At 59.7% G+C, this 56,028-nt stretch carries 50 protein-coding genes, 2 tRNA genes and 1 pseudogene (1 of these 53 only partly in view); 23 read left to right on the forward strand and 30 right to left on the reverse strand.

Features of this window, described 5'->3' with window-relative positions; all coding sequences use genetic code 11:
• Window positions 1–1,024: 1,024 nt before the first annotated feature.
• Window positions 1,025–2,353 carry a tyrosine-type recombinase/integrase gene (locus tag PMM47T1_RS08910; protein WP_008367836.1) on the reverse strand — a complete coding sequence of 443 codons (1,329 nt, stop codon included), beginning with the start codon at window positions 2,351–2,353 and terminating at the stop codon, window positions 1,025–1,027.
• Window positions 2,354–2,826: 473 nt separating this feature from the next.
• On the opposite strand from PMM47T1_RS08910, the pseudogene PMM47T1_RS30805 reads away from it, so the two are divergent.
• From PMM47T1_RS30805 to PMM47T1_RS08925, 4 genes and pseudogenes are all read left to right on the forward strand, one after another.
• A pseudogene (locus PMM47T1_RS30805) lies at window positions 2,827–3,090 on the forward strand (LysE family translocator); the annotation flags it as partial.
• 154 nt (window positions 3,091–3,244) lie between these two features.
• Window positions 3,245–4,534, forward strand: a complete 1,290-nt coding sequence (locus PMM47T1_RS08915; RefSeq protein ID WP_008367838.1) for an AAA family ATPase — start codon at window positions 3,245–3,247, stop codon at window positions 4,532–4,534.
• Entirely contained in the window at window positions 4,527–5,075 is a 549-nt protein-coding gene (locus PMM47T1_RS08920) for a hypothetical protein (protein ID WP_008367840.1), read from the forward strand. The genes PMM47T1_RS08915 and PMM47T1_RS08920 overlap by 8 nt, the downstream gene beginning before the upstream one ends.
• On the forward strand, window positions 5,072–5,761 hold the full coding sequence (locus PMM47T1_RS08925; protein WP_008367842.1) for an RNA ligase family protein: 690 nt from the start codon (window positions 5,072–5,074) through the stop codon (window positions 5,759–5,761). The genes PMM47T1_RS08920 and PMM47T1_RS08925 overlap by 4 nt, the downstream gene beginning before the upstream one ends.
• Window positions 5,762–6,179: 418 nt before the next feature.
• On the opposite strand, the gene PMM47T1_RS08930 is transcribed toward PMM47T1_RS08925, so the two are convergent.
• Complete coding sequence (locus tag PMM47T1_RS08930; RefSeq protein WP_008367843.1) at window positions 6,180–6,923, reverse strand: GIY-YIG nuclease family protein; 744 nt, start codon at window positions 6,921–6,923, stop codon at window positions 6,180–6,182.
• A 44-nt stretch (window positions 6,924–6,967) separates the two neighbouring features.
• A complete protein-coding gene (locus PMM47T1_RS08935) occupies window positions 6,968–7,855 on the reverse strand; it encodes a TIR domain-containing protein (protein ID WP_008367846.1) in 888 nt (295 codons plus the stop codon).
• 584 nt (window positions 7,856–8,439) lie between these two features.
• Here PMM47T1_RS08935 and PMM47T1_RS29730 point away from each other — a divergent pair.
• Genes PMM47T1_RS29730 through PMM47T1_RS08945 form a run of 3 tightly spaced genes read left to right on the forward strand, consistent with a single transcriptional unit; the run spans window position 8,440 to window position 11,177 of the window.
• Window positions 8,440–9,057: a hypothetical protein gene (locus PMM47T1_RS29730; protein WP_157212975.1), complete on the forward strand. Its 618-nt coding sequence runs from the start codon at window positions 8,440–8,442 to the stop codon at window positions 9,055–9,057.
• A gap of 3 nt (window positions 9,058–9,060) precedes the next feature.
• Complete coding sequence (locus tag PMM47T1_RS30315) at window positions 9,061–10,158, forward strand: hypothetical protein (RefSeq protein ID WP_008367847.1); 1,098 nt, start codon at window positions 9,061–9,063, stop codon at window positions 10,156–10,158.
• A gap of 23 nt (window positions 10,159–10,181) precedes the next feature.
• Window positions 10,182–11,177, forward strand: a complete 996-nt coding sequence (locus PMM47T1_RS08945; protein ID WP_008367848.1) for a hypothetical protein — start codon at window positions 10,182–10,184, stop codon at window positions 11,175–11,177.
• Between the two features lie 210 nt (window positions 11,178–11,387).
• Here the strand turns inward: PMM47T1_RS08945 and PMM47T1_RS29000 are convergent, their stop codons facing one another.
• The 9 genes from PMM47T1_RS29000 to PMM47T1_RS08985 all read right to left on the reverse strand — a co-directional run bounded on the left by PMM47T1_RS29000 (window position 11,388) and on the right by PMM47T1_RS08985 (window position 19,709).
• Window positions 11,388–11,663 (reverse strand): hypothetical protein, encoded by a 276-nt coding sequence (locus tag PMM47T1_RS29000; protein WP_081492633.1) that lies wholly within the window; start codon window positions 11,661–11,663, stop codon window positions 11,388–11,390.
• Window positions 11,660–12,640, reverse strand: a complete 981-nt coding sequence (locus PMM47T1_RS08950; protein ID WP_008367850.1) for an integrase domain-containing protein — start codon at window positions 12,638–12,640, stop codon at window positions 11,660–11,662. The genes PMM47T1_RS29000 and PMM47T1_RS08950 overlap by 4 nt, the downstream gene beginning before the upstream one ends.
• Before the next feature lie 927 nt (window positions 12,641–13,567).
• Complete coding sequence (locus PMM47T1_RS08955; RefSeq protein WP_008367852.1) at window positions 13,568–14,887, reverse strand: tyrosine-type recombinase/integrase; 1,320 nt, start codon at window positions 14,885–14,887, stop codon at window positions 13,568–13,570.
• 162 nt (window positions 14,888–15,049) lie between these two features.
• Window positions 15,050–15,125: transfer RNA gene (locus PMM47T1_RS08960), tRNA-Thr, on the reverse strand.
• Window positions 15,126–15,421: 296 nt separating this feature from the next.
• The gene (locus tag PMM47T1_RS08965; protein WP_008367854.1) at window positions 15,422–16,627 is read right to left on the reverse strand and encodes a methyltransferase; all 1,206 of its coding nucleotides are present in this window, start codon (window positions 16,625–16,627) and stop codon (window positions 15,422–15,424) included.
• Between the two features lie 109 nt (window positions 16,628–16,736).
• On the reverse strand, window positions 16,737–17,426 hold the full coding sequence (locus tag PMM47T1_RS08970) for an ABC transporter permease (protein ID WP_008367856.1): 690 nt from the start codon (window positions 17,424–17,426) through the stop codon (window positions 16,737–16,739).
• Window positions 17,423–18,118, reverse strand: a complete 696-nt coding sequence (locus PMM47T1_RS08975; RefSeq protein ID WP_008367858.1) for an ABC transporter permease — start codon at window positions 18,116–18,118, stop codon at window positions 17,423–17,425. The genes PMM47T1_RS08970 and PMM47T1_RS08975 overlap by 4 nt, the downstream gene beginning before the upstream one ends.
• 57 nt (window positions 18,119–18,175) lie before the next feature.
• Window positions 18,176–18,922 carry an ABC transporter substrate-binding protein gene (locus tag PMM47T1_RS08980; protein ID WP_008367860.1) on the reverse strand — a complete coding sequence of 249 codons (747 nt, stop codon included), beginning with the start codon at window positions 18,920–18,922 and terminating at the stop codon, window positions 18,176–18,178.
• 13 nt (window positions 18,923–18,935) lie between these two features.
• On the reverse strand, window positions 18,936–19,709 hold the full coding sequence (locus PMM47T1_RS08985; RefSeq protein WP_008367862.1) for an ABC transporter ATP-binding protein: 774 nt from the start codon (window positions 19,707–19,709) through the stop codon (window positions 18,936–18,938).
• Between the two features lie 595 nt (window positions 19,710–20,304).
• On the opposite strand from PMM47T1_RS08985, the gene gabP reads away from it, so the two are divergent.
• Both gabP and PMM47T1_RS08995 read left to right on the forward strand, forming a co-directional pair.
• A complete protein-coding gene (gene gabP / locus PMM47T1_RS08990) occupies window positions 20,305–21,699 on the forward strand; it encodes a GABA permease (protein WP_008367864.1) in 1,395 nt (464 codons plus the stop codon).
• A 215-nt stretch (window positions 21,700–21,914) separates the two neighbouring features.
• Complete coding sequence (locus PMM47T1_RS08995; RefSeq protein WP_008367866.1) at window positions 21,915–22,388, forward strand: WbuC family cupin fold metalloprotein; 474 nt, start codon at window positions 21,915–21,917, stop codon at window positions 22,386–22,388.
• A 116-nt stretch (window positions 22,389–22,504) separates the two neighbouring features.
• Here the strand turns inward: PMM47T1_RS08995 and PMM47T1_RS09000 are convergent, their stop codons facing one another.
• The 6 genes from PMM47T1_RS09000 to PMM47T1_RS09025 all read right to left on the reverse strand — a co-directional run bounded on the left by PMM47T1_RS09000 (window position 22,505) and on the right by PMM47T1_RS09025 (window position 27,931).
• A complete protein-coding gene (locus PMM47T1_RS09000) occupies window positions 22,505–22,933 on the reverse strand; it encodes a hypothetical protein (RefSeq protein ID WP_008367867.1) in 429 nt (142 codons plus the stop codon).
• Window positions 22,934–23,001: 68 nt separating this feature from the next.
• On the reverse strand, window positions 23,002–23,823 hold the full coding sequence (locus PMM47T1_RS09005; RefSeq protein WP_008367869.1) for an acyltransferase: 822 nt from the start codon (window positions 23,821–23,823) through the stop codon (window positions 23,002–23,004).
• Between the two features lie 373 nt (window positions 23,824–24,196).
• Window positions 24,197–24,272: transfer RNA gene (locus PMM47T1_RS09010), tRNA-Phe, on the reverse strand.
• A 91-nt stretch (window positions 24,273–24,363) separates the two neighbouring features.
• Window positions 24,364–24,636: an oxidative damage protection protein gene (locus PMM47T1_RS09015; protein ID WP_008367870.1), complete on the reverse strand. Its 273-nt coding sequence runs from the start codon at window positions 24,634–24,636 to the stop codon at window positions 24,364–24,366.
• Window positions 24,633–25,700: an A/G-specific adenine glycosylase gene (gene mutY, locus PMM47T1_RS09020; RefSeq protein WP_008367871.1), complete on the reverse strand. Its 1,068-nt coding sequence runs from the start codon at window positions 25,698–25,700 to the stop codon at window positions 24,633–24,635. Before mutY ends, PMM47T1_RS09015 begins: the two co-directional genes overlap by 4 nt.
• The gene (locus PMM47T1_RS09025) at window positions 25,697–27,931 is read right to left on the reverse strand and encodes an AsmA family protein (protein ID WP_008367873.1); all 2,235 of its coding nucleotides are present in this window, start codon (window positions 27,929–27,931) and stop codon (window positions 25,697–25,699) included. The genes mutY and PMM47T1_RS09025 overlap by 4 nt, the downstream gene beginning before the upstream one ends.
• Window positions 27,932–28,256: 325 nt before the next feature.
• Here PMM47T1_RS09025 and PMM47T1_RS09030 point away from each other — a divergent pair, with 325 nt between their 5' ends.
• The 7 genes from PMM47T1_RS09030 (at window position 28,257) to PMM47T1_RS09060 (ending at window position 34,209) form a co-directional block, all read left to right on the forward strand.
• Window positions 28,257–29,921 carry an OFA family MFS transporter gene (locus tag PMM47T1_RS09030; RefSeq protein ID WP_008367875.1) on the forward strand — a complete coding sequence of 555 codons (1,665 nt, stop codon included), beginning with the start codon at window positions 28,257–28,259 and terminating at the stop codon, window positions 29,919–29,921.
• 214 nt (window positions 29,922–30,135) lie between these two features.
• A complete protein-coding gene (gene hisB / locus PMM47T1_RS09035) occupies window positions 30,136–30,729 on the forward strand; it encodes an imidazoleglycerol-phosphate dehydratase HisB (RefSeq protein ID WP_008367877.1) in 594 nt (197 codons plus the stop codon).
• Window positions 30,729–31,367, forward strand: a complete 639-nt coding sequence (gene hisH, locus PMM47T1_RS09040) for an imidazole glycerol phosphate synthase subunit HisH (protein WP_008367878.1) — start codon at window positions 30,729–30,731, stop codon at window positions 31,365–31,367. The genes hisB and hisH overlap by 1 nt, the downstream gene beginning before the upstream one ends.
• Window positions 31,367–31,624 carry a DUF2164 domain-containing protein gene (locus PMM47T1_RS09045; protein ID WP_008367880.1) on the forward strand — a complete coding sequence of 86 codons (258 nt, stop codon included), beginning with the start codon at window positions 31,367–31,369 and terminating at the stop codon, window positions 31,622–31,624. The genes hisH and PMM47T1_RS09045 overlap by 1 nt, the downstream gene beginning before the upstream one ends.
• A 102-nt stretch (window positions 31,625–31,726) precedes the next feature.
• A complete protein-coding gene (gene hisA, locus PMM47T1_RS09050) occupies window positions 31,727–32,467 on the forward strand; it encodes a 1-(5-phosphoribosyl)-5-[(5-phosphoribosylamino)methylideneamino]imidazole-4-carboxamide isomerase (RefSeq protein ID WP_008367882.1) in 741 nt (246 codons plus the stop codon).
• Window positions 32,468–32,573: 106 nt separating this feature from the next.
• Window positions 32,574–33,344: an imidazole glycerol phosphate synthase subunit HisF gene (hisF, locus tag PMM47T1_RS09055; protein ID WP_008367884.1), complete on the forward strand. Its 771-nt coding sequence runs from the start codon at window positions 32,574–32,576 to the stop codon at window positions 33,342–33,344.
• A 109-nt stretch (window positions 33,345–33,453) separates the two neighbouring features.
• Window positions 33,454–34,209: a substrate-binding periplasmic protein gene (locus PMM47T1_RS09060; RefSeq protein WP_008367886.1), complete on the forward strand. Its 756-nt coding sequence runs from the start codon at window positions 33,454–33,456 to the stop codon at window positions 34,207–34,209.
• A gap of 130 nt (window positions 34,210–34,339) precedes the next feature.
• On the opposite strand, the gene PMM47T1_RS09065 is transcribed toward PMM47T1_RS09060, so the two are convergent.
• From PMM47T1_RS09065 to gpmI, 4 genes are all read right to left on the reverse strand, one after another.
• Window positions 34,340–35,143 (reverse strand): divergent polysaccharide deacetylase family protein, encoded by an 804-nt coding sequence (locus PMM47T1_RS09065; RefSeq protein ID WP_008367888.1) that lies wholly within the window; start codon window positions 35,141–35,143, stop codon window positions 34,340–34,342.
• Window positions 35,143–36,498, reverse strand: a complete 1,356-nt coding sequence (locus PMM47T1_RS09070) for a S41 family peptidase (RefSeq protein ID WP_008367889.1) — start codon at window positions 36,496–36,498, stop codon at window positions 35,143–35,145. The genes PMM47T1_RS09065 and PMM47T1_RS09070 overlap by 1 nt, the downstream gene beginning before the upstream one ends.
• 95 nt (window positions 36,499–36,593) lie before the next feature.
• Window positions 36,594–37,874, reverse strand: coding sequence for a murein hydrolase activator EnvC family protein (locus PMM47T1_RS09075; protein ID WP_008367892.1), 1,281 nt, complete (start codon window positions 37,872–37,874; stop codon window positions 36,594–36,596).
• Window positions 37,875–38,011: 137 nt separating this feature from the next.
• Window positions 38,012–39,547, reverse strand: a complete 1,536-nt coding sequence (gene gpmI, locus PMM47T1_RS09080) for a 2,3-bisphosphoglycerate-independent phosphoglycerate mutase (RefSeq protein ID WP_008367894.1) — start codon at window positions 39,545–39,547, stop codon at window positions 38,012–38,014.
• A 210-nt stretch (window positions 39,548–39,757) separates the two neighbouring features.
• Between gpmI and PMM47T1_RS09085 the strand changes: the two genes are divergently transcribed.
• The 3 genes from PMM47T1_RS09085 to secB are packed head-to-tail and all read left to right on the forward strand — an operon-like array spanning window position 39,758 to window position 40,963.
• Entirely contained in the window at window positions 39,758–40,171 is a 414-nt protein-coding gene (locus tag PMM47T1_RS09085) for a rhodanese-like domain-containing protein (RefSeq protein ID WP_008367895.1), read from the forward strand.
• A gap of 1 nt (window position 40,172) precedes the next feature.
• A complete protein-coding gene (gene grxC, locus PMM47T1_RS09090) occupies window positions 40,173–40,427 on the forward strand; it encodes a glutaredoxin 3 (RefSeq protein WP_008367897.1) in 255 nt (84 codons plus the stop codon).
• A gap of 41 nt (window positions 40,428–40,468) precedes the next feature.
• Window positions 40,469–40,963: a protein-export chaperone SecB gene (gene secB / locus PMM47T1_RS09095; RefSeq protein ID WP_008367898.1), complete on the forward strand. Its 495-nt coding sequence runs from the start codon at window positions 40,469–40,471 to the stop codon at window positions 40,961–40,963.
• 162 nt (window positions 40,964–41,125) lie between these two features.
• Here the strand turns inward: secB and trmL are convergent, their stop codons facing one another.
• A complete protein-coding gene (gene trmL, locus PMM47T1_RS09100) occupies window positions 41,126–41,581 on the reverse strand; it encodes a tRNA (uridine(34)/cytosine(34)/5-carboxymethylaminomethyluridine(34)-2'-O)-methyltransferase TrmL (RefSeq protein ID WP_008367899.1) in 456 nt (151 codons plus the stop codon).
• On the opposite strand from trmL, the gene PMM47T1_RS09105 reads away from it, so the two are divergent.
• Window positions 41,580–42,020, forward strand: a complete 441-nt coding sequence (locus PMM47T1_RS09105; protein ID WP_008367900.1) for a hypothetical protein — start codon at window positions 41,580–41,582, stop codon at window positions 42,018–42,020. The genes trmL and PMM47T1_RS09105 overlap by 2 nt on opposite strands.
• 590 nt (window positions 42,021–42,610) lie before the next feature.
• Here the strand turns inward: PMM47T1_RS09105 and ntrC are convergent.
• From ntrC to glnA, 6 genes are all read right to left on the reverse strand, one after another.
• Complete coding sequence (ntrC, locus tag PMM47T1_RS09110) at window positions 42,611–44,047, reverse strand: nitrogen regulation protein NR(I) (protein WP_008367901.1); 1,437 nt, start codon at window positions 44,045–44,047, stop codon at window positions 42,611–42,613.
• Complete coding sequence (gene glnL, locus PMM47T1_RS09115; RefSeq protein ID WP_008367902.1) at window positions 44,044–45,129, reverse strand: nitrogen regulation protein NR(II); 1,086 nt, start codon at window positions 45,127–45,129, stop codon at window positions 44,044–44,046. Before glnL ends, ntrC begins: the two co-directional genes overlap by 4 nt.
• A gap of 274 nt (window positions 45,130–45,403) precedes the next feature.
• Entirely contained in the window at window positions 45,404–46,003 is a 600-nt protein-coding gene (locus PMM47T1_RS09120) for a DUF4124 domain-containing protein (RefSeq protein WP_008367903.1), read from the reverse strand.
• Entirely contained in the window at window positions 46,000–46,530 is a 531-nt protein-coding gene (locus tag PMM47T1_RS09125; protein WP_008367904.1) for a DUF4124 domain-containing protein, read from the reverse strand. Before PMM47T1_RS09125 ends, PMM47T1_RS09120 begins: the two co-directional genes overlap by 4 nt.
• A gap of 219 nt (window positions 46,531–46,749) precedes the next feature.
• Entirely contained in the window at window positions 46,750–47,295 is a 546-nt protein-coding gene (locus PMM47T1_RS09130) for a chorismate mutase (protein ID WP_008367905.1), read from the reverse strand.
• A gap of 503 nt (window positions 47,296–47,798) precedes the next feature.
• Entirely contained in the window at window positions 47,799–49,205 is a 1,407-nt protein-coding gene (gene glnA, locus PMM47T1_RS09135) for a glutamate--ammonia ligase (protein WP_008367906.1), read from the reverse strand.
• A 332-nt stretch (window positions 49,206–49,537) separates the two neighbouring features.
• On the opposite strand from glnA, the gene thiI reads away from it, so the two are divergent.
• Together thiI and typA are read left to right on the forward strand one after the other, a co-directional pair.
• On the forward strand, window positions 49,538–50,992 hold the full coding sequence (gene thiI, locus PMM47T1_RS09140; protein WP_008367907.1) for a tRNA uracil 4-sulfurtransferase ThiI: 1,455 nt from the start codon (window positions 49,538–49,540) through the stop codon (window positions 50,990–50,992).
• Window positions 50,993–51,131: 139 nt separating this feature from the next.
• Window positions 51,132–52,952, forward strand: coding sequence for a translational GTPase TypA (gene typA / locus PMM47T1_RS09145; RefSeq protein ID WP_008367908.1), 1,821 nt, complete (start codon window positions 51,132–51,134; stop codon window positions 52,950–52,952).
• Window positions 52,953–53,131: 179 nt separating this feature from the next.
• Here typA and PMM47T1_RS09150 read toward each other — a convergent pair whose 3' ends face one another.
• Entirely contained in the window at window positions 53,132–53,539 is a 408-nt protein-coding gene (locus PMM47T1_RS09150; protein WP_043300898.1) for a YkgJ family cysteine cluster protein, read from the reverse strand.
• Between the two features lie 196 nt (window positions 53,540–53,735).
• On the opposite strand from PMM47T1_RS09150, the gene PMM47T1_RS09155 reads away from it, so the two are divergent.
• A protein-coding gene (locus tag PMM47T1_RS09155) for a glycogen/starch/alpha-glucan phosphorylase (protein WP_008367912.1) crosses the window boundary here: on the forward strand, window positions 53,736–56,028 show its 5' portion. It continues 158 nt past the right edge of the window; 2,293 of the gene's 2,451 nt are visible here — the first part of the coding sequence; its start codon is at window positions 53,736–53,738; its stop codon lies off the right edge, out of view.

Here is a 56,028-nt window from a genome sequence, read left to right on the forward strand (position 1 = left end):
TATCCCCTGTGTGCCTTGACCGCGCCGTAGTGGCCGCCGCCGAACATGTCCTTCAGCGCCTTCGGCCCTGCATAGCTCAATTGCCGGCCGTAGCCGAAATTGCGGCCATCGCGTCTACCCACCAATGCCTTTTCGGTTACCTCATCATCCGATCTTCAATCCTCGCCCCACGTCATCCCGCCAAGAATGTTGAGTGTTATCAGGGATCAAGGCCCCTGCGACCTGTGGGGATGTCCTCTAACGCGGGACTGGCGGCTCCTTACGTCCGGGAGCAAGGGCATCTCATGATCTGGCCTCCTGAGCACCGTTACCGGTGGGCGGGTGGAGGCCGCATTGGCTGACGAGACCAGTGCCGCGAGATCCTGAGCCATGTGCAAGCAGCACTGCGATGACCGGGGCATGCCTGACTGTCAGTCAGGTGCAGTCCATTCCCTGGTCTGCGGCACCATCATCTACAAGGCTGTTGCTGGTGACATCGGCGTTTGTCACGCCAATTGTCACGAGGGGGATTGCCGCAAAGCCATATGCGATAAGGGCTGCAGCAGTGTTAGAAGTGCCCGTCTCTTTCCAGAAGAAAGAGACGGGCACAGGTTGGCGCAAGATTCGGCCAAGCGAATAGGTTGCTGCAGGGCAGCGAGGTACGGTGTATCTGGCGCACGAGCGCTATATGTGTAAGAGCATCCATCACATGGGTAGTGACCGGGCGAGCTGCCGGATGCGAATCGCCCTTGGGTAGAGCCACCGCGAGAGCGGCGTGACCTTGAAGGCTCGGGTCACCTGGGGTGCTGCCTAAGGCAGCGTTTGCACGATCAGTTCTACGCCTGTGGGTAATTTTGGTCAACGCCCCAATCCTCGTGGCCTCTGGGGCTGTGCATGAAATTATCCACCGGTGGAAATCAGTGGTATTCAAAGGATTTGTGTCGGCTTTTAGCTTTGCAAAGCTAGGTCCATCCAAACAGGGCGGCTTTGCAGCCCTGTTTGGATGGACCCGAATTAAAGAGCGGCCAACGGTGTTCTGGAGGGTTCACCGACGATTGAATGCGCCACGCCCACTTGGCAAGGGAGTGATGTTGTCGCCAGCTGGATGGGCAAACTCATGTGGAGTGACATGCCCCGATCTGTTGGCATCGATGTAATTGCTCCACCACGCCATGATCAGCCGACGCTGCTCCAGAAATTCGGCTTTGTGGATATAGGCGGCGCGCACGCGATTGCGTTCCTTGTGGCTCATCTGCCGCTCAATAGCCGCGTCTGTCCACAGCCCTGACTCCAGCAAGGCGCTGCAAGCCATGGTCCTGAATCCGTGCCCGCATACTTCTTTGGATGTGTCGTAGCCAACGTTGCGTAGCACCTGGTTAACCGTGTTCTCCGACATTGGCTTCCAGTACTTGTGGTCACCGGGCAACACCAGTTCGGAGAAGCGACTCAAGCCGCGCAGCCGTTCAAGGATCGCGATGACTTGGGGAGAGAGCGGCACCATCTGTATGTCTCCGCTCATCTTGGTGCCACGGGTGGAATTGCGCACGCCGTCGATTGGCTTACGGGTGTCCGGGATTTCCCACATCGCCCTTTGCAGGTCGAACTCATCCCAGCGCGCAAAGCGCAGCTCGCTGGAGCGCACGAACACGTGCAGCGTTAGCAGTACAGCCAGCTTGGTTAGTTCACGGCCGTTGTAGTTATCGATCCGGTTTAATAGTTCGGCGAGGCGGTTGAGTGAGAGGGCAGGGCGGTGCACGGTACGCGGGGCATGAATCGACCCTGCTAGATCGAGCGCCGGATTCTGGTTAATCTGCCGCGCCCGCTTCGCGCCCCGCATGATCGTGGAGAGATAGTTCTGCACGCGCAGGGCAACGTCCATGGTGCCGCGCTCTTTGATACGCAGAGTTACTTCAAGCAGATCATGGGTATCAAGCTCAGCGATGGGGCGTTGGCCGATCAGGGGGAAGACGTGGGTGCGTAACCGGCTCATGACGGTCTTGGCGTGTCCCTCCGTCCAGCGCCGGGACATTTCGGCGTGCCACTCCAGGGCGACTGTTTGGAACAGCAGGGAGGCTCGTTGGGCAGCTACCTTCGCTTTCTTCTTCTCTTCCATCGGGTCGAGGTTGTCGATCAACAGGGCCTTGGCTTCATCGCGCTTGGTCCTCGCGACGGCCAGCGAGATGATGGGGTAGTTGCCGATGATCAGCGTGCCTTCCTTGCCGCTGGGCTTGAAGTAGCGCAATCGCCACGTTTTCACGCCGTTGGGTTTCACGAAGAGGTACATGCCGCCACCGTCGAATAGCTTGTAGGCACGTTCGCGAGGTTTCGCCGTACGGCATTTGAGGTCGCTGAGAGGAACGGCTAGGCGTGGCATAAGGGTACGTTCTCCATGCAGGCAAGACGCTGTACCCTAAAAATACCCCCCGGGGATGGGGTATTTTGTTGGATCCCGACGGAGGGTCCTGGAACGAAAAAACCCGCCAAAGGGCGGGTTTTAGGGGCTTCCAAGGCATTCGGTGGAACGCGATGGAGCTGGATATGGTGCCGGCACCAAGAGTCGAAAAAGTTTTTAACTATCTGATCCGTTAGGCTTTTATTTATATGTGATGATCCGTCTATCTCTAAAACTATCCCGGCATCTGGGCTCGCTAAGCATTGATCGAGAGGGGATAGCCAGAGTGGGACCGATTCCCATCAGTGCGTGGCTGCCTCTCATGCTTTCCTGAGTCTGGGGGCTCGTTCTCCAACTACGGTAAGCGACAACCAACGCCTAAAGGCTACCGTTGCTAGACGGCCGCTATCGGCCAGAAGCGGTCATTCTGTGTCTTGGAAAACCGGCGCAATTCAGTGATCAAACTCAGGGATGCCAGGTATCTGCTGTGGCTCGGCATCAAGGTGTTGTGCGCTCTCAGTTTGACCAACTTTCAGGCGGCGTCCCGACCATCTTTGCTGCATGGTTCTAAATGGTCAGCTTCCGGCTGCGCTCAACCCGAAGCCAGGCTTGTTCGTGTTTGCATTCACTCCCCAGTACGTGGATCGGTCAGCGTAAAGGTGAGGGTTTTTGGGATATGGTTTGCTGTATTGAGAGCGTTGGGTTTTGCCCTTGCCGGGCACTGGCGTAGTCATCAATCAGGTTGAAAAAAGGGCATTTGGCTGAACGCCAAGTGCCCTTTTTTGGGGTATCCAAGGTATTGCTCGGATGTTAAGGTCACGCGCAACAGACCCATCACCCTATGAATCCTGCGTCTGCATCAAGGAGAGATACGTGTTCAAATCGCTGCGTTTGACCAACTTCAAGGCATGGAAAGACACAGGGGAAATTGGTCTGGCGCCTGTGACCATGCTGTTGGGCACCAACTCCTCTGGCAAGTCTTCATTGTTGCAAAGCCTGCTGTTGCTCAAGCAAACCGTCCGCTCTCCTGATCGCACCATCCACTTGAATCTGGGCGGTGATGAAGTAAACGATCTTTTCAGCTTCGGTGATTTCGATAGCGTTCTCAAGCATGGCGCCGATTCACCCAGGCAGTTTTCAATTGGCTTCGACTTTAACCGCTTCGATGACTCCCGGGTGAAGGCCGGCTCTCTGGAAACGTTCTATGGAAAGACCTCCAGTGGCAGTGTCGCGGTCCAGCAGATGAAGCTGAACACCGACGCCCGCGAGTTTCGTGCGGTGCGTAGGGACCGAGGTGCTTTCTCAATATTTGTCGATGACGAAGTTCAACCCCGTTTCAAAGGGCGAAATTATGCGCCTGAACGGTCCATCTCTTTTTCTGCCGATGCCATTGCCGAACTCGATCAGGATGGAGCCTTGGTGGAGGACCTTAGTCTTTCCATCCGACGCGAACTGGAAGGTATCAGCTACCTTGGGCCTCTACGGCGCAAACCCGAACGTGACTACGCCTGGAACAAAAGTAAACCAGGTGACGTCGGCAGCGATGGCGGCAACGCCATCGGCGCTTTGCTGGCGAGCGCGTTGTTGCGTTCGGAGGAGCAGAACTACATAGTCGAGGGCGTTTCCAAATGGCTCAAACGCATGAAGGTAGCCGAGCAGTTGGAGGTCCGGCAGCAGGGGCGCTCCAATCGTTATGAGTTGATCATCCACCGCGATGGTGTGGCCTGTAATCTAAGGGACGTCGGTATAGGCGTTTCGCAGGTACTACCTGTGTTGGTCGTCGCCTATTTCGCCCCTGTGGGTAGCACCGTGATCCTGGAAGAGCCCGAGATTCACCTGCACCCCTTGGCCCAGTCGATCCTCGCCGAGTTGTTCGTTTCCGTCAGCAAGGAGCGCAACGTTCAGTTCATCGTCGAAACCCATTCGGAACACCTGTTCCGACGAATGCAGACGCTCATCGCCAAGGGCACCGCAAAAAAGCGCGATGTCTCAATGTACTTCGTCAAGCGCAAAGGCGCGCAAGCACTTTTGCAGACGTTGGAGGTCGATGAGTTCGGCGTCGTTGGCAATTGGCCGGAACACTTCTTCGGTGACAGCGTGGGTGAAGCGCGACAGCAAGCGATGGCGCGCGCTAAGCGCATGCAGGAGCGTGCACATGGCTGACACCAGGGTCGTCGACACCAATGTATTGATCGTAGCCAGTGCCGCGGACGAATGTTCGCTCTTCGACGAGGACGCCACGCCGGTCCAGGAAAAGCAGTATCGTGACAAGGTGTTGGCATGGGTGCATGCGTTCGAAAAGGATGTCGAGCGCCGTGTAGTGCTCGATTGGGACTGGCATATATGCACCGAATACAGAAAGAAATTGACTGAACAGGACTACGGTTGGCTGGTCATGATGCGTAAGCATGATCATGGCCAGGTTGAGTGGGTCGGTATCGAAGTCGATGATAACGGGCATGCCCTCTTGCCCGATGAACTGAGTGCGGCCATCAGCGATCTGGAAGATCGAAAGATGGTGGCCGCCGTGTTGGCGGCGAGGGCGGACGGGCATGACTGCACGTTGGTCAATGCCTGTGATACCGATTGGCTCGACTGTGCAGCGGCGCTGGACAAAGCGCAGGTGGACACCGAACACCTGATCGAGCACGAGTGGCTGCGTCCCAGGTGGGCGAGCAAGAAGGCACGAAAGAGAAGGGCATGAGTGATTTTTTCCGTTTCCCCTCCACCCCCCATCTTTTCAGCGCCGCGGGTGCCAAGCTGCCACGCGACGACAAGCTGATGTCCGCTCAGGCGCTAAATGAACTGCTGGCGGGAGAGGTAACGGTAGAGGAAAAGCTCGATGGCGCCAACCTGGGCATTTTCATCGACTCGCAAGGGGCAATACGGGTACAGAACCGGGGGACTTATCTTGTCCCGCCTTTCTCAGGTCAGTTTGATCGCTTGCGACAGTGGTTACGTCAGCATGAAGACCACCTGTTCGATGTGCTGAGTGGCAACATCGACCTCATCCTCTTCGGCGAATGGTGTGCGGCCCGCCACTCCTTGGAGTACGGCGGTCTGCCGGACTGGTGGCTGCTGTTCGATGTGTATGACCGTAGCGTGGGGCGTTTCTGGAGCGTAGCGGAGCGTGACACGCTCGCTGGGAGGCTCGGTGTTGCGGTGGTCCCCTGCCTGTTCCGTGGACGTGTCACCTGCGCACGCCTAGAGGCGTTTCTCGAATCCCAACCAAGCCATTATCGAGATGGACCTATGGAAGGTGTTGTCGTGCGCAGCGATGACGGCGTATGGCTGCGTGCTCGAGGGAAATTGGTGCGCGCAGAATTCTCGCAGGCTATCGAAGAGCACTGGCGGAGCCGTGCGATTGAGTGGAACCGCATCAAGTTTTAAAAGGACCTGCGTAGATATTTTTGCGTTAAATGTTGTATTAATTTGCGTGTTTCCAAGTACATCAGCGCACATGAGCTAGGGTGCTGCAGAGGACCTCCCTACGGATGAAGTCGGTAAATCACACGCTTAATGACTATCCTTGGTACGAACGTGGATTTACTTACATCCATTTGCCTGACTTCCTTTTCATGAGCCTGCGACTGATTGGGCAGGCAGTGTCTTGCGGTTCGGGCAGCTATTGCAGCCTCTGGTGAATGTCCGCAGTGGGTCGATAGCAGCCCTTCACGACAGGCAGCTAACGGCCAGAAGCGGTCAGTCACTACTGCCGCACTGGTGACGATTACTGGCGAGTCTAGAATCACTGATACCTTCAGCGCCGTTACGCAAGGCGGATCGGCCTTTTCACCAGAAGTGAGGACTAATCTTCGACGTTGCCTTCAACCTTCTCGAATAACAGACCACGAATTTCCAACTTACCCTGCTTTTTCCACTGGATTCGTGCAGGTTGGCGGCCTGGAGTTTCCTCGCCGAATAAAGAGATCCATGCATTTCGAAAGCTCTTATACGTCACGCCATTGACCGTGCATTGGGGGCTGTCTAGGCGTGCTTCCCGCACCTCCGGAATGTCCCAGCCGTTCATTCTTGATGGAACCTTGATGTGGCCTTCCATATCGCACACCTCATAACCTTCACCCAGCGGTGACTCGAGCGCAGCAAGGAGGAGATTGCTCACTAAACGAAAGTATCCGATACGAAAGCATTCTGTACGGCCATCAATAATGCGACTAGCCCCCTTACCGCGTGCGCTTGGTAGAGAGCGTAGGATCAGCAGTTCAAGGTGGCGCGCGGCTTCGATACTCGGGAGCTTGTAAAGCGTACCATCAGCGACCACGAAATCTTGACGGGTATGCTTGTGTAGACGGTTGGTGGGCACTGTACTAATCCCGACTTTAAACACATCACCGCGACTGTGGACGAGCAAGTAAAGATACCCATGGGACATGTTCATGACTCCAGTGAAAACGACCCAGTCGCGTTCATTCTGTCTCACGAGGTAAGTGCCACAACCCGCGAGATAGATCCGATTCGTCGTAAGCCATTCGACAAGGACGCTGCTAACGGCCAGAAGCAGGAAATGCAATTGGGCCTGCTTGCCGCTCATTGCGAGCATGCTGGAGACTGGCAAGTAAGAAACTAGTTGCTGGCTTACGCGCGCATGACCTTGTTCCAGTCGATCTCATGACCGGCAGCTTCAAGTTCACGGCCCAAGGCTTGCTTCCAGCTATTACTTTCCATGGACTCCCACACCACACCGGCGAAATCGCTGGGAATCTCCACGGCGCCGCGTTTCAACGCGCACACTTTGTCACGTCCTAGGCGCCCGAGGAAATAGCCCAGTTCGAGCAAGACATTCTGCCGCGCTCGCGGCTCGGGAATTCCACCCTTGGTGCAACCCTGGTCATCGGGCGTCAACAGCACAACGGCAAAACCCACCTCGCCATGCGCTTCGACTTTCTCCATGACCGTGCAGCCCTGGTTGGCTTGCTCGTGCAAAATGATGGACTGAAAACCAAGCCGCTCAAGGAAGCGAGCAACCATTTCTCGGGCACCTTCGTCGTGTCCGTGCACGATAAACACCTTACGAGATAGAGATGACTGACCTTTGTCAGCAGCATCCGGACTTTCTGGCTTGGCTTCGTGCTCATGGTCAGCAAGGTCTTCTCTTAGTGTCCGCTGCGCCTCCCCAAGCATACTCATCGATTGCAGAATATTTTTCTGTGTGCCTTCTACGTAGTGGTGCCTTTGCGGGTAGTCATCTGTCCAAACGCCAGGGGAAAAGTGCAGCTGTGCCGCAGATGAAAAACGGTAATACACCGATGTACTCTCACCAAAGCATCGCACTAAGGTGTCTTCGATTGAAGTTGAAAGGGCCACCAGCTTTGGAGAGTCTCCGTCATCGCTGAGCTGTGAAGCGTCAAAATGTGCTAGCTCGGTAATGCGCTCTTGCAGTCGCGCAATACCCCGTTCGATGCCTTGAGGGCTCAGTTGCAGCTTGGGAGCGACGTTAGCGGTTGGAGGTTTAGTGCGGGCCATCGGGTGAATCCTTTCCTATAGGTGATAACGGACATTATTACCTATAGAAAAGGATAGCGGTGGCTGTCTGCGTTACCTGTCGTCACCGACCGCTTTGGTCGGCAGCAGTCAGTCGAGACCGGCAGCTATCGACCCAAAGCCGACACTCATTGCTGCCAAGCAGATACCGCCTTTTTGTGCCCCCGCATGTCTTGCCCTTGCCATGTCTCTCGTAATCGGTTAAGTAAAATTCTCTGTGGAAGCCTCAGGCTAGAGGCTCCGAAACGTCCCCACGCTTCGAATGCTTATTAAGCCTTTCAGCTGAGCTAGGGTTAAGTGCCGCCGCGCTGTTGGCCCTGACCCTCGCAGAAACCGAGCGCGGTATAGATCCAGAAACTTTAAAGGCCTTGTCTGAGGAACTGGATGACCTCATTACCTGCGCCAGGAACCAGCATTCATAGGGTCGTGAGCGCGGTTAAACCAAGCCTTGAATCCCGAGCCCCCGTTCGTATACGAGTCCCGACACAGATCTAGTTTCGAGAACTCTCAATTCCAAAGTGCTATCATCCTCGCTCGGTCAGCGGAGTTACGGTGCGAGGGATGGCATGCAGGATCATGAGTACTCGGTAATTGGGCATCGCCGGAGCACTATCGGGCGCTACCTAGGGATGCTAGCCACGATAGTTGTCTCCTTTCTCCCGGCTATTGGGATCGGGCTATCCGATCTGATAGCGCAGTTGGGCTTGTCAGACTGGAGTAAGTATTTCCTGGTGATTCCAATCACCGCAAGCCTGACTTATACAGCTCTTCACTGGTTCTTTAATAAGTACGGCTGGCGTCCGTTGAGCTTCTTGGCTCAAGTTCCCAACATTGCTGGAGAGTGGGGCTGCGTCGGCCAGACACTTAATGATGATGGAACCGTCACTCAAGATTGGAAGGGTGATGTAACCATATCTCAAACTTGGGAAAAAATTCGAGTCAGGTTAGAAACTAGGTCATCCGTTTCTCATAGCCTCTCGGTAGCATTGATTCCTGAGCCTGATGGCTGCTGGATGTTGATGTACAGTTATTATAATAAGCCTAAGCCCGGCAATGCGCATCTCAATGCCCATCAGGGGTACAGTGAAATGAGATTTTCTAAAGGTCTCAAAGTTTCTACTGGGGACTATTTTACTGCGAAAGGGCGTGGCACTGCCGGCATTATGACATTTACAAGGAAATAGATAATGGCAAAGGATGTTAATCGTAGGCTTGCTGACCTGAAATCTCGGCGTCGTGGCAATAGCACGGTTGTGATGGATAGTGCTTATGCAACGGCGAGTAATCGCTCAGAAAAATTTGAGACTCGATCGACCAAGCAGTGGGCGAAATACGCGCTGGGAATCATGCAGGAGGTTGATCCAACCTACACCAGAAACTCTGTTGCCGAAGGTGAGAGGGTTAAAAGCCAGATATCCAACAGGGTTGACCGAGATATAAAATTTGAGTATCAGGGTTCTGTCCCGCTAAACGTCCACATTAGAGGCGTTAGCGACATCGACATTTTGGTGCTGTTAGGTCAATATTTGACTATAGATACCCAAGGCGTCAGGGCTAACACAGCAGCTTACTCAGATTGGGTTGGCCCTAGCGGCATCGATCAGCTTGCTGCTCTGCGGAACGAGCTTGAGGTGGCATTAAAAGCTGCCTATCCAGCTGCCGATGTTGATATCACCAAAGATAAGGCGATTGCTTTGTCTGGAGGAAGCCTAGCGCGAAGCGTGGATGTGGTGCCTTCACATTGGCATGACTCAGCTACCTATCAGGTTAGCCAAAACAAGCGAGATCGCGAAGTTAAGATCTATCAGAAAAACACTCATAATACATTTCTCAATAGACCATTTCTTCATATTGATAAAATAAACGAGAAAGAAACATACACGCGGGGTGGAGCTAAGAAGATTATTCGTATGCTAAAAAATCTGAAAGCAGATAGTGATAATCCTACGGCTATTCTGATAAATAGCTATGAAATCGCAGGGTTGGTGTACCACTTCGAAAGCAGCTCTATGTCGGTTCCGGTGTACAACGAGTTAGCTCTGGTTGCGGTGGCAAAGCAGCAATTGACTCGGCTCATCGACAGCAAATTGTGGGCAATGGGTTTAAATACCCCAGATGGAATCCGCAAGATCATTGACTCGGAAGCAAAGTTTAACTCAATAAAGCTGCTGCGGGATGAAGTCAGTGAGCTGGGGAAAAATCTTGCAATTGAGCTGACATCGCGCTATTGGATGGATGATTTGGAAACACTCAAGGCACTGCGTGAATCTTATATTGCCGAATAGTTAGGTATAAGGGTGGGGCGAGGATGAGCGATGTAAAGTTCGCTTTAGAGTTAGAATTGATATTTCATAAATCTGATGGCTTGTCATTTCAGAGCTTTTTCAATGAGCTTATGAGAATGGCTGTGCCAGGCTTCTGTCCTGTGAGACAGCAAAGAGATGGGGGCAATGACGGGTTTGTCGGAGTGACCGGAACATTTTACCAGGTGTATTCGCCGCAAAGGATCACTGACGCTACTCTTAAAGCTGCCTCACTAAAGCTTGTCAATGACTTCGATAAGCTGGCAGCGAACTGGCACTATCTAATAAAGCTAAAGAAGTATGTTTTTGTTCTGAACGATAAATATCAGGGTGCCGATGCCGAAATCATCCGCCGAGTAGCGAAATTGGGGCAGGATCGTGATGTTGATGCAGAGCTTCTGACTTCAGGTGGCCTCGAAGATTTGTTCTATAAGCTAGAGGATGGTCAACAGCGGCGTCTAATTAATAGGTATAGCATAAGCAGAACTCATTCGTCGGCGATAAAAATTGCAGCGAAGGCTGTGTCAGGAAATCTCTCCATCGAGAAATGGACGGAGATGGATGAGCAAATATCTTATGGGGCTTTGGATGTAATAAATTTAAAAGCCATCACGACCTTAGTGTCAAAGCTCTTTTCGATGAATCTCGTAGATCATGAGTCCGTGATGGTTAAGAATCTTGTTGCCCGGCTAAATGAGCTTGTGAACGTATTTCATGATGAGGGTACATTTGAGCAAAATGGTGAGAGGTGTTGGGACAGCACTTGGAAGAAAACTTACCCTCATCCAATGGCGGGGGTTTTTGATCAGCAGTTGGAAGCTTGGCAGAAGAAGGTCTCAGATAGCTGTTATAATGCGTGTGCTGCGTTGAATGAGTTCGCGACCTATATTAGGAAACAACACTTGCCTGCTTTTTTGGATTATTGCAACTATAGCATGTCAAGAAGGGAAGCCGGCTCGATAGATGTGTACAACCAATTTATCCCTGGCTCGGGTGATTAGCAGAATTGCAGAGGGGATAACTGAATGGGCCCGGATTTCTTAAGCATATGTGGACGCTGATTATGGCCGGTATCTGACTGTTCCCAGCGGCAGCTTCGGAGTGACTTCCCCACTTAAAAAGCCCCAGCGAATAGTCGTGGGGGAGCCGCGAGCGGAGTGGCCGCTTCTGGCCGATTGCAGTCGGTCGTGATTATCGGGATCACATCCCCGTCAGAGCTTGAAAAGCCATGACGTTCCTAGACGTCGAGCTAGCAATCGGGCCGTCAGCACGTAGTAATACTGCGTTGCCTGACTGTGTTCGCTCAAGCAATTCTCAAGAAACCACACCACATGCTTCCTTTGCCAAGTCCAAGGGTTTTCCCGCTGCCACCGCTCTGCGATTGCAACCTGAATGATTTTTGCCTGGCGCACATGACGTTGCCGCGTTGCGTGCGATCCAATCAGCACGCCAGCCAAAAACAGTTCCATATCGAATGACTTACTCACGTCCGTCCTCCGATGTAGGCAGCGACCACATCGATCCGACCGTGCCCGAGCTCATAGCTGACTTGCTTCCGCGCTTCATGATCGAGGCGCTGATCCAGTTGGCAGCATTTACCGCCGTTGATAGGCGCGCGATGTAGGATGATTTGCTCGTAGCGCTCACATGCGTACGCCGCTCGTAGTTCGTGGAGGCCTTTGAGCTTGTGGGCATGAATGATGTCGCGTGCAGGACGGACGATTTCCTGCAGAATGGTCGCGTAGCTTTCGTTCGGAGCAATCAGGTTGCGGCTACCAGCAGGCGACACTAGCCTCGCAAATTCAAGCGCGGCACGAATATGGTCGTCCACCGTAATCCAGCGAGGTGCTGATGCACCGGCGCGGCCGCCTTTGGTGCCGTCCTGAATGTTGATCTTGGCAAAGCTTTCAGCCTCGCGGCTCAACCGTGGCAGGTCAGCCAAGATGGCCTCACGCAACCGCATACCGGTGGCTCGTGCCAGCTGCACGATCGCCGCAGCCCTTAGATGGTGACGGCTGCAAAGCGCCTCGACTATTCGCTGTATGTGTTCGCGATCCTGGCCCTGTGGCACGGATTGACGAACTCCGGTCCGTTGCATGCCCAACGCCTTGCTCGGACTTGGCACTTTCACATACTGATCACCGCGAAGCGCAGCCATTGTCCTATTAACGCTGGATAGCCGGTTTTGCGCAGTGCTGATAGCTAGGTGGCGGTGTTCAACCAGGCCGCGAAGGTATGCGGCATAGTTCGACAACACTTCGCGGTCAATCTGCCGCGCATCGTTCACCCCGGGCCCCGCTTCAGACCGGCACCACTTCACGAATGCCCGCCACCGGTCACTGTGCGCCTTGACCGTGCCATAGTGGCCGCTGCCAAACATGTCTTTCAGCGCCTGCGGCCCCGCGTAGCTCAATTGTCTGCCGTAGCCGAAATTACGACCATCGCGCCTACCCAATAATGCCATGTCGCACACCTCCTACCCGTTCTCCAGTCCTGCCCCACGTCATCCCGCCAAGAATGTTGAGTGTTATCAGGGATCAAGGCCCCTGCGGCCTGTGGGGATGTCCTTTAACGCGGGACTTACGGCTCCTTACGACCGGGAGCTTGGGCATCTCATGATCTGGCCTCCTGAGCACCGTTACCGGTGGGCGGGTGGAGGCTGCATTGGCTGACGAAACCAGCGCCGCGAGATCCTGAGTCGGGTGAAGGCAGCCATGCAATGACAGGGGCATACCTGACTGTCAGTCAGGTGCAGTCCAATCCTTGGTCTGCGGCACCATCATCTACATCGCTGTTGCTGGTGACTTCGGTGTTTGTCACGCCGATTGTCACGAGGAGGATTGCGGCAAAGCTCCGTTCTATATGGGCTGCAGCACTGGTTTGAGCGCCCGTCTCTTTCCTGGAGAAAGAGACGGGCAAAGGGTTGGCGCACACGAAATGGCCAAGCGGGTAGGTTGCTGCTGGGCAGAAGGGTAGGGTGGTTGCCGCAGTGGCAACGATGTTGAGTAGGCATCCATCACATGGGTAGTGACCGTACGAGCTACCGGACGCGAGTCGTACTTGGGATGAACCGCCTCACGAGGGGCGTGACCTTTCAGGTTTCTGGCCACATTTTGCTGCCTCGGCAGCGCTTGCAATTTCTGGTTTACGCCTGTGGACAAAAGTCGTCAAGCGGCCTGAATTCAGATAATTAGCGCCTGTGGATAAAACTATCCCCCGGTGGACAATGGTGGTTTTCCACAGACGCTCAGTTGTGCCAGCCGTTTTTTTCAACGTTCGGTCCTTTTAAACGGGGCGGCTTTGCAGCCCCGTTTAAAAGGACCCGCGCGGAGGAGCTTCATGCGGTGCGGCGTGTAACTACACAGCGGGTTTGCAGCGGTGGGGCGGCGGGCTACTCGGCCCACCTGGCACTGCGAATGCGCGTGACGTTCTCACCCGCCTGCTTGGCAAATTCATGCGGCGTCACATGATCCCCGCGGTTTGCCTCCAGAAACCGACTCCACCAAGTCATGATCATCCGGCGCTCCTCAAGAAACTCGGCCTTGTGGATATACGCGGCGCGCACGTTGTTGCGTTCCTTGTGGCTCATCTGCCGCTCGATTGCCGTCTCTGACCACAACCCAGACTCGATCAGTGCGCTACACGCCATGGCGCGAAAGCCGTGGCCGCAGATGTCCGCCCTGGTGTCATAGCCCATCGTCCTCAATGCAGCATTCACCGTGTTTTCGGACATCGGTTTCCACGGCTTGGCGTCTCCGGCAAACACCAGGTCGAATTTGCCGGTGATCTTGTGGATCTGCTCCAGCAGGGTCACCGCGTGCGGGGATAAGGGTACGAGGTGAATGTCTCCGGCCATTTTTGTACCCCGTGTGGAAAAGGGTACGCCGTCCAGCGCTGGGCGGGTGTCGGGGATCTCCCAGATGCTTCGCTTGAGGTCAAATTCGTTCCAGCGAGCGAAGCGCAATTCACTGGAGCGCACGAACACGTGCAAGGAGAGCATCACCGTCAGTCGCGTGAGGGCCCTGCCGCGATAAGTGTCTATCAGTTCCAGCAGTTCTGGCAGGCGAGCCAGTGGCAGTGCTGGCCTATGTTTCACGCGGGGGGCCTTTATTGACCCTTCGAGATCATGCGCTGGGTTCTGGGTGATCAGCCGGAGCCGTTTGGCTTCCCGCATGATGCTCTGGAGGTAGTTTTGTACCCTTAAGGCAACGTCGATCGTGCCGCGCTTCTTGATGGCCTCAAGCGGCGTCATCAAGTCATGGGTATCCAGTTCGACGATGGCTCGGGCGCCAATCAAGGGGAAGACGTGAGTCTTGAGCCGGCTCAGTACGGTTTTGGAGTGCCCGGGCGCCCACTTGGCAGACATTTCCTTGTGCCAGTCCAACGCTACGTCTTCGAATGTGCGGCCGTTGATAGCAGCCGTGGTCTTGGCGTCACGCTTTGACTCAATGGGATCAATGCCATTCGCCAGCTGCCTTTTCGCCTCAAGCCGTTTCCGTCGTGCATCGGCGAGGGTTATCACAGGGTAGTTGCCGAAAGAGGTCAGGCCCTCTCGCCCGTCAGGCTTCACATAGCGAAAACGCCAGCCCTTGCGGCCATTCGGTTGAACGAGGAGGTAGAGCCCGTCGCCATCGAAGAGCTTGTAGGCGCGGTCTGTAGGCTTTGCCGAGCGGCAAGCGGTGTCGGTAAGAGGTGCGGTTGTACGCGACATAAGGGTACTCCTTATTATCGAATTGAAATCTACCCTAATCTTTACCCTTAAAAGCGCTGGCTGCCACCGGAATTCGACGGAACGCCAAAACGAAAAAACCCGCCAGAAGGCGGGTTTTTCAAGGGTTCCAGAGATTTTGAAAGCCTTCTCTGGAACCTCAAATGGTGCCGGCACCAGGAATCGAACCCGGGACCTACTGATTACAAGTCAGTTGCTCTACCATCTGAGCTATACCGGCATCTGAGGGCGCTGATTATAGCGACTCGTCCGCCCGAGGCAACCCCCAATTTGCACTATTTTATTGACGCATCATTCCACCCCCAAAATCGCTTATGCACAACGGCCCAGTGAATGGGCCAAAGGCCCCGGCTGGCGGTGACGATTTTGCAGTGTTTGCGCAAATGGCTGTTTTTGCTGCCAAATAAATGATGAACAAAAAATGACCAGGGTCGTTTTTGCCGTGGATCCAGCTATTTTCTTAGCTTGCTGGCAATTTTGCCCACAGAGTTATCCACAGGGTGCGTTCCAGGTTTGTTACGCTTTTGGGCGCTGTGCCAGCAGCATCAGGTTGCGGGGGGTGAGGTGGCTTGTGCAGAAAAGGCCCAGCCGTACTTCGTAGCCTTTTTCTTGCAGGTAGAGGGCGCGGTCGAGTACCAGCCACAGTTCCAATGGGCGGCGGAACAGGTTGCGGACCCCTTCCAGGTTGCGCACGTTGGCCAGGCGGTGCCAGCCAGCGGCTTCGGCGGCGGGCCAGTGGGTGGCCGGGGGCAGGGTGATGCCTTTGAGTTGGGCGAGGTCGTTGCAGTAGTCAGGGAACGGTTTGGCCAGCCAGGCGCTTGGAAGCGATGGGGTGGGCAGGTATTGGTCTGTTCCGCGCGCCTGGCGTTGCAGCAGGTCGAAGCCCAGGCGCCAGGCCATTGACTGGTCGCGCTGGCGGCGTACGCGGGCGCCGGCGGTGACCGTTTCGCTCAGGGGCAGGCCGAGGTCGTCACGGCTCAGGCGCAGGTTGGAGGCGGCTGCGGCTTCGGACATGGGTTGGTACTGGTCGGCTTCGGTGCGGTTGTAGCAGCACGGGGCTATGGCCAGTTGGCGGCAGTGGTCGGCGGCGGCGCGTTGCAGTAGGCGTACGTGCAGATCGCCGCAGGCGTGCAGGGCCACGGCGGTTTTATCCACAGGCAGGTGGCAGTCGGCGGCCATGACGTTTTGCAGGCGGTGCTCGGCGCTGAGCTGGTGATGCTGGCTCAAGGCGTGTCCGGCTTCTACCAAGGCAGGGTCGTATTCATAGCAGGTGAGATTCTGGCCGGGTTGCAGCAGGCGGCGGCCCAGGTGGCCTTTGCCCGCGCACCAGTCGAGCCAGCCGGTGACGGGGTGCTGGAAGGTAAGGGCGTCGGCGAAGGCTTCGATCTGTTGCCATTTGCGGCCGGGCACGTCGACTTTCAGGCGTGGCGGGCAGGGTTGCAGGGCGCCTGTGGGTAAGCTGGGTACTGCGCTTAGGGCGGCGGCCTGGGCAGCAAGGGCAGGGTAGGGCGCGGGGGCGGCCAGCCGTTCGGGGTGGTTGTGTTCGGTTTCGGCCTGGTCGAGGGTGCGGGTGCGTAGCCATTGGGCCAGGTCGGGGTGGGCGGTTTCCCAGGGCAGCGTGAGCTCGGTGAAAGGCTTGGGGCGCCATAGGGGCTGGTGGGCCAGCAGGAAGGCGTCCAGGGCGCGGAAGCGGTTGAGCAGGTTGGCAGGGGTTAGGCTCATGGGGGGGGCGCCCGGGTTGAGGGGGTTGGGCACGCTGTGCGTGCCTTCGCAGCCTGGCGGCAGCTTCTACGGGGCGGTAGGCGGTTGCCGTCAGGTTGCGGGCAGTGGGTTAGCGGCCTTGGGTGGCGTCTACGCGCAGCCAGCGCTCCAGCAGTTTGAAGCCTTGCACCAGCACGAAGGAGATCAGCAGGTACAGTACGCCGGCGGCGAAGAAGATTTCCACCGGCAGGTAGGTGCGGGCGATGATGGTTCGCGCCATGCCGGTCAGGTCCAGCAGGGTGACGGTGCTGGCCAGGGCGCTGGCCTTGAGCATTAAAATCACTTCGTTGCTGTAGGCCGGCAGGCCAATGCGTACGGCGCGCGGCAGGATGATGTACAGCAGCGCCTTGGGGCGCGACATGCCCAGGGCGCGAGCAGCTTCGATCTCGCCCTTGGGGATGGCCTGTATGGCGCCGCGCAAAATCTCGGCGATGTAGGCGGCCGTGTGCAGGGTCATGGTGGCGGCGGCGCACCAGAAGGGTTGGCGCAGGTACGGCCACAATACGCTATGGCGCACGGCGTCGAATTGCGCGGCGCCGTAATACACCAGAAACAGTTGTACCAGCAGCGGCGTGCCGCGGAAGAAGAAGATGTAGCCGTAGGGCACTGCGCTGATGTACCACTTGCGCGAGCTGCGGGCGATGCCCAGCGGCACGGCCAGGATGAGGCCGGCGAGCACGGCAATGGCTACCAGTTCCAGTGTCACGGTGGCGCCCTGGGTCAGCTTGGGCAGCCACTTGAAGATTACTTCCCAGTTCATTGCGCGGCCCTCGTGAAGCCGCGTGCGGCGTATTTTTCCATGAAGTGCATGCCAATCATGGCCAGTACCGTGAGGCCCAGGTACATGACGGCGGCCACCATGTAGAAGTTGAACGCCAGCTTGGTGTCGGTGACGGCGTTTTGCGCGTTGCGCATAATCTCTTCCAGGCCGATGACGGACACCAGCGCGGTGTCCTTCATCAGGATCATGAACAGGTTGCCCAGGCCCGGCAGGGCGATGCGCCACATTTGCGGCAGGATCAGCCGGGTGAAGATGCGCACCTTCGACAGCCCCAGGGCTTGGCCGGCTTCGCGGTGGCCCTTGGGAATGGCGATGATGGCGCCGCGGAACACTTCCGTGGCGTACGAGCCGAAGCACAGGCCCAGGGCGATGACGCCGGCGGCGAAGGGGCTCAGGGTCAGGTCGGGCATGCCCAGCCAGCTACCCAGGGCGGCCATCATGTTGACGGTGCCGAAGTACAGCAGCAGTACCCACAGCAGTTCGGGCACGCCGCGCACGATGGTCGAATAGGTGCCGCCCAGCGCTTGCAGCGCCTTGTAGGGCGAGGTCTTGGCCAATGCGCCGAGCAGGCCCAGGACCAGGCCCAGGCACAGGGCCGACAGCGCGAGTTTGACAGTCATCAGCGCGCCAGCCGCCAGGGCCGGGCCGAATCCGTGGAGATCAATGTTCATGGGCAGGCTTTATTGAGGACCAGCCCCGCGCACGGGGCGCGACGGCAGTCGGGGAGGTCATTCGATGCTGAACGGGAAGTACTTGTCGTTGATCTTCTTGTAGGTGCCGTCGGCCTTGATTTCGGCCAGGGCGGCGTTCAGCTTCTCGCGCAGGGCGTCGCCCTTGCGTACGGCGATACCGATCTTGTCGCTTTGCTCCACAGGCTCGCCCTTGAACTCGTAGTCTTTGCCGGCCGCGGATTTGAGCCACTCGTAGTTGGCGTACTTGTCGGCCAGGATGCCGTCCAGGCGGCCCGAGGTCAGGTCCAGGTAGGCGTTTTCCTGGGTGTCATACAGTTTTACCTGCACGTCCGGCATGTTGTCTTCCAGCCAGGTACCCGACAGGGTCGAACGCTGGGTGCCGATGATCTTGTCCTTCAGCGCGTCCTTGTCCACTTTGAAGTCGACGTTCTTGGCGGCGATGAACTGCAGCTTGTTGGTGTAGTACGGGTCGGTGAAGTCCACGGCCTGCTTGCGCTCGTCGGTGATGGACATGGACGAGATCAGGAAGTCGAATTTCTTCGCGTTCAGGGCCGGGATGATGCCGTCCCAGTCGGAAGTGACGATTTCGCACTCCACTTTCATCTTGGCGCACAGGGCCTTGCCCACGTCGGCGTCGAAGCCCACGACGTTGCCGCTGGCGTCCTTGCTGTTGAACGGAGGGTAGGCGGCTTCGATGCCCATCTTCAGGGTGTCGGCCATCACGTTGGCGCTCATCGCCAGGCTGGCGGCAACGGCCAGTATCAGTTTCTTATAGGTCTGCATGCGTGATGCTCCGTTAACGGTTGCTGGACATGAATTGTTTGCATCGTGCCGACACCGGGTTGTCGAATACTTGATCCGGTGTGCCATGTTCTTCCACCAGGCCCTGGTGCAGGAACACCACTTCGCTGGACACCTGGCGGGCAAAGCCCATCTCGTGGGTCACCAGCAGCATGGTGCGGCCTTCTTCGGCCAGGTTGCGAATGACGCTCAGTACTTCCTGGACCATTTCCGGGTCCAGCGCCGAGGTGGGCTCGTCGAACAGGATTACTTTAGGCTGCATCGCCAGGGTGCGCGCGATGGCGGCGCGTTGTTGCTGGCCGCCCGACAGTTGATTGGGGTACACGTGGCGCTTGTCGGCAATGCCGACCTTGGCCAGCAGCGCTTCGGCCACCTCGATGGCCTCGGCCTTGCTCTGGCCCAGCACGCGGCGCGGCGCCTCGATGATGTTGTCGAGCACGGTCATGTGCGGCCAGAGGTTGAAGTTCTGGAACACGAAACCGATTTCGCTGCGCATGCGGTTGATCTGCCGGCCGTCGGCGGCCACCCGTTCGCCGTTGCGCGCGGCCTTGAGCTTCAACTCCTCGCCAGCCACGAAAATCTGCCCTTCGTGGGGGTTTTCCAGCAGGTTGGTGCAGCGCAGCAGCGTCGACTTGCCCGAGCCGGACGAGCCCAGTATCGAGATCACGGCGCCTTCCCGGGCGCTCAGCGAAACGCCCTTGAGCACCTCAAGCTGCCCGTAACGTTTGTGCAGGTTGCGGATTTCCAGCGCGGGCGTGGCCTGGGCCATGTGCGGTCCTCATCTATACGGTTGCGTTCCCGCCCTGAAGCGGTGCGCCAAACTAGCATGGCGCCGCCGATATGGCAGGGGGTATGGGCGCGGGGTGTCGCCTGGCTGTAGCAGCATGTCGCCAGCCAGCCGGTGCGGGGCCCCGCGCGCAAGCGGGTGCGCGTGAAAAAAGGCGCGATGGTGCCAGTTTTGGCGGGCAATGGAAAGTAAACGTTGATTAAACCGACCGATGTGCAGTGTGCCCAGTCACGTCCTTTGGTTGCACGTTTTTGTCGCTAAACCGCGTGCCAGGTTGCACCTCTGGTTGCACTTAAATTGTGCATTGGTGTTACCGAAGTGAGTTTTTGGTGCGACATTTCGTCCTGTTATTGTGTAGGGCGGTAACCCTTGGTTACAGGTGTACGGAAATTTCATGTCGATCAAGGGCTTGACCAACAAGGCTCAAAAGGCCGTCCTAGCGCATTGGCATCAGTCGTGAAGGATTTTGGCGCAATATTTGCGTAAAAAATCCGCAACGGCATGTTGCATTCCCACAACATGGGTAGGTGTAACGCCAAATGCTGGACCGAACGCTATTCTCTGCATAGGTAGTTTTATGAGCAGTAAGCACAATCACAACGACCTCGGGTCGGGGCTTAAACAGCGTCATGTAACCATGCTGTCCATTGCTGGTGTCATCGGCGCTGGCTTGTTCGTGGGTTCCGGCCATGCCATTGCCGAAGCAGGCCCAGCCGTGCTGCTGGCCTACGCCGCTGCGGGTACGCTGGTGGTACTGGTGATGCGCATGCTGGCCGAAATGGCCATCGCGCAACCAGACACTGGCTCGTTCTCCACCTACGCCGACCGTGCCATCGGTCACTGGGCCGGTTTCACCATCGGCTGGCTGTACTGGTGGTTCTGGGTACTGGTCATTCCACTGGAAGCCAACGCCGCCGCAGGCATCCTGCATGCCTGGTTCCCGGACATCGCCGTGTGGGTGTTCACCCTGGTGATTACCCTGGTACTGACTGGCACCAACCTGCTCAACGTGAAGAACTACGGTGAATTCGAGTTCTGGTTCGCGCTGATCAAGGTCATTGCCATCATCGGCTTCATCATCCTGGGCGCGGCCGCCATCTTCGGCCTGGTGCCGGGCAGTCAGGTCAGCGGTGTCAGCCATATCGTCGACACCCAGGGCTTCATGCCCAACGGCCTGGGCGCGGTGGTTGCGGCCATGCTCACCACCATGTTCTCGTTCATGGGTACCGAGATCGTCACCATCGCCGCTGCCGAATCCAAGGATCCGGGCAAGCAGATCACCAAGGCCACCAATTCGGTAATCTGGCGTATCTTCCTGTTCTACCTCGTGTCGATCTTCATCGTCGTGGCCCTGGTGCCATGGAACGATGGCAGCCTGCCGGCCATGGGTTCCTACCAGACCGTGCTGAACCTGATTGGCGTACCTAACGCCAAGATGATCGTTGACGTGGTGGTTCTGGTTGCCGTGACCAGCTGCCTGAACTCGGCGCTGTACACCTCCTCGCGCATGCTCTACTCCCTGAGCAAGCGTGGCGACGCACCGAAAATGGCCCAGCGCACCAGCCAGGGCGGCACCCCGTACTGGGCCGTGCTGCTGTCCACCGCTGCTGCTTTCCTGGCGGTGTTCGCCAACTACGTCGCGCCTTCGCAAGTGTTCGACTTCCTGCTGGCCAGCTCCGGCGCCATCGCGCTGCTGGTGTACTTGGTGATCGCCGTATCGCAATTGCGCATGCGCAAGCAGCGTGAGCAGAAGGGCGAGAAGATCGAGTTCAAGATGTGGGCTTTCCCGGTGCTGACCTGGCTGGTGATTGCTTTCATCGTCGCGGTACTGACCGTCATGGCCATCCGCGCTGACCATCGCATCGAGATCCTGGCCACTGGCCTGTTGACCATTGCTGTGGTTGCCGCCGGCTTGCTGGTTGACCGTCGTCGCAAGTCGCTGCCGCAAGGCCAGGCTGCCTACGGCAAGTGATCTGTTGCGCCTGCTGTGGGGGCGGGTTCTACCCGCGAAGGGCGCGCCGCGTAGTTTCTTGACGTTCGCAGTGTTCTTTTCGCGGGCCTAGCCCGCTCCCACCATTTAAAGGCCGCTGTCGGCGATGACAGCGGCTTTTTTGTGGGCGTCGTTCAGGAGAATTTCACGCGGGCGCAGGCATACTCGGTGCTTTCAATCCGAACCGTGCCAGTCAGATGAAACAGATCACCACCACGCTCCTCGACGAACTCACTGCCCGCGCGCAGCAGGCCCCACGCCTGCGCGCCCACCACAATATGCACCCTGAGCTGTCCGACCCCACTCAGCGCCTGGCCGTGGCCATGGAGCCGGGTACCTACGTGCGCGCCCATCGTCACCCGCATACCTTTGAAATGCTCCATTCGCTGCGTGGGCGCTTTGTGGTGCTGCATTTCAATCAGGCGGGCGAGGTGATCGATCGCGTGGTGCTGGGTGATGAGGTGAAGATGGTCGAGACCCCGGCCGGCGTGTGGCACGCGGTGTTGTCGCTGGAGGAGGGGGCGGTGATCTTTGAAGTGAAGGATGGCGTGTATACGCCGATTCCGGAGGAGGACTACATGCCTTGGACCGTGGCCGAAGGCGAGCAGGGTATGGAGGCGATCATTGCCTGGTATGCCGTGGCGCAGATCGGTGACCGCTTCCCCGGTTAGCCGGATCTGCTTTTGTGGGGGCGGGCGCTGCGGGTGTCCCGTTGCAGCGCGGTGCTCTTTTCGCGGGCAGAGCCCGCTCCCACAAAAGGCAGTTGCCCCACAATGAATGGGGTGGCTCAGGCCGCCTGCGGCTGAATCTGCAGGTTGCCGTCGATGTCCTTGACCAGGCCGCTGGCCAGGAACAGCGGCACCAGGCGCTTGTGCAACTCAGGCTCGACGAAGCCCTTGATGGCCGTAACGTCGAGCATAGCGCCATTGCCCAGTTCGGCCTTGGTGTACGACAACCAGGCCTTCTTCAAGGCCAGCAGCACGTCGCTGCCGGCCGTGAGGGCGAAGCGGCGGTTCAGTACCTGGCCTTCGAGCTGGAAGGTGTGCTGGAAGTCGTAGCCGCTTTCGTCGCCATGGCTGTTCACGCAGCGCACGCAGGTGCAGGCACCGTCACCGAAGGCGGTGCGCAGGTAGCTGTTGAATTCAGTGACAGGCTTGAGCGACAGACGCTTGTCGACTTCGAACAGGTCCCCGGTCATTTTTTCCTGTGTGCTCATGGTCGATTCCTCGGCGGTCAGTTTTACAGCGCTGCACCTTACCAGCCCGGGGAAGGGAGTGCTTCCAATTAGTGAAGCAGGGTGAACAGGCCCTTACCGCCCACCTTGTAGCTCAGTGCGTAGGGGCGCTCACCCATGGGCTTGGCGCCGCTGCCGCCCACAATCTTGTAGGGGGCGATGTTCTTGGCTACCAGGGTGTTGGCGGTGACCACGGCGCCGCGGCCGATGCGCGTGCTGTGGCCGATCAGGGCGCGGGTGGCGATCCAGGCGTAGTCCTCGATGTAGATAGGCCCCGACACCGACCAGAACTCGGGCGCGGCCAGGTCATGGGTGCCGGCGATAATCAGCACATGGGAGGCAATGGCCACGTGGTCGCCGATGATCAGGCCGGCGCGCGCGTCAATCTGGCAATGCCAGGCAATCACGCTGTCCACGCCAATCACCAGGTTCTCGATGCCCAGCACTTCGGTATTGCGCCAGATGGTCGAGTTTTTGCCTATCTTCGCCCCGCCCAGGCGCAGCCAGGCCAGGCGCACATGGTGGCTGGGTATCTTGTTGATGAGAATGTTGTAGGTCTGCTCCCAGGCCCTGAGCCAGCGGTCTTTGAGGGTGGTCCAGTTTTTCCCGAACCGGGGTACCAGCCGGGTAGGGATGTCCTGCCGCAGGCGGTGGTACAGCGCCCTGGCCAGCGGGTTCTGGATGATCGCTTCGATGTCCACCGAGCAGATGCTGTAGCGCGCATGCTCACCTTCGCCTTCGGCGAAGAACACGTTGTGGGTAACGCCCCAGGCGTAGGCTGCGTTCAACTCTTCGGGGTTGACCTGCAGTTCCTTGGCCAAAGCGGGAAGGCGTTCGGGGAGGTCCAGCGAGTGGAAGATGCGATGCTTCATGCTTGGCTATCCTTGGGCACCCAGAGGCGCGAAATTAAAGAGCAGAGACGGGCCTGCCTCATGATCAGACGTCCATGAACAGCCAAGGCAGCGTAGTAGTCGCACACGTGGAACTGAGCCAATCTTAGAGCAGACAAGGCCGCGACGCTGCAGCACTTATCACCCAGTAGCCACCATTGATCGCCTGAAGGAAGGTCGGATTTTTGGCGCCATAAACCGGACAGAAAATAGGGTTATTACTGAAGCTAAATGTAACGGCTGGCCAATTGGAATTGCAAGGGGTAAGGGGTAAATCGCAGGCAACAAAAAACCCGCACTAGGCGGGTTTTTTGGAAGCTTTCAGGTGACGCATGCACCACCTGAAAACGGAAGGTGGTGCCCAGAGACGGAATCGAACCGCCGACACGGGGATTTTCAATCCCCTGCTCTACCGACTGAGCTATCTGGGCAACGGGGCGCATTAAAAGGCTTTTTCGACTTTGCGTCAAGCAAGATCGCAAAAAATTTTTAATTAATTCCTTCGGTTACGTTTTCCAGTGGTCATTCGCTGGGTGGCACGTAGCCTTCGGCCTGGGCGTAGTCTTCGCCGCTGAAGAACTTGTCCATTTCGCCCTGCAGGTATTTGCGGTCTTCGGCGTTCATCATGTTCAGGCGCTTTTCGTTGATCAGCAGCGTCTGGTGTTTCTGCCAGTCAGCCCAGGCCTTCTGCGAAACGTGTTCGAAGATGTCCTGGCCCTTGGCACCCGGGTACGGAGGGCGCTCAAGGCCTGGCAGTTCTTCTTTGTACTTGCGGCACATCACGGTGCGGGTCATGACAATTCTCCTGCATTCAAGGCATCGGCCGCGCGTTCAAGCAGCTTTTTCACCGGGGCGGCAAGGCCCAGGCGCGGCGGGGTGGCGAGGTTATACCAGAGCCAGTCGGCCTCGGCCACGTGGTGGGCCGACTCCTGCACCGGCACCAGCCAAGGCGCGATGGCCAATTGGAAGTGGCTGAAGGTGTGGGTGAGCGGCTCCAGCGCACGCGGTGCGTCCATGGCCAGGGCGTGCTGGCTGGCCAGGTGCTCGATGTCGTTGTAGCTGTCGAGCTCGGGCAGGCTCCACAGGCCGCCCCACAAGCCGCTGGACGGGCGGCGGTAAAGCAGAATGGCGCCGTCACGATTGATCAGCAACGGCATCAGGGTGTGCTTGAGCGGCACGGCCTTTTTCGGCTTGGGCACCGGGTAGCGAATTTCCAGGCCCAGCATGTGCGCCTGGCAGCCTGCTTCCAGCGGGCACAACAGGCAGCTGGGTTTGGTGCGGGTGCACAGGGTGGCGCCTAGGTCCATCATGGCCTGGGTGTAGTTGTTCACCCGTGCGTGGGGCGTGTAGCGCTCGGCGTTGGCCCACAGCTGTTTCGCCACCTTGGGCTCGCCCGGGTAGCCTTCCTGTGCGGTATAGCGGGCCAGCACGCGCTTGACGTTGCCGTCCAGGATAGGCGCGCGCAGGCCCATGCTGATGCTGGCGATGGCGCCGGCCGTGGACAGCCCGATGCCTGGCAACTGGGTCAGCTTCTCGACGTCACGGGGGAACTCGCCGCCGTACTGCTGCACCACGATCTTCGCGGCTTTGTGCAGGTTGCGGGCGCGGGTGTAGTAGCCAAGCCCGGTCCACAGGTGCAGCACTTCGTCTTCAGGTGCCTCGGCCAGGGCTTGGACCGTGGGCAGCGAGGCCATGAAGCGGTCGAAGTAGTTCAGCACGGTGCTGACCTGGGTTTGTTGCAACATGATCTCCGACACCCACACCCGGTAGGGGGTGATGCCCTGTTGCCAGGGCAGGTCGTGACGGCCGTTGCGGTCGAACCATTCCAGTACGGCGGTGGAAAATTGCTCTGGGTTCATCGTTTGAACAGACCTTTCAGCGTGTTTTTCAGCTCGGGGCTGACTTTGTCGCCGAATTTTTCTTCCAGTTTTTCGGTGATCCTGTCGCCGGCGACCTTGGCAGCTACCTTGCCCACACCTTCGCGGTCGATACGGCAGGCCTTGGCCCCCAGTTCGATCGGGCCGCGGCAGCGCAGTGGCCATTCAATGCCGGCGATGCGTTCGTTGACCTGGCAAGCCGGGTCGGGCATGTCGCTCTTGTCGCCTTCGATGACCACGCCCACGCGGTAGTCCATGCCTAGCACGCGCAAGTCGATGTCGCCGTTGGCGTTCACCACCAGGCCCGGAATACTGACTTTCAGGTCCGGGTTGCTGGCCACGCCATTGTGTATCGTCACGCTGCCTTTCAGCTCGCGGAAGGGGGTGTCCTTGCCGCGCGCGTCGCCGCTGAGCGTCTTGCGATTGAGGGTGGCGATGCCCTGGCACAGCTGCTGTTCCAGGTTGGCATTCACCAGCACGCCGTCGTTGAGGACAAAATTGGCGGGGCCGTTCAGGCTATCGATCAGCGCTTTCTGGCTGTTGCCGGTGCCGGTCAGGTTGCTGTTGAGGGTCATCAGCCCGCGCACCGGTGGTGGGTTGCCGTTCTTGCCCTTGATGAAGTGCTCAACCGGCACTTTGTTCAGTTGCGTCTGCAAGGCCACCAGCGGTTTGTCGGGGCGCACGTCGAGGGTGCCCTTGGTGCTGAAGGAGCCGTCGTACAGGCCGCCGGACAGGTTTTCCAGGGTAATCAGGCCGTTCTGGCCCTGGGCCTTGAGGCTGGCATTGTCGATGGGCCACTGGTTGAGCGTCAGTTGACCGAAGCTCAGGTCGGCCTGCAGGTCCAGTTTGCGCAGGCGCTCCACCGGCAGCAGGGTGTCGTTGCTCCACGCGCCCTGGGTAGGGGCATTGGGCAGTGGCGTGTCGCCCGCGCCACCGATTGCGGTGGCCTCGGTGGTTTTTACCTCGGCGTCACGCGCCGCGCCAGCGCTGGAGGCCTCGGCGCTCTTGGGTTTCATGTAGCGGTCAGCGTCGAACTTGTCGGCCTTGAGCTGCACGCGCAGGGCCTGCTTGGCGAAATCGGCAATGGCCAGGTTGCCGGCAAAGCTGCTGCCATCCAGTTTCATCGCCAGGTCGTTCAGCGCCAGGCTGTTGGGTGTGCCTTCCAGGCGTGCGACCATTTCGAACTGGCCCAGGCTGCCGTCAGCCATGACTGGCAGTGGCTGGTTGATGCTGTCCATGAAGGCGCGCAGGTCCATCTGGGCAATCGACAGGCCGCCGCTGAGCTTGGGCTCGGTGGCCAGGTCGCGGGCGTTCAGGTCGCCCAGCGCGCGCAGCTGGTTGATGGACAGCTTGAGGTTGCTCCAGTCGGCAACGTGGGCACCCATGTCGACGTTCAGGTTGCCCTGGGCCGAATAGGTCACGGTCTTGCCTTGCAGCGGGTCGCCGCCCATTTCACCCGACAGTTTCAGGTCGCTGAACTGGTAGCGCTTGAGGGCGCGCTCCATGCGCAGCTCGCCATTGAGCTCGGTACGCGCGCGCAGGTTGGGCTGGTTGGTGCCCAGAAACGCCGTGAGCTTGACCGCAATGTCGATGCCGTCGTGTACCGGGCCGGTGCTCAGCTGGATGCTTTCTGCGGTGAGCTCGCGGCCGCTCCTGGCATCGCTGAACTGCACGCGCGCGTTGTTCACGGTCAGGCTGTCGATGTCCAGCTTTACTGGGCGGTCGGCCTTGTCAGGCTTGCTTTGGGAAACCGGTGCAGGGTTGGCGATGTTGGGGTCTACCATGTCGCCAGGCGCAGGTGGCTTGGGCAGCGCCTTGCCAATGTCCTGCCAGTTGCCGTGGCCGTTTTCGTCGCGGGTAAGCGTCAGGTTAAGGCCTTCCACACGTACGTCGCTCATCTGCACTTCACGGCGCAGCAGCGGCAGCACACGCACCGACAGGCCCAGCATCTGCAGGTCGGCGAACGGCGTCTTGGGGTTCTGCAAGGTCGCGATGCTGGCGTCGTGCAACTCCAGGCCCAGCCACGGGAACAGGCTCCAGCCTATATCACCGTTAAGGGTCAGCTCGACGTGGGCCTTGTCGCGGGCCAGCTTGCGAATCTCGTCTTTGTAGTCGTTGGGATCGAAGAAGTGGGTCACGGCGAAACCGAGAGCCACAATGATCAGCAACAGCCCGAGAACACACAGCCCCAGGATTTTGCCGAACGCTTTCATGGGCGAGTCCTTGTAGTTTCGAATTCAAATTTAGCCCGCGAGTATAGCGCCCCAGGCCAGGTGGCAGGGCACTGTGTGGGGCTGGGGTGGGCGGCGATCCTTGTTTCGTGATGTTTCTAGCAGTTTCAAGGAAAAAGGAGATGGCTAAACGCCTTTACTGTAACCCTCGAGTGGTAACCTGCGCGCTGTCGATGAGCTGATAGGCGGCGTCAATGTCGTGAAAAGCAAGGTGGTGCCGATAAAACCACTGAAGGCCTGCGTGCATGAGGGTCGTGGCAACCACCAGGGCCATCGAGCGAAAAATATCCAAGGGGGAATTATAAAAATGAGCAGCACTATCACGTCCGGAGGGATCGCCAGCGAACGGCCGGCCTTCTTCTCCAAGGAACGCATCATCGCCAAGCCGGGCTTCAACCGCTGGCTGGTACCGCCGGCGGCGCTGGCCATCCACCTGTGCATCGGCATGGCCTATGGCTTTTCGGTGTTCTGGTTGCCTCTGTCGAAGGCCATCGGCATTTCCACGCCGGTGGCCTGTTCGGCTGACATGGGCTTGTTCACCCAGGTGTTTTCGTCCACCTGCGACTGGCCGATCTCCATGCTCGGCTGGATCTACACCCTGTTCTTCATCTTCCTGGGCTGCTCGGCGGCCATCTGGGGTGGCTGGCTGGAACACGCCGGGCCGCGCAAGGCCGGTACTGTATCGGCCCTGTGCTGGTGCGGTGGCCTGCTGATTTCGGCGCTGGGGGTGTATACCCACCAGATCGCGCTGATGTGGCTGGGCTCTGGCGTGATTGGCGGCATCGGCCTGGGGCTGGGGTATATTTCCCCGGTTTCGACGCTGATCAAGTGGTTCCCGGACAAGCGGGGCATGGCCACTGGCATGGCGATCATGGGCTTTGGTGGCGGCGCCATGGTGGGTGCACCGCTTGCCGCGGCGTTGATGAGCCATTTCGCCACGCCTGACAGCGTTGGCGTGTGGCAGAGCTTCGTGGCCATGGCGGCAATCTACTTTGTGTTCATGATGGGCGGAGCGCTGTCCTACCGCGTGCCGCCTACCGGCTGGAAGCCCGAGGGCTGGACCGCACCGGTGAAGAAGGCCAGCAATGCCATGATTACCCACCGCCATGTGCACGTCAGTGTTGCGTGGAAAACCCCGCAATTCGCCCTGGTGTGGCTGGTGCTGTGCCTGAACGTGTCGGCGGGTATCGGCATTCTCGGCATGGCTTCGCCGCTGTTGCAGGAAGTGTTTGGTGGCAAGCTGCTGGGTGTGGACCTGACCTTCAGCCAGCTCAACGCCGCGCAGCTGGCCCAGATTGGCGCCATTGCCGCCGGTTTCACTGGCCTGCTGAGCTTGTTCAACATTGGTGGGCGCTTCTTCTGGGCGTCGTGCTCGGACTACATCGGCCGTAAAAACACCTATTTCGTGTTTTTCGCGCTGGGCTTTGCCCTGTACGGCCTGGTGCCGAACCTGGGCCACATGGGCAACATCGCGCTGTTCGTGGCCGCGTTCTGCGTGGTGCTGTCCATGTACGGCGGCGGTTTCGCCACCGTCCCGGCGTACTTGGCCGACCTGTTCGGCACGCAGATGGTGGGTGCCATTCACGGTCGCCTGCTGACCGCCTGGGGGGCTGCCGGCGTGCTGGGCCCGGTACTGGTCAACTACCTGCGCGAGTATCAGTTGAGCATTGGCGTGGAGCGCGCCGCCGCCTACGACATTACCCTGTACATCCTCGCCGGCCTGCTGGTGCTGGGGTTCCTGTGCAATGCGCTGGTGCGCCCGGTGGCCGACAAGCACTTCATGACCGAACAGCAACTGGCCGCCGAACAGGCGCTGGGCCACGACAAGGGTGCCGACAGCCGCACCGTGCTTGAGTGGAAAGCGGCGCCGGGCACCAAGCCATTGGCCGTGCTGGCCTGGTTGGCGGTAGGCATTCCGCTGGCGTGGGGTGTGATCGTGACCTTGCAGAAAACCGCTGTCCTGTTCCACTGACAGTCAGCCTGCAAATCTGTGGTTTGCGTGGGGGCGGGCTGTGCCCGCGCAAAGGCCGCCGCGGTCTCTCAGAGACTTCGCGGTGTGGCCTTCGCGGGTAGAACCCGCTCCCACAACATCGATGAGCCCCTTATGTCAGCCTTTTGTTTCTGTTTGGCGCCCGTACGGCCTATAATGAACACCTTTTTCGCCCAATGATTTTGCGGAGCTGGTGATGGCCGAACGTAAGGCGTCCGTCGAGCGCAACACTCTGGAAACCCAGATCAAAGCCTCGATCAACCTGGATGGCACCGGAAAGGCCCGATTCGATATCGGGGTTCCCTTCCTTGAACACATGCTCGATCAGATCGCCCGTCACGGGTTGATCGACCTGGACATCGAGTGCAAGGGCGACCTGCATATCGACGATCACCATACCGTCGAAGACGTGGGTATTACGCTGGGCCAGGCGTTCAACCAGGCCATCGGCGACAAGAAGGGTATATTCCGCTACGGCCATGCCTATGTGCCGCTCGATGAAGCGCTGTCGCGCGTGGTCATCGACTTTTCCGGCCGCCCCGGCCTGCAGATGCACGTGCCCTACACCCGGGCCAGCGTAGGCGGCTTCGACGTGGACCTGTTCCAGGAATTTTTCCAGGGCTTCGTCAACCACGCCAACGTCACCCTGCACATCGACAATCTGCGTGGGCACAACACCCACCACCAGATCGAGACGGTGTTCAAGGCGTTCGGCCGCGCACTGCGCATGGCCATTACCCTGGACGAACGCATGGCCGGGCAGATGCCCTCCACCAAGGGTTGCCTCTGATGCAGACGGTAGCGGTTATCGACTACGGCATGGGCAACCTGCACTCGGTGGCCAAGGCCCTCGAACACGTGGGTGCCGGCAAGGTAATGATCACCAGCGACGCTGCGGTCATCCGCGAAGCCGACCGCGTGGTGTTTCCCGGTGTGGGCGCGATCCGCGACTGCATGGCCGAGATCAAGCGCCTGGGCTTCGACAGCCTGGTGCGTGAAGTCAGCCTGGACCGCCCCTTCCTGGGTATCTGCGTGGGCATGCAAGCCCTGCTGGACCACAGCGAAGAGAACGACGGCGTGGACTGCATTGGCGTGTTCCCCGGCAACGTGAAGTTCTTCGGCAAGGACCTGCACGAAGACGGCGCGCACCTGAAGGTGCCGCACATGGGCTGGAACGAGGTGACCCAATCGGTGGACCACCCGCTGTGGCACAACATTCCCAACCTGGCGCGCTTCTACTTTGTGCACAGCTACTACATTGCCGCCGCCAAGGCTGGCCAGGTAGTGGGCCGCGGCCACTATGGCGTTGATTTCGCCGCCGCGCTGGCCGAGGGCTCGCGCTTTGCCGTGCAGTTCCACCCCGAGAAGAGCCATACCCATGGCCTGCAATTGCTGCAGAACTTCGCGGCGTGGGACGGGCGCTGGTAATGAGCAAGAAGAAACCGCCGATCCTCACGCTCACCCCTGAGCAGGAAAGCCAGGCCACCACGAAGATCAAACGCTTCATGGAGGACCGCTTCGAGCTGGACCTGGGGTCGTTCGAGGCGGCGGAAATTCTTGAGCTGTTTACCCGTGAAATTGCTCCGCACTATTACAACAGGGCGATTTTCGATGTTCAGGCGCACCTCAAGGAGCGTTTCGAGAGCATTGAAAGCGACCTGTGGGCGCTCGAAAAGAGCAGCTGATCGCTACAAGCTTCAAGCTTCAAGCAAAAGCTGTGTATCGACGCGGAACCTCTTGCAGCTTGCAGCTACTGGCTTGCAGCTCTTTTTACGAAGGAAAAAGCGATGCTGATTATCCCTGCTATCGATCTTAAAGACGGTGCCTGCGTACGTCTGCGCCAGGGCCGCATGGAAGATTCCACGGTGTTCTCCGATGACCCGGTGAGCATGGCTGCCAAGTGGGTGGAGGGCGGCTGCCGCCGTCTGCATCTGGTCGACCTGAACGGCGCCTTCGAAGGCCAGCCGGTCAACGGCGAAGTGGTTACCGCCATCGCCAAGCGCTACCCGCACCTGCCGATCCAGATCGGCGGCGGCATTCGTTCGCTGGAAACCATCGAGCACTACGTGAAAGCGGGCGTCAGCTACGTGATCATCGGCACCAAGGCTGTGAAACAGCCAGAATTCGTGGCCGAAGCCTGCAAGGCATTCCCGGGCAAGGTCATTGTCGGCCTGGACGCCAAGGACGGTTTCGTCGCCACCGACGGCTGGGCTGAAGTGAGCAGCGTGCAGGTCATCGACCTGGCCAAGCGTTTCGAAGCCGACGGCGTCAGCGCCATCGTCTACACCGACATCGCCAAAGACGGCATGATGCAGGGCTGTAACGTGCCGTTCACCGCAGCCCTGGCTGCGGCCACCAAGATCCCCGTCATCGCCTCCGGTGGCATCCACAACCTGGGTGACATCAAGGCCCTGCTGGACGCCAAGGCACCTGGCATCATCGGCGCCATCACCGGCCGTGCCATCTACGAAGGCACCCTGGACGTGGCCGAAGCCCAGGCGTTCTGCGATGGCTACGTGGCTAGCTAAAAGCCGCAAGCTACAAGCTACAAGCTGCAAGTAACAGCAACCGCAATCCGCTTCAGCTTGCAGCTTCAAGCTTGCAGCTCAAAGCTCTTAATCGGAGATTAAGCCCATGGCGCTGGCCAAACGCATCATCCCTTGCCTGGACGTGGACAACGGCCGTGTGGTGAAGGGCGTGAAGTTCGAGAACATCCGCGACGCCGGTGACCCGGTGGAAATCGCCCGCCGTTACGACGAGCAGGGCGCGGACGAGATTACCTTCCTGGACATCACGGCCAGCGTCGACGGCCGTGATACCACGCTGCACACCGTCGAGCGCATGGCCAGCCAGGTGTTTATCCCGCTGACCGTGGGCGGTGGCGTGCGCACGGTGCAGGACATCCGCAACCTGCTCAATGCCGGTGCCGACAAGGTCTCTATCAACACCGCCGCGGTGTTCAACCCAGAGTTCGTGGGCGAGGCAGCGCAGCATTTCGGTTCGCAGTGCATCGTGGTGGCCATCGACGCCAAGAAGGTCTCAGGCCCGGGTGAAACCCCGCGCTGGGAAATCTTCACCCATGGCGGCCGCAAGCCCACGGGCCTGGACGCCGTTGAGTGGGCCATGAAGATGGAAGGCCTGGGTGCCGGTGAGATCCTGCTGACCAGCATGGACCAGGACGGCATGAAGAACGGCTTTGACCTGGGCGTCACCCGCGCCATCAGCGATGCCCTGGGCATCCCGGTCATTGCCTCGGGCGGCGTTGGCAACCTGCAGCACCTGGCTGACGGCGTGATCGAAGGCCACGCCAGCGCCGTGTTGGCCGCCAGCATTTTTCACTTCGGTGAATACACCGTGCCGGAAGCCAAGGCGTTCATGGCCAGGCAGGGTATCGTCGTTCGCTGAGCGTTATAAGCGTGTGGGAGCTGGCAAGGCAGCTCCCACATGTATTGCCAGTGATGGCGAATTGCCTTAGTGTTTCGTTCGACAGCCATGGATGTGGGGCTCGACTCTCATGAAGCGTTTTGCACTCGCCTGCCTGACCAGTGTTTGCCTGTCGTTTGCCCTCGGTGCCCATGCCGAGGTGCCAGCCGACTACTCCATGGTCTTGCTCACCGAAAACTTCCCGCCTTACAACATGGCCGCTGACGGCAAGAACTTCGCGCGTGAAGACAATATCCAGGGCATCGCCGCCGATGTGGTGCGCGAGATGTTCAAGCGTGCGGGTATCAGCTACAGCATGACCCTGCGTTTCCCCTGGGACCGTATCTACAAGCTGGCCATGCAGAACCCAGGTTACGGCGTGTTCGTCACGGCGCGCCTGCCCGAGCGCGAGCAGTCATTCAAGTGGGTTGGCCCTATTGGCCCGGATGACTGGATTTTGCTGGCGCGTGCCGACAGCAAGCTCAAGTTCGACAACCTGGCCCAGGCCCGTCGCCTGAAGATCGGCGCCTATAAGGGCGACGCCATCGCCGAAACCCTGACCCGCGAAGGCATGCACCCGGTGATCGCCCTGCGCGACCAGGACAACGCCGCCAAGCTGAAGAATGGTGAAATCGATGTGTGGGCCACCGGCGACCCGGCCGGCCGCTACCTGGCGCGCCAGGAAGGCGTGAACGGGCTCAAGACGGTGCTGCGCTTCAACAGCGCCGAACTGTACCTGGCGTTGAACAAGGACACGCCGGATGAGGTGGTGGAGCGCCTGCAGCAGGCCCTGAACCAGATGCGCGCCGACGGCCATATCGACGACATCATGGCTCGTTACCTCTGAAACGCCACCCATAGTTGCAATTGTGGGAGCGGGTTCTACCCGCGCAAAGAGCGCCGCATATTTTCTGACCCACCGCGGTGACCTTTTCGCGGGCAGAGCCGGATGGCCGGCCCCTATCCCACACTGTCAGTTACGGCTGAGCGGGGGCGGGCTTGTAGGTGCCATCCTTGCCATGCGCCGGCATGGCGCGGTTGGCGCGCTGGGCGATCATCTGGCGGATGGGTATCCAGTCGATGCCGTTGCCCTTGAGGTTGGGCAACTCGTGCTCCAGCAAGTCCAGGGTGACTGGGTAGGGGTGGCCGATGACCACCACCGAACCGAACTTCTTCGCATGGGCAATGGCTGTCTGCAGTTGCTTGGCCACCGCTTCGGGGGTGCGCACGTCATCCAGGAATACATCCCGCGAAACATGCGCCAGGCCGATGTCCTGGGCCTTGGCCGCCGCCACGGTGGCGGCGCTGGTACGGCTGTCGACGAAGAACAGGTTACGTGACTGCAACTCACCCATGAGCATGGCCATGGCCTCGGGCTGCGAGGTCATCTTGCTGCCTTCATGGTTGTTCATGCCCGCCGCGTAGGGCACGGCCTTGAGGGCCGCCTGCAAGCGGTTGCGCAACTCTTCCATGGGCAGGTCGGGGTGCCAGGCGAACGGGCCGGTGGCAGGGTCCATGGGCATGTGCACGATCACCGTCTTGCCGGCCTTGTGCGCCTCGCGGGCGAATTCGGCGGCGTGCGGGGTGTCGGGCATCACCGCCAGGGTAACCGGGCCGGGCAGTGCCAGGGCGCGACGGTCCCGAGGCAGGTTTTGCCCCAGGTCGTCGATGATCAGCGTGAAGTAGGCCTTGCGGGGCTTGGCGTCGCCGCTGTCCGACGTGGCATGGGCCACGCCGGTCAGGCAGCAGAGCAGGGCCAGCAGTACGGCGCGAAAAGGCATCACTTGTTGCGGGTCACGCTCAGGCCCTTGAGCAGCGACAGGGCCTGGCTCAGTTGGAAGTCGCCATCCTGCGGGCGGGCCTTGGCCTTGCCCACGGGGCTCTGGCTGGACGATGGGCGATCCTTGCCACCGTTGCCGTTGCCCAGGTGACCCTGCAGGTCGGCTTCCTTGAAGTTCTCGCTGTCGGGCTGGTCGCTGGTGAGCTTGCCCTGGCGCACTTCCACGTCCGGGACAATGCCCTGGGCCTGGATGCTGCGGCCATTAGGCGTGTAGTACAGCGCCGTGGTGATCTTCAACGCGCGGTCGTTGTTGAGCGGCAGCACGGTCTGCACCGAGCCCTTGCCGAAGCTGTCGGTGCCCATCAGCACGCCACGCTTGTGGTCCTGCAGGGCGCCGGCCACGATTTCCGAGGCCGAGGCGCTGCCGCCATTGATCAGCACCACCAACGGCACGCCATCGCTTTCATCGTGGCCGGTGGCCGAGAAGCGCAGCTCGGAGTTGGCGATGCGGCCCTTGGTGTACACGATCAGGCCGCTGCTGATGAAGTGGTCCACCACTTCAACGGCTGCCTGCAACACGCCACCCGGGTTGTTGCGCAGGTCCAGCACCAGGCCGTTGAGCTTTTTGCCGTTGTCCTTGCGCAGCTTGGCCAGGGCCTTGGAGACTTCCTCGCCGGTCTTGACCTGGAACTGGGTGATGCGGATGTAGCCGTAGCCGTCTTCCAGCATCTGCGCCTTGACGCTCTTGACCTGGATGACCGCGCGGGCCAGGGTCACGTCAAACGGGTTGCCACCGTTGCGCACCAGGGTCAGGGTGATCTTCTCGCCGATCTTGCCGCGCATCTTGTCCACGGCTTCGTTCATGCTCTGACCGCGGGTAGGCTGGCCGTTGATCTTGACGATCAGGTCGCCTGCCTCGATGCCTGCCTTGGTGGCCGGGGTGTCGTCGATGGGCGAGACCACCTTGATGAAGCCGTCTTCCACGCCCACTTCGATGCCCAGGCCGCCGAATTCGCCGCTGGTGCTTTCCTGCAGTTCCTGGAAGTCTTCCGGGCCCAGGTAGGCCGAGTGCGGGTCAAGGTTGCTGAGCATGCCCTTGATGGCGTTCTCCAGCAGGGTCTTGTCGTCCACCGGCTCCACGTAGGCGGCCTTGATGCGGTCCATGACCTCGGCGAAGGTGCGCAGCTCGTCCAGCGGCAGCGGTGCCTTGCTCGGGTCGGCGGCGGCAGCGGCCGGTGCCGGTGCGGTCGTGGTGGTGGCGGCCAGGTGTGCAGGCTCGGCAGCACGGGCGAGCGGGGCGCCGATCACCACGGCGATCGTCAGGGCCAGCGAGGTAAGGCGGGGCAAGTGCAGCATGACGAACGAACTCCTGATTCTGGTTTTGCGCCTTTCGGGGCATCGGCGTGCCGTCATTCATGACGGCCATAACGCCCTTTTAGTTGGTGCCGACTTCAGCCGCGGCACCATTGCGAAGGATCGCTGGGGCGACCTTGCTGGCGAACGGCAAAATACAATGCCGAAGTGTCCTGCCCACCACTGTTGCCGACGGTAGAGATCGCTTCGCCGGCCTTTACCACATCCCCGGCACCCTTGAGCAGGCTCTGGTTATGCCCGTACAATGTCAAGTAGCCGTCCCCATGGTCGAGAATGACCAGAAGTCCGGCGCCACGCAACCAATCGGCAAACACCACGCGGCCGCCGTGCACGGCGTGCACCTGGGTGCCGGCCGGTGCGCTGATCATGACACCATCCCACTTGGTTCGCGCATCGTCGCCGCGAGTTTCACCAAAACGTGCCAACAATCGACCATCAACAGGCCATGGAAGTTTTCCGCGACCTGCTGCAAATGGGCCGCCAAAGTTGGCACCGCCACTGGAGACTAGTGCACCTGGCGTTGCTTTGGGGCGTTTTGGCGCATCGTCAGCCTTGGCCTGGGCGTTTTCACGCTGGCGCTGCTTCTCGGCTTCCTGTGCGGCCAGCAGGGCTTTCTGACGTGCTTCCTCGGCTTCGCGGGCCTGGCGTGCCAGGGTTTCCTCGATGGTCTTGAGCACCTTGGCCAGGTCTTCCTGGTCCTGCTGGCGCGAGGCAAGCTTCTGGTCTTGTTGCTTGTAGCTGTCGTTGAGCTTGGCCAGGGCGGCCTGGCGCTCCTTGCGTACCTTGTCCAGGTCCTGGCGCTGGCTGTCCAGGCTGGCCTGCTGGGCAAGCAGTTGCGCCTGCTGGCCGGACATGTCTTTCTCGACGTCGGCCAGCTGGCGCAAGGTGTCATTGAACTGCTTGAGCTGCGCCATGCGGGCGTTGCTCATGTAGTCGTAATAGGTCAGCGTGCGCGCGAATTTCTCCGGATTCTGCTGATTGAGCAGCAGCTTGAGGTACTCCTGGCGGCCGCCTTGGTAGGCGGCACGGGCCTGGATGGCGATCAGGCGCTGTTGCTCGGTCTTATTTTGCTGGAGTTGATCTTTTTGCAGGGCTAGGCGATCCAGCTCGCCTTGGGTCTTTTTTAGTTCGGTTTGCAGGGCCTCCACCTGCTTCTCCAGCTTGCCCATCTGGGTTTCAGTTCCGCGCAGGTCTTTCTGCACGCCGTTTTTTTGATCCTGCACCTGGCTGAGCTGTTTCTTCAGTTCGGCGATGTCCTGCTTGGTGGCATCCAACTGCTGTTGGGTTTGCGCACGGTCGTCGGCATAGGCCGTACTCAGCAGGCAGGTAAGGGCTAGGGCTATCAGTGCACGAAGCATGGGGGTGGGCGATACCAATGTGGAGACGGGCCTAGTATGCCCGCCGCGAGCTGCAAAAAAAACGCCTCGGCGGCAACCGCCGGACGTTTCATCCAAGGCGGGGGTCAAGGTGCTGTTCCCAGGCCCCCGCCATGAGCTTAGCCTTCGATCAGAATCGAGTGGCCGGTCATTTCCTGCGGTTTCTGCATGTTCATGAGGTACAGCATGGTCGGCGCCACGTCAGCCAGCACGCCGCCCTCGCGAACCGTGAGCTTGCGCTTGCCCACGTAGATGAATGGCACCGGCTCCGTGGTGTGCGCGGTGTGCGCCTGGCCGGTGGATTCGTCTTCCATCTGCTCGCAGTTGCCATGGTCGGCGGTGATCAGCGCTTCGCCGCCCACCTTGTCCAGGGCTTCGACGATACGGCCGACGCAGGTGTCCAGGCACTCAACGGCCTTGACCGCCGCCTCCATCACGCCGCTGTGGCCCACCATGTCGCCGTTGGCGTAGTTGACCACGATCACGTCGAAGCGCTGGTTTTCGATGGCCTCGACGATCTTGTCGGTTACCAGGGGCGCATTCATTTCCGGCTGCAGGTCGTAGGTGGCGACCTTCGGCGATGGAATCAGGATGCGTTCTTCGCCTTTGAACGGCTCTTCGCGGCCGCCCGAGAAGAAGAAGGTCACGTGGGCGTATTTTTCGGTTTCGGCGATGCGCAGCTGGGTCTTGCCGTTGTCGGCCAGGTATTCGCCCAGCACGTTGTGCAGGCTGCCGGCGGCGAAGGCAGCCGGGGCCGGGATTTTCGCCGAGTACTGGGTCAGGCCCACGAAGCCGGCCAGTTTCGGCTGGCGCTTGCGGGCGAAGTCGGCAAAGTTGTCTTCGACGAACACGCGGGTCAGCTCGCGGGCACGGTCGGCGCGGAAGTTCATGAACACCACGGCGTCGCCGTCTTCCACCCGCACCTTGTCGCCAATGCTGGTGGCCTTGACGAACTCGTCGCTCTCGCCACGCTCGTAGGCGGCGTTCAGGCCTTCCACGGCGCTGGCGGCGTTGAATTCGCTGGTGCCGTCGGCAATCAGCTCGTAGGCCGCTGTGACGCGGTCCCAGCGGTTGTCACGGTCCATGGCGAAGTAGCGGCCGATGATGCTGGCGGTGCGGCCCTTGCCCAGGCGGGCGAAGGTCTTGTCCATCAGCTCAAGCGGCGCTTCGGCGCTTTTTGGCGGGGTGTCGCGGCCGTCGAGGAAGGCGTGCAGGTAGAGCTTCTCGGCGCCGCGTTTGGCGGCCAGCTCGGCCATGGCCACGATGTGGTCCTGGTGGCTGTGCACGCCGCCGTCCGACAGCAGGCCCATGATGTGCACGGCCTTGCCGGCGCCGACGGCCTTGTCTACGGCGGCGCAGATAGTGGGGTTTTCGAAGAACTCGCCGTCACGGATAGCCTTGGTCACGCGGGTGAAGTCCTGATACACCACGCGGCCGGCGCCCAGGTTCATGTGGCCGACCTCGGAATTGCCCATCTGACCGTCGGGCAGGCCCACGTCCATGCCGGAACCGGAGATCAGGCCGTTGGGCATGGTCTTGGTCAGCCGGTCCAGCGTCGGTTTGTTCGCCGAATAGACAGCATTGTATTCGTGGCTTTCGCTGTGACCGAAACCATCCAGGATGATCAGGACCAAAGGTTTAGGCGTGGTTGTCATAGATCCACTCGCGGCTATGTCAGATGGAAAAGGAGAAGCGTATTTTAGGGCATAGAAGCCGACGCTTGCGAATAACCTTCATCAATCGCAGTTATGAAGCACAGACAAGGCCTGGTGGGGCGGGTTCCGTGAAGGTTGCGCCCGGCGGGCTTTGGCCCACTTTGACTGCTGTGTATACTGGCCGACATTTTAACGCCCTGGAACCTGCTGATGGCCGCTCACCTGATTGAATTTGCCACTAATCACTATCTGCTCGTTGGCGCCTTCGCCATCTTGGCGATCATGTTGCTCGTTCTGGAAATGAGCCGTGGCGGCAAAAGCCTCAGCCCACGCGAGCTGACCGCGCTGGTCAACGCCGAGCAGGCCGTGATCATCGACATCCGTGCCAAGAAAGACTACGCCACCGGCCACATCGTCGGCGCCCTGAACATTCCCCAGGACAAGGTGGCCAGCCGCATGGCCGAGCTTGAGAAGCACAAGGGCAAGACCCTGATCATCGTCGACAGCATCGGCCAGCATGCCGGTACCACCGCGCGCGATCTGCTCAAGGCCGGCTACAACGCGGCAAAACTGTCAGGTGGTGTTTCCAGCTGGCGTGCTGACAATCTTCCACTGGTAAAGTGAAATGACCCACGTCGTCGTCTACTCCAGCGATTGGTGCCCCTACTGCACACGGGCCAAGGCCCTGCTGGAAAGCAAGGGTGTCGCCTTCGAAGAAATCCGCGTCGACGGCCAGCCGCAAGTGCGTGCGGCCATGGCCCAGAAGGCCGGTCGCACGTCGGTACCGCAAGTCTGGATCGGCGAACGCCACGTAGGCGGCTGTGACGACCTGTATGCCCTGGAGCGCGCCGGCAAGCTCGACGCGCTGCTCAAGGCCTGAATTCAAACCACGTTACGACCTTAATGTAAGAAGGATCTGCGATGACTGATCAACCGAACAACGGCGCGGCAAACGAAGAAGCTGACGCCCCGCAATTCTCCCTGCAGCGCATCTACGTGCGTGACCTGTCGTTCGAAGCGCCGAAAAGCCCGGCCATCTTTCGTCAGCAGTGGGAGCCAAGCGTTGCCCTGGACCTGAACACTCGCCAGAAAGCGCTGGAAGAAGGTTTTCACGAAGTCGTGCTGACCCTGTCGGTCACCGTCAAGAACGGTGAAGAGGTAGCCTTCATCGCTGAAGTACAGCAGGCCGGTATCTTCCTGATCAAGAACCTGGATGATGCTTCCCTGAGCCACACCCTGGGTGCCTTCTGCCCTAACATCCTGTTCCCGTATGCGCGCGAAACCCTGGACAGCCTGGTAGTGCGTGGCTCGTTCCCGGCGCTGATGCTGGCCCCGGTCAACTTCGACGCCCTGTACGCGCAAGAGCTGCAACGCATGCAGGAAGCCGGCGAAGCGCCGAAGCCTTCGCTGCAGTAAGGCTTGCCGCACCGCAAAAAGCGCCCTTCGGGGCGCTTTTTTGTGGAACCTAACATCTTTGGTTTCGTGGGGGCGGGCTCTGCCCGCGAAAAGGGCGCCGCGATTTAACTGACAGTGCGCGTCGAGCCTTTCGCGGGCAAAGCCCGCTCCCACGACCCGTGATCAGGCGAAACCCAGCTGGCGCCAGGCTTCGTACACGGCAATGGCCACGGTGTTGGACAGGTTCAGGCTGCGGCAGCCCTCGCGCATCGGCAGGCGCAGGCGCTGGTCGCTGCCCAGCGGGTCCAGCACTTCGGGCGGCAGGCCGCGGCTCTCGGGGCCGAACAGGAAGGCATCGCCATCGGCGAAGCTCACCTCGTGAAACGGCTTGGAGCCCTTGGTGGTGAACGCAAACAGTCGCGGGTTGCCCAGCGACTCAAGGCAGCTGGCAAGGTCGGCGTGGCGCTTGAGCGTGGCGTACTCGTGGTAGTCCAGCCCGGCACGGCGCAGGCGCTTGTCATCGAGTTCGAAGCCGATCGGTTCGATCAAGTGCAGGTGGCAGCCGCTGTTGGCGCATAGCCGTATAATGTTGCCCGTATTGGGCGGTATCTCTGGTTGAAAAAGGATGACGTGAAACATGCACGGCTCCGAACTGAAAGACGGGCAGCATTCTACCCCTGAACCGGACCCGCGTCCGAGCCTGTTCCCGCGGGTGATGGTGTCGTTGGCGATAATCGGCCTGATGGTGGGCTTGATGATCGGCAAGCTGACCAATCCCGAAACCCTGGAACTGGTGAAGATCGAGGAACAGCCCGCAGCGCTGGTGTTCTGGTTCAGCGGCCAGCCCAAGGTTGAGACCACTACGGTGGACGGCGCCCTGGTGGTGCAATTCCAGGCGCACGGCCTGACCCGCAATGGCCAGGTGGACGTCAACGGCAAGAAAGCCAACTGGCGTACGCAGCCGGGTGAGAATGGGTTGTTGTTGAATGTGGTGGCGGCGCGCCCTTTGCAGGGTGACATCAGCGGGGAAGAGGAGGGAGGTCGCTGGAGGCTGAAGCTCAGCCTCCGGGAGGAATAAAAGAGGGAATCCCCGGCCTGCCTGTACCAAGGTCCCCAAAAGCGGGAGGGGGGCGCAGCGCTCGTCGCGTGTTGCGCGCCCCGTTGTAAAGAAGGGGAATCCCCGGCCTGCCTGTACCAAGGTCCCCAAAACGGGTGTGGAACCGCAACCCTCGTCGAGTGCTGCGCGTCCCGGTGTAAAATAGGGATTCCCCGGCCTGCCTGTACCAAGGACCCCAAAACTGGGAGTGTTTCCTGTCTCGCACTAACTACATTGCAGCCCGCGTGCCAGCTTTTGAAAAAATGCGCTCAACATGTTGCGAATTTGTGATGCGGCGGCTGCAAGCCTTGTATTTGGCGGGTTTGGCGATGAACGGAAAATTTCAGGGTATGTCCAAAGGTGGCATTCTGGCGGGATCCAAGGCCAAAAACGCCTTGTGGCGGTGCACAAAAAACAGCCAGTGCACAAAAGCGGCGAATTTTTGCGCCGCCCCTGTCGGCGACGTTCGGGTTGTGGGAGTGGGCAAAGCCCGCTTCTACAACAGCCATGCTCATTACAAAAAAAGCCCACCAGGGTCGCTGGCGGGCTTTTTTATTGAACGGCAGGACGAATCAGGCGTCGTCGCCCTCATCCTCGTCCCCACCATCAACCTTCATGCCCAGCTCCTTGATCTTGCGCGTCAAGGTGTTGCGGCCCCAGCCCAGCAGCACGGCGGCGTCGCGACGGCGGCCGGCAGTGTGCTTCAGGGCGGTCTCGATCATGATGCGCTCGAAACTCGGCACAGCGCTGTCCAGCAGGCTGGACTGGCCGCGTGCCAGGGCCTGGTCGGCCCATTGGCGCAGGGCCTGTTCCCAGTTGGTCACCGGGGCTGCATCCTGAGGCAGGCTGAGCAACTCGGGTGGCAGGTCGCCGATGTGCACTTCGCGGCCCGAGGCCATCACTGTGATCCAGCGGCAGGTGTTCTCCAACTGGCGCACGTTGCCGGGCCACGGCAGGTTCTTCAGGTATTCCTCGGTCTCCGACTTCAGCAGCTTGGGCTCTACGGCCAGCTCCTGGGCGGCGCGGCTGAGGAAGTGCTTGGCCAGGGTAGGGATGTCTTCGCGACGGTCCGACAGGCGTGGGATGTGAATGCGGATCACGTTCAGGCGGTGGAACAAGTCCTCACGGAACTTACCCGCATGCACCAGGGTTTCCAGGTTCTGGTGAGTGGCGGCGATGATGCGCACGTCAACCTTCACCGGGGTGTGGCCGCCCACGCGGTAGAACTCGCCGTCGGCCAGCACGCGCAACAGGCGGGTCTGGGTGTCGGCCGGCATGTCGCCGATCTCGTCGAGGAATAGCGTGCCACCGTCGGCCTGCTCGAAGCGGCCGCGACGCAGGTTGGCTGCGCCGGTGAAGGCGCCTTTCTCATGACCGAACAGCTCCGATTCCATCAGGTCCTTGGGAATGGCCGCCATGTTCAATGCAATGAACGGCGACGCGGCCCGCGGGCTGTGACGGTGCAGGGCGTGGGCCACCAGCTCTTTACCGGTACCCGACTCGCCGTTGATCAGCACGGTGATGTTGGAATGGCTCAACCGGCCAATGGCGCGGAACACTTCCTGCATCGCCGGCGCTTCACCGATGATTTCCGGGGTGCGGGTCAGGGTTGGTACTTCGGTCAGGCCTTGCTGTTCCTGAGCGTGCTGGTTGGCGCGCTTGACCAGGGCCACGGCCTCGTCCACGTCGAACGGCTTGGGCAGGTACTCGAACGCGCCGCCCTGGTACGACGCCACGGCGCTGTCCAGGTCCGAGTGGGCGGTCATGATGATCACCGGCAGGCGCGGGAACTGCTCGCGAATGCGCGCCAGCAGGTCCAGGCCACTGGCGCCGGGCATGCGGATGTCGGAGATAATCACGTCCGGCTGCTGGCGAGCCAGGCGGCTCATGACGCCGTCGGCACTGTCGAAGCTTTGGGTGGTCATGCCTTCCTGTTGCAAGGCTTTTTCCAGAACCCAACGGATGGAACGGTCGTCATCGACGATCCAGACAGTTTCACTACGGCTCATGACGAAGCGGCTCCTTGTTCCAGCGGCAGGAAGATCGAGAAAGTGGTATGGCCGGGGTGGCTTTCACACTCGATCAGCCCTTGGTGCTGGCTGATGATGTTCTGGGTAATGGCAAGGCCTAGGCCTGTACCGTCCGGACGCCCGCTGACCATTGGGTAGAAAATGGTTTCCTGGAGTTCGGCCGGTATACCGGGTCCGTTATCGGTGATTTCTATCTTGGTCACCAGCCGGTGGCGGGTGTGGCCAATGGTGAACTGACGCATGGTGCGGGTGCGCAGGCTGATTCGGCCCAGGCGCAACTCGTTCTGGCCGCTGATGGCCTGCATGGCGTTGCGCACGATATTGAGCACGGCCTGGATCATCTGCTCGCGGTCAATCAACACGTCCGGGATGCTGGGGTCGTAGTCACGCACCAACGTGATGCCACCCTGGCTCTCTGCTTCCACCAGGCTGGAAACGCGCTCCAGCACTTCGTGCACGTTGGTCATGGCCAGCGACGGCAGCTTGTTGGAGCCCAGCATGCGGTCCACCAGGTTGCGCAGGCGATCGGCCTCTTCGATGATGACGTTGGTGTAGTCCTTCAGGCTTTCCTCGGGCAGCTCCCGGGCCAGCAATTGGGCGGCGCCACGGATCCCGCCCAGCGGGTTCTTGATCTCGTGGGCCAGGCCGCGCACCAGCATCTTGGTGGTTTCCTGCTTGGACAGTTGCGCCTCTTCCTTGGTGATGCGCAACAGACGGTCGCGCGGGTGCACTTCCAGCAGCAGCAGGGTGTGGCCGTTGTTCAGGATGGGTGTCACCGCATAGTCGACGGTCAGGGTCTGGCCGGTCAGTGCGGTGAGCATCGCTTCGCGCTTGGTGAATGGGTGTGCCTGTTCCACGGCCTGGCGCAGGGAATTGAGCGCCTCGGCCGACTCCGTGAACAGCTCGCTGATGAACTGGCCATGGCTACGCTGGCCGCTGATGGCCAAGAGCATTTCGGCTGCCGGGTTCATGTACTCCAGGCGCAGTTCGGCATTGAGCAGAATGGTGGCGGTGGTCAGGTTGTCCAGTAGCAGTCGGTGCAAGGCATCACTGATGGTCATTAGCTGTCGTTGACCTCTTTTGGCTCATCGCCACCGGACGGCGGTCCGAAGCGGCGCGGGCTGGTAATCCGCTGATACATCTAAAATGCAAGAACCAAACCAAGGCTCCGAAAAGAAGCGCGGCCAGCCAAAAATAGCGCTTTCCCTGCTCATTAAATGACGCACCGGGCACGGTCTCGTTCAGGATTGACCCAAAATGGGCTGCGCGTGTGCAGACTGGCTGATTGTGCGCACCAAAACAGAGCGCTGGCTTTCACTATAGCGGGTGCAGATGTCAGTCGTCGTCATCCGCGGGTTTATCGGCGAGCGGGCATTCCGGGCGTACGCCGTAGTCGGCGGTGGTGCAGGGGTTGTTGCGGCGTTTCTGGATCAGCGAAATGCGCTGCATGTGGAACGGCTGGTTGGGCGTGCGTTCAATGACCGTTTCCTCATTGTCGATGACCTCTGCTGCCAATTGGTGCGTGCCGCGATCAACGTTCTTGAGTGCAAACACCGGGCTCACCGCAGGCCCGGCGATGACGTTGCCGTCCATCAGCAGTCGATAGCCATGGTTGGGCATCAGTGGCGGGTCGCTGGTGATGGTCACGATCATGTCGCCCGAGGCATCTTGGATGGTGGCGTCGGGCTCAGGGATCAGGATGCGCAGCATGTCGTAATGGCTGGGCGGCTGTTTTTTCACCAGCTTGCGCGCCGGGGTTGGCAAGGGCGGCCCGGCGCTCATGTTGTTGCTGGGCCGCACATCCACGCGGGTGGCGTTGGCGTGGGGCTTGTCGGTATAGACGCGGTCACCCTGGGCATCGATGTAGGTGTAGACCTCGGCCATCGTCGTGCTGGACGCGGCCAGCAGCACGATAGCCAACAGCAGGCGGTTCATGGGCGTTTTCCGGCAGGGGGCAGGTGGAAGCGTTGCAGCGTGAAGGTCACCGTGGGGCTCTGTTGCACCACGCGGTCATTGAGCAGTACCTGCACCGCCAGGCTGTGGTCACCGCGGTCCAGGCTCACCAGTTGCAGGCGTGGCACGTTGGTGGGCGGGCCATAGGGCTGGCCGTCCAGCAGCAGGCGCAGGCGGTGCTCCTGGCGCAGGCGCGGGTCGATTAGCACACCTACGGTAAAGGTACCGTTATTGGCGCGCAGAGCCTCTTCGGTGGGGATGTCGGTGAGTTGCAGGGTGCGGTAGAGCGGCTGGTTCTCATCGTTCTGACGCGGCACGGGCACCATCGGCGCCACCGGGGCCTGGGGTTGCACGCTGTTGAGCGGTGGCAACTCTACCGTTTGCGCGGCGGTACCCTGGGGCGGCTGGTTGGAGTACGCGGTATTGCCTTCGGCATCGGTGTACTTGTAGATCTGCGCCCAGGCCGGCAGGGCGAGCAGCATCAGCAGGCAGATGAGGCATGAACGCATGGACGCTTCCTGTCGGCTCATGGGAAGAAAGTGGCCTGGCGGCCCAGGTGCCAGCATAGAACAGAATCACCGACGAATGGTTTCGGCTTTGTACCAACCGCCGGCGGCTGCACCGCGTCATCAGACGCCGCCCCGCGATCGGCATGACACCGCTGAAGGTCCTGCGGACCTTTTCGCAGCCTTTCGGCAGCCCCTACGATAACGGGACTGGGGGGTGGGTCAGGAAGGCTTGGCGCACAGTTCGCCCGTGGCGCGTATCAGCGCGTTGCGCTGCAGGGCGTCAGCCTTGCGCGCTTCAATGGCGCTGGCCAGCCAGCGTGGGCACTGGGCATCGTTGCGCGACGGGGCAAAGGCCGCCAGGCGCTCCAGCAGTTGCTTCTGCAGCACGTCCAGCAGCGGGCGAATGTCCTTGGCCAGGTCTGCACGTGGCGTATCAGGGGCGCCGCCCTTGGCATTCCATTGCGTTAGCAAGCCGTATTGCACCAGCTTGTTGGCTTCGATCTGCGCGGCGAAGAATTGCTCAGCCAGGGCGCTATCCACCTTGTAGTCAGCAGCCAGCTTGCCGGCACCGGCGATCACGTCGCGCTCACGCGGCGCGTCCAGCACCGGCTTGTGGCTGTCCCACTTGGTCAGTGCCACCTTGGGGGCGATTTCCAGGCGTTGCTGCACGCTGTCCAGCAAGGGCGCGAGGGTTGGCGGCGCAGCGGCGAAGGCGGGTTGGGCGAGGGCGCCGAGCAGCAGGGTGGCGATCAATGGGTGTTTCATGGGGGGCTTTCCTTATTTTTGGGGGGGCGTAAAAAGATCTCAAGCCGGGCGACAAGGCTTGCAACTCGATGGATCAGGCCATGGTACGGTGCAACAAATGTGGGAGCGGGCTCTGCCCGCGAAGCGCCGCGCGGGCGGCGCTCGATCTGAAGGGCGCCAGAGACACTAAGACATGCACCTATAAGGCCCATGCAATTTCAAATCAGGCACATCGGGGTTTTGCGGTTTTATCGACAGTAGACCGCGTCATGGCCACCAGGTGCTAGCCGAAGATGTTGTAGCGCTCTTGAGATCGAGCGCCGCCCGCGCGGCGCTTCCCGGGCAGAGCCCGGTCCCACGTTTATTGCACCGTACCATGGCCTGATCCATCGAGTTGCCAGCCCTGTGTGTAGGGCTCTAGATTTTCATGATGCAGATGCGTATTTCTGAAAATCCAGCCCCATAAAAAAGCCTCCCGAAGGAGGCTTTTTTCAAATCACGCGGCTTGCGCCAGCGTCACCGGATTAGCAGCTGTAGTACAGCTCGTATTCCAGTGGGTGTACGAAGGTACGCACCTTGATTTCTTCTTCGCTTTTCAGGGCGATGTAAGCGTCGATGAAGTCGTCGCTGAAAACGCCGCCTTTGGTCAGGAACGCACGACCTTTGTCCAGCTCTTCCAGGGCTTCTTTCAGGCTGCCGCACACTTGTGGGATCTCTTTCGCCTCTTCAGGCGGCAGGTCGTACAGGTTTTTGTCAGCTGCGTCGCCAGGGTGGATCTTGTTCTGGATACCGTCCAGGCCGGCCATCAGCAGTGCTGCGAAGGCCAGGTAAGGGTTGGCAGCCGGGTCCGGGAAACGTGCTTCGATACGACGGCCGCGAGGGCTGTTGACGTAAGGAATACGGATCGAGGCGGAACGGTTGCGAGCCGAGTAGGCCAGCATAACCGGAGCTTCGAAACCTGGGACCAGACGCTTGTACGAGTTGGTCGCAGGGTTGGTGAAGCCGTTCAGGGCCTTACCGTGCTTGATGATACCGCCGATGAAATACAGGGCGGTGTCGGACAGGCCGGCATAGCCTTCGCCAGCGAAGGTGTTCTTGCCATCTTTGGAGATGGACATGTGAACGTGCATGCCCGAACCGTTATCGCCGTACAGAGGCTTGGGCATGAAGGTAGCGGTGCGCCCGTAAGCGTCGGCAACGTTGTGAACAACGTACTTCAGGGTCTGGACTTCGTCGGCCTTCTTCACCAGGGTGTTGAACTTGACGCCGATTTCGTTCTGGCCAGCAGTTGCCACTTCGTGGTGGTGAACTTCAACGACCTGGCCCATTTCTTCCAGTGCGTTGCACATGGCAGTACGGATTTCGTGGTCGTGGTCGAACGGCGGAACTGGGAAGTAACCACCTTTCACGCCTGGACGGTGGCCTTTGTTGCCGCCTTCGATGTCCTGGTCGGACATCCACGAACCTTGTTCGGAGTAGATCTTGAACATGGAGCCGGAGATGTCGGACTTGAACTTCACTTCGTCGAAGATAAAGAATTCTGGCTCTGGACCGGCGAATACGGTGTCACCGATACCGGTGGACTTCAGGTATTCTTCAGCACGGTGAGCGATGGCGCGCGGGTCGCGATCGTAACCTTGCATGGTCGAAGGTTCGATGATGTCGCAGACCAGGATCAGGGTCGGCTCTTCGGTGAACGGGTCCAGGACGGCGGTTTCGTCGTCTGGCAGCAGGATCATGTCGGAGGCTTCGATGCCTTTCCAGCCAGAGATCGACGAACCGTCGAACATCTTGCCGACTTCGAAGAAGTCATCTTCCAGCGCGTCACGGGCTGGCATGGTGACGTGATGCTGGGTGCCTTTGGTGTCAGTGAAGCGCAGATCAATCCACTTGACGTCATGATCTTTGATGAGTTGAACCGACTTCGACATGTTGTCCTCCGGGGTGAATAAGGGCTGGTAATGGTGAGCCCTGTAATTTGGGTGATGCCGGGCGCGAATAGTCTGCCAAGGCAACCTGCCTCACAAGGGAGCAATTTGCATGCCAGTGCCCCGAGTTGGGTTTTTTGCCCCAAACCCAAGCGTTTAGGCGGTTTTTCGGCAAATTGCGCCGATTTGTCGCACTGATTTGATGCGCTAGCAATCCGCGGCGAACCAAAATGGTGCGTCGAAAACCTTCTGTACGATAACTGGTTAAAAGCTGAGCAATTTCCGCTATAATCCTGCCCCCTCTTTTTCGGCTGGCACCTCGCGCGCTGTTTTCCATGAAACTAATCGTAAAAGTCTTCCCAGAGATCACCATCAAGAGCCGGCCTGTTCGCAAGAACTTCATTCGCCAGCTCGCCAAGAACATCCGCGTCGTGCTCCGTGAACTGGACCCGAAGCTGGTGGTCGAGGGCGTGTGGGACAACCTAACGGTCGTCACCCGCATCGAAGACACGAAAATTCAGCGCGAGATGATCGAGCGACTGCGTTGCGTGCCGGGCATCACCCATTTCCTTCAGGTGGACGAATACCCCCTGGGCGACATGGACGACCTGGTTACCCAGTGCAAGCAGCACTTCGGCCACTTGCTGGCGGGCAAGATGTTCGCCGTGCGCTGCAAGCGTGCGGGCAGGCACACCTTCACCTCCATGGACGTCGACCGCTATGTTGGCAGCCAATTGCGTCAGCAGTGTGGCGCTGCCGGCATCGAGCTGAAGACGCCGGACGTGGAAGTGCGCCTGGAAATTCGCGACAAGCGCGTGTTCATCATCCACAGTCAGCACCAGGGCATCGGCGGCTACCCGCTGGGCTCGCTGGAGCAGACCCTGGTTTTGATGTCCGGCGGTTTCGACTCCACCGTGGCCGCCTACCAGATGATGCGCCGCGGCCTGATGACCCATTTCTGCTTCTTCAACCTGGGCGGCCGTGCCCACGAGTTGGGCGTGATGGAAGTCGCGCACTTCCTGTGGAAGAAGTACGGCAGCTCCCAGCGCGTGCTGTTCATCAGCATCCCGTTCGAGGAAGTGGTGGGCGAGTTGCTGAGCAAGGTCGACAACAGCCACATGGGCGTCATCCTCAAGCGTATGATGCTGCGTGCTGCCACGCAGATGGCCGATCGTCTGCAAATTGATGCGCTGGTAACCGGCGAGGCCATCTCGCAAGTGTCGAGCCAGACGCTTCCGAACCTGTCGGTGATCAGTGCGGCAACCGACAAGCTGTTGCTGCGTCCATTGCTTGCCAGCCATAAGCAGGACATCATTGACCAGGCCAACGAGATCGGCACCGCCGACTTCGCCAAGCACATGCCTGAATATTGCGGGGTGATTTCGGTCAACCCCACCACCAAGGCCAAGCCACACCGCGTAGCCTATGAAGAACAACAGTTCGACATGGCCGTGCTGGAGCGGGCCGTGGAACGTGCCAAGCTGGTCTCCATCGACAATGTTATCGATGAACTGGGCCAGGACATCGAGATTGAAGAGGTCGGCCAGGCGCTGGCCGGGCAGGTGATCATCGATATCCGTCATCCTGATGCCCAGGAAGACCAGCCCCTTGAACTCGAAGGCATCGAGGTCAAGGCGTTGCCGTTCTATGCACTGAACAGCCGTTTCAAGGAACTGGACCCCACCCGTCAGTACCTGCTGTATTGCGACAAAGGCGTGATGAGTCGCCTGCATGCCCACCATTTGCTCAGTGAGGGACATGCCAATGTGCGCGTTTATCGACCGAGCTAAGCGCCCGGGGCTGTTTGCCTGTGGCCTGCGTCACCGGCCCCCCGACGCCACCGTAAAGCTGTAACGGCTTTGCGGGACTCTAAGTCAAATCGCTGTCACAACCTGTCAGCACACCGAATCCTCTGATCGAGATACACAAGTGATCGAAAATCTACGTAACATCGCCATCATCGCTCACGTTGACCATGGTAAAACCACCCTGGTAGACAAACTGCTGCGTCAATCCGGCACCCTGGAGCGCAACGAGCTCAACGACGAGCGCGTGATGGACTCCAACGACCAGGAGAAAGAGCGCGGTATTACCATTCTGGCGAAAAACACCGCCATCAACTGGAATGGCTACCACATCAACATCGTCGACACCCCCGGCCACGCCGACTTCGGTGGCGAAGTTGAGCGCGTGATGTCGATGGTTGACTCCGTGCTGCTGCTCGTTGACGCTCAAGACGGCCCTATGCCGCAAACTCGCTTCGTGACCAAGAAGGCTTTCGAAGCCGGCCTGAAGCCAATCGTCGTGATCAACAAGGTTGACCGTCCGGGCGCGCGTCCTGATTGGGTTCTGGACCAGATCTTCGATCTGTTCGACAACCTGGGCGCCACCGACGAACAGCTGGACTTCAAAGTCGTCTACGCCTCGGCCATCAACGGCATCGCCGGCCTGGACCACGCCGACATGGCTGAAGACATGACCCCGCTGTACCAGGCGGTCGTGGATCACGTTCCGGCTCCTGCCGTTGACCGTGACGGCGCGTTCCAGATGCAGATCTCGGCACTGGACTACAACAGCTTCCTGGGCGTCATCGGTGTTGGCCGTATCGCTCGCGGTCGCGTCAAGCCTAACACCCCGGTTGTAGCGATCAGCGCTGACGGCAAGCGTCGCAACGGTCGTATCCTGAAGCTGATGGGTCACCACGGTCTGCACCGTGTGGACGTTGAAGAAGCAGCTGCCGGCGACATCGTCTGCATCAGCGGTTTCGACGAGCTGTTCATCTCCGACACCCTGTGCGACCCACTGACCGTCGAAGCCATGAAGCCGCTGACCGTCGACGAGCCAACCGTTTCCATGACCTTCCAGGTAAACGACTCGCCATTCTGCGGTAAAGAAGGCAAGTTCGTGACCTCGCGTAACATCAAGGACCGTCTGGACAAAGAGCTGCTGTACAACGTTGCTCTGCGCGTTGAAGAAGGCGACTCGGCCGACAAGTTCAAGGTTTCCGGCCGTGGTGAGCTGCACCTCTCGGTACTGATCGAAACCATGCGTCGCGAAGGCTTCGAGCTGGCCCTGGGCCGTCCGGAAGTGATCATTCGTGAAGTGAACGGCGTCAAGCAGGAACCGTTCGAAAACGTCACCATCGACATCCCTGAAGAAGCACAGGGCAAGGTCATGGAAGAGATGGGCCTGCGTAAGGGCGACCTGACCAACATGGTGCCGGATGGCAAAGGCCGTGTTCGTCTGGAATACAACATCCCTGCTCGTGGTCTGATCGGTTTCCGTAACCAGTTCCTGACCCTGACCAACGGTGCTGGCATCCTGACCTCGATTTTCGACCGTTACGACACCGTCAAGTCGGGCCACATGTCGGGCCGTCAGAACGGCGTTCTGGTTTCGGTTGAAACCGGCAAGGCTCTGACCTACTCGCTGGAAACCCTGCAGGCTCGTGGCAAGCTGTTCGTAGAACACGGCCAGGAGATCTACAACGGTCAAATCGTTGGCCAGAACAGCCGCGACAACGACCTGGGCGTCAACCCTACCAAGGGCAAGAAGCTCGACAACATGCGTGCTTCGGGTAAAGACGAAACCATCGCCCTGGTTCCACCTGTTCGCTTCACCCTGGAACAGGCTCTGGAATACATCCAGGAAGACGAGCTGTGCGAAGTTACGCCTAAGTCCATCCGTCTTCGCAAGAAGATCCTGGACGAAAGCGAGCGTACCCGCGCTGCCAAGAAAGCCAAGGTTTGATCCACTAGCCTTAGCTGAATGAGAAACGCCCCCGGTCGAAAGGCCGGGGGCGTTTTTTTATGCCGATGAATCAGCGATAACCCTGTAGAAGCGGACCGTGTCCGCGAACCAGGCACTGCGGTATGTGGCATTGCGCGGTGCGAGTTTCGCGGACGCAGTCCGCTCCTGCACGGATGGGATCAGAAGGTGGCGGCTTTTGGCTTGTAGGCGCAGTAGCCTGGCCGCGGGCCCACGCGTGGGTGGTTGCGGCAAGTGTCGGGGCGCTTGTCGTAGATGGTGCACATACGGCTCTTGCGGTCCAGGTACAGGCAATCGTTGTTGCTCATGCGCTGCAGGGTGAAGATCCCCGACTTCTGGTTGAAGCGCTCGACAATCCCGTCCTTTTGCAGGCGCTTGGCAATGTTTTTCGGCGGGTCACCCAGCTCGAACTCGTCGACCACGCCAATGCGCACCAGGTCCTTGACCTTCACTTCCACCGGCAGGGTGCAGCAGGAAGAAATGCAGGCGCCGCACATCGGCTGGGTGAATTTCTGCCAGGTTTCGAGGCGATCGAGTTCGGCAGCGGCAATCAGGGTGGTCTTCATCAGGTTCGGGTTTCGGGGTGATCGGGCGCGCGATGATACCGGTACTGGTGAAATTGTGAACAACCATTTGCCGGTTTCATCCGGCTTGTCTCACAGCTTTTACATAAAAGCGCGAACCTGACCTTTCGCCTTGTGTCGAACCGTCTAGGCTCAGACAACCCCCTGCTTAAAATCCGTCAATTTCCCAGAGGACGCATCAATGTCTCAGGAACCGCTTGCACGTGACGCCGAGGTGGCTGAATTTCGCGCCGCTGTACTCGCCAAACTCACCTATGCGGTAGGTAAAGACCCTGATCATGCCTTTGATCACGACTGGTTCGAAGCTATTGCCCTGGCGGCCCGCGACCATATGGTCGAGCACTGGATGGACCACACCCGGCAAATTTATCGCAAGGCGCAGAAACGGGTGTACTACCTTTCCCTGGAATTTCTGATTGGCAGGCTGCTGTACGACAGCCTCAGCAACCTGGGGCTGCTGGATATCGCCAAAGAAGCGCTGACCGAACTGGGCGTGGACCTTGAGCGCATTCGCCTGCTGGAGCCCGATGCGGCGCTGGGCAACGGCGGCCTGGGGCGCTTGGCGGCGTGTTTCATGGAGAGCATGTCGACCCTGGGTATTGCCGCCCACGGCTATGGCATTCGCTACGAGCACGGGCTGTTTCGCCAGGCCATTGTCGATGGCTGGCAGCAGGAGCAGACCGAGAACTGGCTGGACTTCGGCAACCCCTGGGAGTTTGAACGCCCTGAGGTGATCTACCCCATCAGCTTCGGCGGCCACGTGGAAACCGTTCAGGACGCCGGCGGCCAGCAGAAACAGGTGTGGTGGCCCGCCGAGACGGTGCGGGCGGTTGCGTATGACACGCCCGTGGTGGGCTGGCGTGGTTCCAGCGTCAACACCTTGCGCCTGTGGCGTGCACGGGCTTTGGAAGAGCTGCACCTGGAACGCTTCAACGCCGGTGACCACCTGGGTGCCGTGGCCGAGGTAGCTCGCGCCGAGAGCATTTCGCGGGTGCTGTACCCGGCCGACAGCACCGAGGCGGGGCAGGAACTGCGCCTGCGCCAGGAATACTTCTTCGTGTCGGCGTCGTTGCAGGACTTGCTGCGCCGCCACCAGAACATCCACCCTTCGCTGCTGAACCTGGCCGACGGCGCCGCCATCCAGCTCAACGACACGCACCCCTCCATTGCCGTGGCCGAGTTGATGCGCCTGTTGGTGGACACCCACGGCATTGCCTGGGACACCGCCTGGGACATCACCGTCAACACCCTGGCCTACACCAACCACACGCTGTTGCCTGAAGCCCTGGAAACCTGGCCGGTGGGCCTGATGGAGCGCATGTTGCCGCGGCACATGCAGATCATCTACCTGATCAACGCCTACCACATCGATTCACTGCGGGCCAAAGGCATCCATGACTTCGACGTGCTGCGTGCGGTGTCGCTGATCGAGGAAGACAACGGCCGCCGGGTGCGCATGGGTAACCTGGCGTTCCTGGGCTCGCACAGTGTCAACGGCGTGTCGGCGTTGCACACCAAGCTGATGCGCAGCACGGTGTTCGCCGAAATGCACAAGCTGTACCCGGACCGCATCAACAACAAAACCAACGGCATCACCTTCCGCCGTTGGCTGTTCCAGTCCAATGGCCAGCTCACCTCCATGCTGGTGGATGCCCTGGGCGTGGAGGTGCTCGACCATCCGGAGCAGCGCCTGATTGCCCTGGAACCGTTCGCCGAGAAGGCCGACTTTCGCAAGGCCTTCGCCGCCCAGCGGCTGGCCAGCAAGAAAGCCTTGGCGCGGATCATCCAGGACCGGCTGGGTATCGCCATCAACCCCGAAGCGATGTTTGACGTACAGGTCAAGCGTATCCACGAGTACAAGCGCCAGTTGCTCAACCTGCTGCACACTGTGGCGCTGTATCAGGCCATACGTGCCGAGCCGGGTACCAGTTGGGTGCCACGGGTGAAGATATTCGCCGGCAAGGCGGCTGCCAGCTACCACCAGGCCAAGCTCATCATCAAGCTGGCCAACGACATCGCCCGCACGGTGAACAATGACCCCACGGTGCGCGGCTTGCTCAAGGTAGTGTTCCTGCCCAACTACAACGTCAGCCTGGCGGAAAGCATCATTCCGGCGGCGGACTTGTCCGAGCAGATCTCTACTGCCGGTTACGAGGCATCCGGTACCAGCAACATGAAGTTCGGCCTCAATGGTGCGCTCACCATCGGCACCATGGACGGTGCCAACGTGGAGATGGCGGAGCGCATCGGCACCGAGCACATGTTCATTTTCGGTCTTACCTCCCAGCAGGTGGAAGCCCGCAAACGCGCCGGAGAGTTCAATGCCGGCGGCGATATTTCTGCCTCGCATCGCCTCAACGATGTGTTGCAGGCAATTCGCAGCGGCGTGTTTTCCCCGGACGATCCGTCTCGTTATGCCGGGCTTATCGATGGCTTGATCGCCTACGACCGCTTCCTGGTATGCGCCGATTTCG

The organism is Pseudomonas sp. M47T1, assembly GCF_000263855.1.
Classification (GTDB): domain Bacteria; phylum Pseudomonadota; class Gammaproteobacteria; order Pseudomonadales; family Pseudomonadaceae; genus Aquipseudomonas.

Excerpts from the sequence above, each read along its gene's own strand:
- PMM47T1_RS29730 (WP_157212975.1), top strand. The coding sequence starts at position 8,440 with ATGCAGGATCATGAGTACTCGGTAATTGGGCATCGCCGGAGCACTATC.
- PMM47T1_RS09105 (WP_008367900.1), top strand. The coding sequence starts at position 41,580 with ATGCACGGCTCCGAACTGAAAGACGGGCAGCATTCTACCCCTGAACCG.
- PMM47T1_RS09075 (WP_008367892.1), bottom strand. The coding sequence starts at position 37,874 with ATGCTTCGTGCACTGATAGCCCTAGCCCTTACCTGCCTGCTGAGTACG.
- PMM47T1_RS08965 (WP_008367854.1), bottom strand. The coding sequence starts at position 16,627 with ATGAGCCTAACCCCTGCCAACCTGCTCAACCGCTTCCGCGCCCTGGAC.
- PMM47T1_RS09065 (WP_008367888.1), bottom strand. The coding sequence starts at position 35,143 with ATGCCTTTTCGCGCCGTACTGCTGGCCCTGCTCTGCTGCCTGACCGGC.
- grxC (WP_008367897.1), top strand. The coding sequence starts at position 40,173 with ATGACCCACGTCGTCGTCTACTCCAGCGATTGGTGCCCCTACTGCACA.
- PMM47T1_RS09070 (WP_008367889.1), bottom strand. The coding sequence starts at position 36,498 with ATGCTGCACTTGCCCCGCCTTACCTCGCTGGCCCTGACGATCGCCGTG.
- gpmI (WP_008367894.1), bottom strand. The coding sequence starts at position 39,547 with ATGACAACCACGCCTAAACCTTTGGTCCTGATCATCCTGGATGGTTTC.
- PMM47T1_RS09030 (WP_008367875.1), top strand. The coding sequence starts at position 28,257 with ATGAGCAGCACTATCACGTCCGGAGGGATCGCCAGCGAACGGCCGGCC.
- PMM47T1_RS09125 (WP_008367904.1), bottom strand. The coding sequence starts at position 46,530 with ATGCGTTCATGCCTCATCTGCCTGCTGATGCTGCTCGCCCTGCCGGCC.
- PMM47T1_RS08920 (WP_008367840.1), top strand. The coding sequence starts at position 4,527 with ATGGCTGACACCAGGGTCGTCGACACCAATGTATTGATCGTAGCCAGT.
- PMM47T1_RS09060 (WP_008367886.1), top strand. The coding sequence starts at position 33,454 with ATGAAGCGTTTTGCACTCGCCTGCCTGACCAGTGTTTGCCTGTCGTTT.
- PMM47T1_RS08955 (WP_008367852.1), bottom strand. The coding sequence starts at position 14,887 with ATGTCGCGTACAACCGCACCTCTTACCGACACCGCTTGCCGCTCGGCA.
- PMM47T1_RS08985 (WP_008367862.1), bottom strand. The coding sequence starts at position 19,709 with ATGGCCCAGGCCACGCCCGCGCTGGAAATCCGCAACCTGCACAAACGT.
- PMM47T1_RS08980 (WP_008367860.1), bottom strand. The coding sequence starts at position 18,922 with ATGCAGACCTATAAGAAACTGATACTGGCCGTTGCCGCCAGCCTGGCG.
- PMM47T1_RS08935 (WP_008367846.1), bottom strand. The coding sequence starts at position 7,855 with ATGGCCCGCACTAAACCTCCAACCGCTAACGTCGCTCCCAAGCTGCAA.
- PMM47T1_RS09085 (WP_008367895.1), top strand. The coding sequence starts at position 39,758 with ATGGCCGCTCACCTGATTGAATTTGCCACTAATCACTATCTGCTCGTT.
- mutY (WP_008367871.1), bottom strand. The coding sequence starts at position 25,700 with ATGAACCCAGAGCAATTTTCCACCGCCGTACTGGAATGGTTCGACCGC.
- PMM47T1_RS08970 (WP_008367856.1), bottom strand. The coding sequence starts at position 17,426 with ATGAACTGGGAAGTAATCTTCAAGTGGCTGCCCAAGCTGACCCAGGGC.
- PMM47T1_RS08930 (WP_008367843.1), bottom strand. The coding sequence starts at position 6,923 with ATGAGCGGCAAGCAGGCCCAATTGCATTTCCTGCTTCTGGCCGTTAGC.
- hisA (WP_008367882.1), top strand. The coding sequence starts at position 31,727 with ATGCTGATTATCCCTGCTATCGATCTTAAAGACGGTGCCTGCGTACGT.
- PMM47T1_RS09005 (WP_008367869.1), bottom strand. The coding sequence starts at position 23,823 with ATGAAGCATCGCATCTTCCACTCGCTGGACCTCCCCGAACGCCTTCCC.
- PMM47T1_RS09015 (WP_008367870.1), bottom strand. The coding sequence starts at position 24,636 with ATGACCCGCACCGTGATGTGCCGCAAGTACAAAGAAGAACTGCCAGGC.
- PMM47T1_RS08975 (WP_008367858.1), bottom strand. The coding sequence starts at position 18,118 with ATGAACATTGATCTCCACGGATTCGGCCCGGCCCTGGCGGCTGGCGCG.
- hisF (WP_008367884.1), top strand. The coding sequence starts at position 32,574 with ATGGCGCTGGCCAAACGCATCATCCCTTGCCTGGACGTGGACAACGGC.
- ntrC (WP_008367901.1), bottom strand. The coding sequence starts at position 44,047 with ATGAGCCGTAGTGAAACTGTCTGGATCGTCGATGACGACCGTTCCATC.
- PMM47T1_RS08995 (WP_008367866.1), top strand. The coding sequence starts at position 21,915 with ATGAAACAGATCACCACCACGCTCCTCGACGAACTCACTGCCCGCGCG.
- glnA (WP_008367906.1), bottom strand. The coding sequence starts at position 49,205 with ATGTCGAAGTCGGTTCAACTCATCAAAGATCATGACGTCAAGTGGATT.
- PMM47T1_RS09000 (WP_008367867.1), bottom strand. The coding sequence starts at position 22,933 with ATGAGCACACAGGAAAAAATGACCGGGGACCTGTTCGAAGTCGACAAG.
- trmL (WP_008367899.1), bottom strand. The coding sequence starts at position 41,581 with ATGTTTCACGTCATCCTTTTTCAACCAGAGATACCGCCCAATACGGGC.
- PMM47T1_RS09120 (WP_008367903.1), bottom strand. The coding sequence starts at position 46,003 with ATGAACCGCCTGCTGTTGGCTATCGTGCTGCTGGCCGCGTCCAGCACG.
- PMM47T1_RS08950 (WP_008367850.1), bottom strand. The coding sequence starts at position 12,640 with ATGGCATTATTGGGTAGGCGCGATGGTCGTAATTTCGGCTACGGCAGA.
- hisB (WP_008367877.1), top strand. The coding sequence starts at position 30,136 with ATGGCCGAACGTAAGGCGTCCGTCGAGCGCAACACTCTGGAAACCCAG.
- hisH (WP_008367878.1), top strand. The coding sequence starts at position 30,729 with ATGCAGACGGTAGCGGTTATCGACTACGGCATGGGCAACCTGCACTCG.
- PMM47T1_RS09025 (WP_008367873.1), bottom strand. The coding sequence starts at position 27,931 with ATGAAAGCGTTCGGCAAAATCCTGGGGCTGTGTGTTCTCGGGCTGTTG.
- PMM47T1_RS08945 (WP_008367848.1), top strand. The coding sequence starts at position 10,182 with ATGAGCGATGTAAAGTTCGCTTTAGAGTTAGAATTGATATTTCATAAA.
- gabP (WP_008367864.1), top strand. The coding sequence starts at position 20,305 with ATGAGCAGTAAGCACAATCACAACGACCTCGGGTCGGGGCTTAAACAG.
- PMM47T1_RS09045 (WP_008367880.1), top strand. The coding sequence starts at position 31,367 with ATGAGCAAGAAGAAACCGCCGATCCTCACGCTCACCCCTGAGCAGGAA.
- secB (WP_008367898.1), top strand. The coding sequence starts at position 40,469 with ATGACTGATCAACCGAACAACGGCGCGGCAAACGAAGAAGCTGACGCC.
- glnL (WP_008367902.1), bottom strand. The coding sequence starts at position 45,129 with ATGACCATCAGTGATGCCTTGCACCGACTGCTACTGGACAACCTGACC.
- PMM47T1_RS08925 (WP_008367842.1), top strand. The coding sequence starts at position 5,072 with ATGAGTGATTTTTTCCGTTTCCCCTCCACCCCCCATCTTTTCAGCGCC.
- PMM47T1_RS09130 (WP_008367905.1), bottom strand. The coding sequence starts at position 47,295 with ATGAAACACCCATTGATCGCCACCCTGCTGCTCGGCGCCCTCGCCCAA.
- thiI (WP_008367907.1), top strand. The coding sequence starts at position 49,538 with ATGAAACTAATCGTAAAAGTCTTCCCAGAGATCACCATCAAGAGCCGG.
- PMM47T1_RS08910 (WP_008367836.1), bottom strand. The coding sequence starts at position 2,353 with ATGCCACGCCTAGCCGTTCCTCTCAGCGACCTCAAATGCCGTACGGCG.
- PMM47T1_RS30315 (WP_008367847.1), top strand. The coding sequence starts at position 9,061 with ATGGCAAAGGATGTTAATCGTAGGCTTGCTGACCTGAAATCTCGGCGT.